The following is a 43,850-nucleotide window of genomic DNA, read 5'->3' as shown; positions in this document are numbered from 1 at the left end:
GGAAAGCCCCCGGTGGCGACCGGGCCCCAGCGCTCGGGCGTGATGCGGATGATGGACTTGCCCTGCTTGCGCATGGCCTCGCGGGCCCCTTCTGTTCGCGCCCCTCGCACTGCTGCGCAGGCGTCGGTGCGCTGCGACGGACTCCGTCCGCCGAGGAGGGCCGGGCGTCCCGGACTATTCCTCGGACACCAGTCGCGCCGGAAAGCCCCCGGTGGCGACCGGGCCCCAGCGCTCGGGCGTGATGCGGATGATGGACTTGCCCTGCTTGCGCATGGCCTCGCGATACTCGTCCCAGTCCGGGTGCTCGCCGGCGATGTTGCGGTAGTACTCGACCAGGGGCTCGACGGAGTCCGGGGTGTCGATGACCTCGGCGGTGCCGTCGATCTGGACCCAGGGGCCGTTCCAGTCGTCGCTGAGCACGATGACGCTGACGCGGGGGTCCCGCTTGGCGTTGCGGGTCTTGGCGCGCTCGGGGTACGTGGAGACCACGATCCGGCCCGAGTCGTCGACCCCGCAGGTCAGCGGCGACCCCTGGGGGCCGCCGTCGGCCCGCCGGGTCAGCAGGATGGCGTGGTGACGGGGGCGGACGAAGTCCAGCAACGCGTCGAGGGACACGGCGGTGTTGGTCGCGATGTTCGGTGCCATGCGGGCCAGCGTAGGCCGTGGGCACCGCGATCACGGGGACGGGGCGGTAAGCGCATCCATGACGTCGTCGTACACCGGGACGTCCCGGCGTACGCCGGTCAGCTGCAGGACGCGGCCGGGGAGTTCCCAGGGGTGGGCGGCCACGCGGACCTCGGTGTGCGGGGGCAGCCCGCGGCGTATGTCGTGGATCAGGCGGGCGCCCTGGGAGTCGAAGAAGGTGGTGCGGGTGAGGTCGAGGACGAGTACGCGCAGCCGGTCGGCGCGGGCGTGGCCGGCGGAGAGGACGTGGCCGAGCAGGGCGTCGGCGTTGCTCAGGTCGATTTCCGGGGGGAGCGTGATCAGCGTGCGCCCGGGCAGGCCGCGCGGGTCGCGGGGGGTCGGGAGGAGGGTCACGGCACTCACCTGACGGCAGACGGTCGTCCGCATTCATGACGGAATGGAACCCGGCCGCTTCCTGACCCGCGGCCCATTCCACCACGCCCCGTCCGGGCAGGGAAGCGTGCCGCCGCCGGACCGTCGGGCGAAGGTCACCTCGCCGCAACAGAGCAGCTAGAGTGCTGTACGTCCTGTGCTCGCAGTCGGGAATGTGCTGCGGAGCTCTCCTGCGCATGGCCGTGTGGCCGTGCATGCCGAAGAGGTTCGTGGTGACTGCGTCTGACTTTTCTGATGTGCCCGGTTTGCCGGTCGGTTTCGAGCTGGCCGAGGCGCTCACGGTGGCGGCGCAGCAACTGCACGAGACCACCACCCCGCACGGCACCCTGAGCACGGCGGTCAACCTGGCGGTGCATCTGCTGCCCGGCGCCGAGCACGCCGGGATCTCCGAGATCCAGCGCGGTGAGCTGCGCCGGACGATCGCCTGGACCGACGAGGTCGTGCGCACCGCCGAGTCCCCGAACGGCGACGGGAGCGCCCGGCACTGGGACCAGTTGTGGAACGCGCCGGTGGCGCGGATAGAGGACAGCGGGAGCGACGGCGGCGGCGGGCTGCTGTCCGATCTGGGCCTGCGGTCGGTGCTCTCCCTGCGGTTGCGTGCCGACCGCCGCCGGCTCACCGTGCTGACCGCCTACTCCCGCAAGCCGCGCGCCTTCGACGAGGCCTCCACCCGGGTCGGCCGGCTGTTCACCGCCCATGTCAGCCTGGCCCTCCAGTCGGTGACCGTCCGCGAGCAGCTCACCGAGGCCATGCGCACCCGGGACCTGATCGGCCAGGCCACCGGCATCCTCATGGAACGCCTCGACATCGACGCGGCGGAGGCCTTCGACAGCCTGGTCCGCACCTCCCAGCGCGAGAACATCAAGCTCCGCGATCTGGCCCGCCGCATCGTGGGCGGCACGAAAGGGGCTTGAGGGCGCCGGTCCCGGGATATCCGGTAGGGCATGACCTCTGAGACCCCCGACACGCTGGACCGGGCGATGGCGCGCAGCGGTGGTCTCGACACGCTGCTGCGCGATCTGGCCGACCGGGCCGTGCACGAGCTGCCCGGCGTGGTGGCGTGCAGTGTGACCGTGCGCCGCGCCGACCGGCTGCTCACCCTGGCGGGGAGCGGCGGCATGCCCGGCGGGCTGGACCAGCGGCAGTACGAGAACGGCTCGGGCCCGTGCGTGGACGCGGCCGCCTCCGGGCGGGAGCGGTACGCGGCGGATCTGGCCCGGGAGACGCGCTGGCCGGCGTACCGGGCGTACGCGCTCTCCGTCGGCGTCCGCAGTGTGCTGGCGCTGCCGCTCGACGTCGAGGGGGAGACGGGCGCCGCCCTCAACCTCTACGCCGCCGAGCCGGATGTGCTGGCCGCCTGCCGGGAGCAGGCCCGGGAGTTCGCGGCGCGGGCCGCGGACGCGGTCAACGTGGCCCTGCACATCGAGCGCGAGCAGCAGTCCGCCGCCGACGTACGTGTCGCCCTGCTCTCCCGCAGCGTCATCGACCAGGCCATCGGCATCCTGATGGCCCGTGAACGCGTGGACGCCCAGAACGCCCTGGCCCGGCTGCGCCGCGTCTCCCAGAACCGCAACGTCAAGCTCCGCGACCTGTGCACCGACCTGGTGACCCGAGTAGGCGGCACCCCACCGCCGACGGCGGAACGCTAGCGGACCGGTCGGCGCGCGCCACGGGCCCGTGGCGGTTCGGCGTGTGAGCGGGAGCCCGCCGGGGTTCCGCGTGCGGTTCTGCCCGGATGTGGTGACCGGGTCGGTGGTGGCGTCCGGCCGCCTCGGCCGGGTGCTGAGGCCTGTCCGGCCGGCGCGAGCCGCGGGCCGTGGCGGTTCGGTGGGTGAGCGGGAGCCCGCCGCGGGTCCGTGCGCTGCCTCGCCCCGGTCCGGTGGGTGGTGGCACCCCCGTCCCGGTCGAGCGAGCGGCAGCGGGCCGGGCGGGCCGGGCGCGGCGGGGCGAGCAGCCGGGCTCAGCCCAGCGGTAGCGTCTCGCCCTGGACCGCCTGGATGTCGAGTTCCACCTTGAGCGTGGTGCCGATGGCCGCGATGCCCGCCTGGAGGACCTGGTTGTAGTTCATGGCGAAGTCCTCGCGGTGGAGTTCCGCCGTCGCCCGGAAGGCGGCACGGGTGCCGCCCCACGGGTCGGCGCCGGTGCCGAGGTAGGCGAGGTCGAGGTCGACCGGGCGGACGATGCCGTGCATCGCCAGTTCGCCGTGCACCGTCCAGCGGTCGGAGCCGGCCGCCGTCAGGCCCGTCGACCGGAAGGTGATCTCGGGGTGCCGCTCGACGTCCAGGAAGTCCGCGGAGCGCAGGTGGGTGTCGCGCATGCCGTTGCCGGTGTCGATGGAGGCGGCCCGGATGACGGCCTCGACGCGGGACTTGGTGACGTCGTCGGGCGCGATCTCGATCGCGCCGGTGAAGTCCGTGAAGCGGCCGTGCACGCTGGAGATGCCCAGGTGCTGGGCGACGGCGCCCACCGAGGAGTGCGCCGGGTCGATGGTCCACGGGCCGGGCGGGGGCAGCTCGGTGCCGCCCTGCCGGGCCAGCGTCACCGTCCCGACCTCGGCCCGCCCGCTGGCGGTGACGAGCGCGCTGGCGGCGGCGGGCGCGTACCCGACGGCCGTGACGATCACCGTGTACGCCCCCGGCGCCAGCTCGGTGGCGTCCCGCACCGCGCCCTCGGCGTCGGCCTCGGCGCGCAGCACCTGCGTGCCCGTCATGTCGGTCACCGTGACGACCGCGTGCGACACGGCCCATCCGTCCCGGGTGCGGATCCTCGCGGTCAGTCCCATCTGAAGTCGTCTCCCTGAAAAGCCTTGTGCGTTGCGCGTGGTTGCGGGGCATGGAACCGGCCCGTGGCGAGCGCGTCCTTGTGGGTGCGCCCGCCACGGGCCGGGGTCGGACTACTCGCCGGGGTGGGCGAGTTCGATGTCGTGGCCGTCGACTCCGGTGCCGGAGACCGTCAGGGCCGTGGCCACCGGCGGGTAGCCCGTCGCGATGACGGTGTACTCGCCGTTGTCCAGGTCGGCGAAGGCGTACGCCCCGTCCGTCCCGGTGGTGGCCGAGCCGACCACGTTGCCCGCCTGGTCCACCAGCGTCACGCGGGCGTCGGCCAGCGGACCGTGCGGGGCCCGTACGACACCCTGGAGCTGGGCGCCGGCGTCCAGGCCGACGTCGATCCGGGTGACCCCGGCGGCGCCGATCTCGACGGGCAGGGCGCGCGGCCGGAAGCCGGTGGCGTTGACCGCGACGGTGACCACGCCCGGCACCAGTTCGGCGAAGGCGAAGTCGCCCTGCTCACCGGTGTTCCCGGTGGCCAGCAGATCGCCGCGCACATCGGTGACGATCACCATGGCGTCCTTGACCGGCAGTGCGCTCCCCGCCGCCCGGACCACACCGCTCAGCCCGCTGGTGCCGCTGAGCAGGATGTCGTACGGCACCGGTTCCTCGCCCACCACCACGGTGGACGCCTGCGGCTGGTAGCCGTCGGCGGAGGCGATCAGGACGTACGATCCCGCGCCCGGCGCGTCCAGGGCGTAGGAGCCGTCGGCCCGCGCGACCGAGCGGCCCAACTGGCGGCCGGACAGGGAGATCAGGGTGACCGCGGCCTGCGGGACCGGGGCGCTCTCGGCGCCGCGGACGAAGCCGTGCAGCGGGGTACCCCCGCCGCTGCCCGTCGCGGTGGGCTCGGCGACCGTGGCGACGGCCGCGAAGCGCTGCGTGCCCTCGGGCCCCGCCTCGGCGGCGGAGGCGTCGGACGTCGCGGAGGTCGGGGCGGCCCAGCTGGGCACCCGCTCCCCGGCGGACTCGGACACCTCGGCGACCGGGGCCTGGGCCTCGGCGACGACCGGGGCGGCGGCCGGGTCCACGGCCGGGGCCTCGCCCGCGGCGGCCTGCGCCAGCGCGCCCTTGGTCTTCAGCGGGACCTCCTTGATGAACAGCGTGATCAGGAAGGCGATGGCCGCGAGGCCTCCGGCGATGAAGAAGACATCGGCGATGCCGTGGCCGTAGGCGCTCTCCAGCAGCGTCCGGATGGGCGTCGGCAGCTTGTCCATGTCCGGGATGGTGTCCGTGGAGCCCGAGCCGGCCATGGCGGCCTGGTACTTGGGGCTCAGGGCGGCGATGCCGTCCTGGACGTAGTGCGTGATCCGGTGCGACATCACCGCGCCGAGGGCGGAGACGCCGACCGCACCGCCCAGCGAGCGGAAGAAGGTGACCGTGGAGCTGGCCGAGCCGAGGTCGGACGGCGCCACCTGGTTCTGCGTGGCGAGCACCAGGTTCTGCATCATCATGCCGATGCCGAGACCCAGCAGGCCCATCCAGATGGCCATCTGCCAGTACTCGGTGTCGTAACGGATGCTGCCGAGCATCAGCAGGCCGGCCGTCACCAGGACGCCACCGCTGACCAGCCACGCCTTCCAGCGGCCGGTGCGGGTGATGAACTGACCGGAGACGGTCGAGGAGACGAACAGACCGCCGATCATCGGGATGGTCATGACGCCGGACATCGTCGGGGACTTGTCGCGGGCCAGCTGGAAGTACTGGCTGAAGAACACCGTGCCGGTGAACATGGCGACACCGACGAACAGCGAGGCGAGCGACGCCAGCGTGATGGTGCTGTTCTTGAACAGGCGCAGCGGGATGATCGGCTCGCTCGCCTTGGACTCGACGAGCACGAACAGCGCGCCGAGGACGACCGAACCGCCGACCATCGCGTACGTCTGCCAGGACAGCCAGTCGTACTTGTCACCGGCGAAGGTGACCCAGACGAGCAGCAGCGAGACGGCCGCGGCGATCAGGGTCGCGCCGCCCCAGTCGACCTTGACCTCGCGCTTGACCACGGGCAGGTGCAGGGTCTTCTGGAGCACGATCAGCGCGATGATCGCGAAGGGTACGCCGACGTAGAAGCACCAGCGCCAGCCCAGCCACGAGGTGTCGGTGATGACACCGCCGAGCAGCGGGCCGCCGACGGTGGCGACGGCGAAGGTGGCGCCGAGGTAGCCGGAGTAACGGCCGCGCTCACGCGGGGAGATCATCGCCGCCATGACGATCTGCGCCAGGGCGGACAGACCGCCGACGCCGATGCCCTGCACAACGCGGCAGGCGATCAGCATGCCGGCGTTCTGCGACAGACCGGCGGCGGCCGAACCCAGGACGTAGATGACCAGGGCTATCTGGACGAGCGCCTTCTTGCTGTACAGGTCGGCGAGCTTGCCCCACAGAGGGGTGGCAGCGGTCATCGACAGCAGGGCCGCGGTGACCACCCAGGTGTAGGCGGACTGGCCGCCGCCGAGGTCGCCGATGATGTGCGGCAGGGCGTTGGAGACGATCGTGGACGACAGGATCGCCACGAACATGCCGAGCAGCAGCCCGGAGAGCGCCTCCATGATCTGCCGGTGCGTCATCGGGGCGTGGGCGTCCGCGCCTCCCCCGTGCTTGGCGTGAGCCCGCACACCGGCTGGTGTGGTCGTTGCCATGGGCTTCCTTTTCTTACGTCTTATGCGGGTGTACGGGTGGTCGTTTCGATTACGGGTGCGGTGGCCCCGGTGTGGGCGGGCCCGGCGTGGGTGGCCCGGGTGTGGGTGGTCCGGCAGTCGCCGAAGCTCGCCCTGAGCCGCGTCATGAGCCGGATCAACTGGCCGACCTCGTCGTCGGACCAGTCGCTCAGCCGCTCGGCCAGCAGCTCGGTGCTGCGCCGGGACAGCTCGCAGACCTTGGCCTCGCCCGCCGGGGTGAGCCGCAGGATGCGCGAGCGCTTGTCCGCCGGGTCGGGTGCCCGTTCGATCCAGCCCCGCTCGGCGACGTGCGTCACGTGCCGGCTGGTCACCGACATGTCCACGGCGAGCAGCTCGGCGAGCTTGCTCATGCGCATGTCCCCATGGCGGCTGAGCAGCGTCAGCACACCGGCGGAACCGGCCGGGCAGTCGGACGGCAGGATCCGTCCCAGGTCCCGTTTCACGGCGCCGAAGGCGCTGAGCTGACGCGCCAGCTCCTCGAACTGCGCCTGCTGCGCCATCACACCTCCCGTATTCGTTGCTTGGGGCAACCATAGACTTGCTTGGTTGCTGCAGGCAAACAAGTTCGGGGGTTGCGGGATAAAAACTTGGCAAAAGCAAGTATTGCGATCGTAAATGCGCAGGTGGGTGGGGCTCCGGGGTGCATGCCCACCTGCAGTGCCCCCCACTTGGGCCGCACTGCCGGATTCGCTAGTGTCTCGGGCCATGGCTAACACCCAGGGCCCCCAGGGCAACTACGACCCCGCAGGCAACACCCAGATGTTCCGCGCGTTCGTCGACGAGGCCCCCCAGGGCCGGCAGCAGCAGGCGGCCGCCTCGTCCGGCCCCCGCATCGGTCTGATCGTCGGTGTCGTCGCGGCGATCGCGATCGTGGCGGCGGTCGCCTGGCTCGCGCTCATTTGACGTGCTCCCTGGCTAAAGTCCAGGGATTCCGGCCTGGGTCGTGTGACCCTTCCGGGGGCTTCCTGCTTCAACGCGCTGTGCGGGCACGCGTGCCCGTCTTACCGGCACTCCACAGGCGTTTGGCGTCTCCGCCCGTCCGGCGGCGACGATACGGCGTCCTTCGGAGAGGACGTTACGGGCTGCGTTGTGGTCGCGGTCGTGCACGGTGGCGCACTCGCCGCACGTCCACTGGCGGACGTGCAGGGGCTTGGGGCCGTCGCGGAATCCGCAGGCCGAGCAGACCTGAGAGGACGGGAAGGCACGGTCCACCTTGGCGAAGGTGCGGCCGTGCTTGGCCGCCTTGTACTCCAGCATGCCGACGAACGCGGACCATCCCGCGTCGTGCACGGACTTGGCGAGCCGGGTGCGCCCGAGACCGGACACCGCGAGGTCTTCCACATACACCGCTTGGTTGTCGCGAATGATCCGTGTGGATGCCTTGTGGTGCCAGTCCCGGCGCCGGTCCGCCACCTTGGCGTGCTGGCGAGCGACCTTGATGCGGGCCTTGGCCCGGTTCTTCGATCCCCTGACCTTGCGGGAGAGTTCCCGCTGAAGGCGCTTGAGCTTCTTCTCCGCCCGGCGAAGGCGGACAGGCCCAGGTCGAGACCGACATCGCTCTCCACATCGGGGAGGATGTCCGGTGCGGTGTCCACGACGAAGCTGAGGAAGTACCGGCCGCAGCTGTCCCTGGTGATGGTCAGGGAGGTGGGCGCGGCCGGAAGCCGGCGCGACCACTTGACCTTCAGGTTGCCGACCTTGGCCGCGTACACCGTGCCGTTGTCCTGGAGTGAGAAGGCGTTGGTATTCAGGCGGATCGACTGCCGGGTGTCCTTCTTCGACTTGTAACGGGGCGGCCCGACCTTTCGGCCCTGTCGCATGCCCTTGACCGAGTCGAAGAAGTTCTGCAGGCGGTGTCCAGGTCCCGCAGGGACTGCTGCAGGACGACCGCTGAGACGTCGGCGAGCCAGGCGCGTTCCTCGGTGGCCTTGGCCTGGGTGATGCGCAGCCGGGACAACTCCGCCGACTTCACATACGGCAGCCCGGCCGCGTGCGCTTCCTTCCGGTCGCGCAGGCAGTCGTTCCACACCACGCGGGCACACCCGAACGCACTGGCCGGCGCACGGCGCTGAGCGGCGTCCGGGTACGCCCGGTAGTTGTAGCGGAGCTGCATGACCGGGACGTCACTCATGAGTGGTCTCATGAGTGACCAAAAGAGCAAAAGGCGGATTATATTTGCTGTCTGCGAGGATCTCGAAGCGAAGCTGAAGGCCGCAACGGAGAAAGCCCGGATTTCCCCACCGCGCCGCCTCCCGCAAGCGGTCAGCACCGCGTCAAGGAAGGCAACGGCCGCCGATGCTGCCGTGGTGACGGCGCATCGGCGGCCATGAGTCGAACGCGAGCGTCCCGGACAGGAAGGCTCAGTCGGAGATGAGGCCGTCCCTGAGCTGGGCCAGGGTCCGGGTCAGCAGCCGGGAGACGTGCATCTGGGAGATGCCGACCTCCTCGCCGATCTGGGACTGGGTCATGTTGGCGAAGAAGCGCAGCATGATGATCTGCCGCTCCCGGGGCGGGAGCTTGGCCAGCAGCGGCTTCAGGGACTCCCGGTACTCCACGCCCTCCAGGGCGGTGTCCTCGTAGCCGAGCCGGTCGGCCAGGGAGCCCTCGCCGCCGTCGTCCTCGGGGGCGGGGGAGTCCAGCGAGGACGCCGTGTAGGCGTTGCCGACCGCCAGGCCGTCGACCACGTCCTCCTCGGACACGCCCAGGACGGCGGCGAGTTCGGGCACCGTCGGGGAGCGGTCCAGCTTCTGGGAGAGCTCGTCGCTGGCCTTGGTGAGGGCCAGCCGCAGCTCCTGGAGGCGGCGCGGCACGCGGACCGACCAGGAGGTGTCGCGGAAGAACCGCTTGATCTCGCCCACGACCGTCGGCATCGCGAAGGTCGGGAACTCCACGCCCCGCTCGCAGTCGAAGCGGTCGATCGCCTTGATCAGGCCGATCGTGCCGACCTGGACGATGTCCTCCATCGGTTCGTTGCGGCTGCGGAAGCGGGCCGCCGCGTACCGGACGAGGGGGAGGTTGAGTTCGATCAGCGTGTCCCGGACGTAGACACGCTCGGGGCTGTCCTGGTCGAGCGTGGCCAGCCGCAGGAACAGGGAGCGGGACAGGGTGCGGGTGTCGATGTCCGCCGAGGCGGGCAACGGCGGCAACGCCGGGGCGTCGGCGGCCGGAACGGCCGGGGCCGAAGCGGGCTCGAGGGGCGTGGCGTCGTCGAGGACGTCGATCGCATCGAGCTCCTTGGGTGCTGCCTCGCTCAGCGTGGGCGTGAGCACCTTCGAGCTGCCCTGTTCTGCGGACATGCCACCCCCTTTGGGTCGCGGGACGGTCGCGGCGGCGCTCCCACGAAGGAACGCAGCCCTCACCTGAATACCGGAGCCGGAGCCTCGGCAAACGCGCTTCCCGCAGAATGTCACATGTCGGCAACACGCTGTAGTGACTTGTCGACACACCGGAAGCGAATCGGCCCTGGAAAGAAGGGGTCTGACGGTTTTTCGGGGCACAACTGTCGGGAAGTGCCCCGGTGGGTGATTCGCTCGCGCCGGTTATGCCTCGATCCTGCTTGCGAGTCTTATCCGTGACACCCCGGATGAGCCCGTGCCCCACTCCAGTGCGCCCCTGCGCCCCTTCGTGCTCCGGCTTATGCCTCGATTCGGTTCGCGGAACGCAGTCGCTGGAAGCTGCGGGCGAGGAGGCGGGAGACATGCATCTGGGAGACGCCGAGTTCCGCGCTGATCTGAGACTGGGTGAGATTGCTGTAGTAGCGCAGGAGCAGAATTCGTTGTTCCCTCTCGGGGAGCTGGACCAGGAGGTGGCGTACGAGGTCGCGGTGCTCGACCCCGTCCAGGGCCGGGTCCTCGTAGCCGATGCGGTCGAGCAGTCCCGGCAGCCCGTCACCCTCCTGGGCCGCCTCCAGGGAGGTCGCGTGGTAGGAACGGCCGGCCTCGATGCAGGACAGCACCTCGTCCTCGTTGATACGCAGCCGCCCGGCGATCTCGGCGGTGGTGGGGGTGCGGCCCAGGGCGGTGGTCAGGTCCTCGGTCGCGCTGTTGACCTGTACCCACAGCTCGTGCAGCCGGCGCGGTACGTGGACGGTGCGCACGTTGTCCCGGAAGTATCGTTTGATCTCGCCGACGACCGTGGGCATCGCGAAGGTCGGGAACTGCACGCCCCGGTCCGGGTCGAAGCGGTCGATGGCGTTGATCAGGCCGATGGTGCCGACCTGGACCACGTCCTCCATGGGCTCGTTGCGGGAGCGGAAGCGGGCGGCCGCGTAGCGCACGAGCGGGAGGTTCGCCTCGATCAGCGCCCCGCGCACCCGGTCGTGCTCCGGGGTGCCCGGTGTGAGGTCCTTGAGCTCGGCGAAGAGCACCTGGGTGAGGGCGCGGGTGTCGGCACCGCGGCGCTTCTCGGGGGCGGGGGCGGGGGCCTCCTCCTGGGGTGGCGCAGTACTGGCCGACACGGTCAACGCCACCTCTTCATCGGTCAATCATCCGCCAAAAGCGGTCATAGCATCACAAGACATGTGCACTGTGCGCAAGCACCTCATAACGCCGTGTTGAACGTAATTCACCGCTAAAACCATCCATAAGAAGCATGGGGAAGAAGCCAGGAAGCAGCGCGGCCCCCGCCGGGACGGCGGGGGTCGAAGGGGCGCGTGGACCCGGGGGCTCAGAACTCGTAGTCGGCGATCACCCACGTGGCGAACTCCCGCCACAGGCCGACGCCGGCCTGGTGTGCCGGGTGCTCGGCGTAGCGGCGCAGCGCGTCCGGTTCGTCGAAGGCGGAGTTGATGGCGAAGTCGTACGCGATGGGCCGGTCGCTGGTGTTCCAGCCCAGCTCCCAGTGGCGGATCTCGGGGATCTCGCCGTCCAGGGCGCGGAAGGCCGCCTCGCCCGCCACGACCCGCGGATCGTCGCGCCCGACGCCCTCGTTGAGCTTGAACAGGACCAGGTGGCGGATCATGGGCTCCAGCTCTTTCCGCTAGCTCTTCGCCCCGTCGGCCACCCAGGTCATGAAGTCGCCTATGGCCTTGGCGGCGTCCGATATGCCCTCGAAGCCTATCTTGACGTAATCGGCCGCCTTGGCCGGGTCTGTGATGATCACGTACATCACGAAGACCACGAGCACGTACACGGCGATCTTCTTGGCGTTCACCGCCACCGCGGCCTCCCCCTGTCGCTGACTGGCCCGAGCGCTGTTGATAATCGCACAAAGGGCCCCATCCAATGGACGGGGCCCTTTTACGGCGGTAGCGGAGGGATTTGAACCCTCGGTGACTTGCGCCACACTCGCTTTCGAGGCGAGCTCCTTCGGCCGCTCGGACACGCTACCGAGGGAGACCTTACAGCACGGCGGGCCATGCTCTGAAATCCGTTTCGGGGTGCACCCGGAAGCGTGGGCTTCAGCGTTCCTCAGCGTTCCTCTGTGTTCCTCAGCGTTCCCGGAAGAAATCGGTGAGGAGCCGGGAGCAGTCGTCGGCCAGCACGCCGCCGACGACCTCGGGGCGGTGGTTGAGCCGCCGGTCGCGGACGAGGTCCCAGAGCGAACCGGCCGCGCCCGCCTTGTCGTCACGGGCGCCGTACACCACCCGGTCCACGCGGGACTGCACGAGCGCGCCCGCGCACATCGTGCAGGGCTCCAGCGTGACGACGAGCGTGCATCCGGTCAGCCGCCACTCGCCCAGCTTGGCGGCGGCCCGCCGGAGGGCGAGCAGCTCGGCGTGGGCCGTGGGGTCGCCGGTGGCCTCGCGCTCGTTGTGCCCGGTCGCGAGCACCGTCGTACCGTCCGTGGACAGCACGACGGCGCCGACGGGAACGTCCCCGCCCCGGACGGCCGTACGGGCCTCGTCCAGGGCGAGCCGCATCGCGGCCCGCCAGCGGTCGCGTACCGGGTCCGGTGTCCGCCCCCACGGCGTCCCGTCCGGGGCGGTCAGCGGACGGTCTCCAGCACCTCCGAGGCGCCCAGGGCCTCGGCGATCGTACTCAGCGCGTCGTCCGCGTCCAGGGCACGCAGCTTCTTCTCACCGATGCCCAGGTCGTCGAGGATCTCGCTGTCGCCCACCGGGCTGTGCGGCACCGCGTCGGCGGAGGTGCCGTCCTCGTCGTCATCGTCCTCGGACTCGCCGTCCTCGGTGCCGTCGAGGTCCAGGGCGTCCAGGTCGGGGCCGTCGGAGCCGGGCTCGCGGCCGAGCAGTTCGTCCGTGAGCAGCAGCTCGCCGTACGCACTGCGGGCGGCGGCGGCGGCGTCCGAGACGTAGATGCGAGGGTCGTCCTCGCCGTCCACGCGGACGACGCCGAACCAGGCGTCCTCCTGCTCGATCAGGACGAGCACCGTGTCGTCATCGGGATTGGCCTCCCGGGCCAGGTCGGCCAGATCGGACAGGGTTTCCACATCGTCGAGCTCTGTGTCGCTCGCTTCCCACCCGTCTTCGGTGCGCGCGAGCAGTGCGGCGAAGTACACCGTGACTCTCCCACTGGTCATAGGCGTGCCGGTTGGGGGTCCCCCCGGCGGAGGTTCTTGGGCGGGGAGAGCTCAGGCTCCGAGCCCCACCCACTCGGAATCGTGGCAGAAACAAGGCGTTCAGGGGACGTCTTCCGCTCCCTGTGTCTGGCAGTTCTGCTCGCACGGACGCGCGGAGGCCCCCGCGTGCCCGCGACCAGATCACCAGCGCACTCGTTGCCGCCACGTGCGGATCGTACGCGGCTTTTCCAGCAGTCCACGCACGGCGTTACCGGGAACACCCCGGGGAAGACGGATCTTCCTACCGGTCTTCCCGCCGACTGCCCAGGTCTTCCCACCGGTCTTCCTGAGTGTTCCTGCCGGTCTTCCTCCTGGCTACCAGCGGAACGTGCGCATGCGCATGGCGTGTCGGAGTCTGGCCACCTTCGCCCGGCGGGGCTGGACACGGTCGCGCAACTCCCGGGCCTCGGCGAGCTCGCGCAGGAACCGGGCCCGGCGGCGCCGGCGCTCGGCATCCGTCTCCGGCGGCGACACGCGCTGCCTCCCGGCGGTGTCCTCGGGCGTCTCGGATCGGTTCTCAGGCAGGTCAGGCACAGTCACACCACCCCAGTCCGTCCCTCCACGTTCCCCCGGACAGGCGGTTTGATGCCAGCGCGAGGTGCGGGTCGGCGCGGTTACTGTTATGGGCATGCGTCTCCACGTCGTCGACCACCCCCTGGTCGCCCACAAGCTCACCACGCTGCGCGACCAGCGCACCGACTCCCCGACCTTCCGCCGGCTGGCCGACGAACTGGTCACCCTGCTGGCCTACGAGGCCACGCGGGACGTGCGCACCGAAGCGGTCGACATCGAGACCCCGGTCGCCGCCACCACCGGTGTGAAACTCGCCCGCCCGCGCCCGCTGGTCGTGCCGATCCTGCGCGCCGGCCTCGGCATGCTGGACGGCATGGTGCGGCTGCTGCCGACCGCCGAGGTGGGCTTCCTGGGCATGATCCGCAACGAGGAGACCCTCCAGGCCTCCACGTACGCCTCGCGTATGCCGGAGGACCTCTCAGGCCGCCAGGTGTACGTCCTGGACCCGATGCTGGCCACCGGCGGCACGCTGGTCGCGGCGATCCAGGAGCTGATCAAGCGCGGTGCCGACGACGTGACCGCCGTGGTGCTGCTCGCCGCGCCCGAGGGCGTCGAGGTCATGGAGCGCGAGCTGGCGGGCACCCCGGTGACCGTGGTGACGGCGGCCGTCGACGACCACCTCAACGAGCACGGCTACATCGTCCCCGGCCTGGGAGACGCGGGCGACCGGCTGTACGGGGCGGCCGAGTAGGCCTCAGCAGTCCTTCTTCTTGACGGACGCCGGCGCGGGCGTGGTCAGTGCGGCCACGGCCTTGTCGGCGTCCGCCCGCTTGCTGAGGTCCTTGAAGCCGTTGCCGATGATCAGGTCGACGGTGTCGCCCTTGCGGGTGGCCTCGGTGCGCTGTTCGGCGCCGGCGAGCTGGGCGGCGACGACCGGCAGCGAGGTGTTCAGCGCCGAGGCGGGGCCGAGGAGCATCCCGGTGCCCTTGATCTTCTTGTCGTACTGCTTGCTCGCGTTGCCCACGTCGCCGATACGGAAGCCACGCTTCTTCAGCTCGTCCGCGGTGTGCTTGGCCAGGCCGGTGCGGGCCGTGGCGTTGTAGACGTTGACGGTGATCTTCCCGGGCTCCGGCAGCGCCTTGACGCGCGCGGCGGGGCTCACCTTCGTCGTGGCCGGGCAGTCCGCCTTGACGCCGGTCGCGGCGTCCTTGTCCCCGCCGCCGGTGAACACGTCGATGAGCTGGACGGTGCCCCAGCCGGCGACCCCGAGTGCGGTGACGCAGGCGACCGTCAGGAAGACGAGCCTGCCGGTCCGGCGGGGAGGGCGCATCCGCGGGTACTTGTCCCCCGTGATGCGGTACTGGCCGCCCATGCCGGGAGGAGTCAGCATGCTCATGAGCGCAGCGTAGTGCGCCCGGGCGGCGATTCCTACTAGATGATCATTCGACGCCGGTCAGCGGAACCCGAAAGGGTCAACTACACCCGAAAAGGCGAGTAGATCCGGGTGATCAGTCGAGTTCGAGCACGCGCGCGTGCAGGACCTGACGCTGCTGCAGTGCCGCGCGGACCGCGCGGTGCAAGCCGTCCTCCAGGTACAGATCGCCCTGCCACTTCACGACGTGCGCGAAGAGGTCGCCGTAGAAGGTCGAGTCCTCGGCGAGGAGGGTTTCCAGGTCGAGCTGGCCCTTGGTCGTCACGAGCTGATCGAGGCGGACCGGGCGCGGCGCGACGTCCGCCCACTGCCGGGTGCTTTCCCGGCCGTGGTCGGGGTACGGCCGGCCGTTTCCGATGCGCTTGAAGATCACACGGAAAGCCTACCGGTCCTGACGTTCCGGGCGCAGCCCAGGCGACGCAGTGCGACGCTGGAAAAGACGCCGTATTCCGGTCATACCGGGAACAGGGGGCTGTGATGAGTGACAGTGAGACCGTGCGGCCCGCCACCCCTTCCGAGGCCCCCGCCGGTGACCGGGCCCTTCCCGCCGAGGCTTTGCGGATCGCCTCCGGTTACGCCTTCCCGGGCCCGGCGCTCGACCTGGGCGCCCTGCTGTGGGACGGCGACTGTTTCCCGGACGCCCGGATCCGCGTCCCCCTGGCCATGCTGAACCGGCACGGCCTGGTGGCGGGCGCCACCGGCACCGGCAAGACCAGGACGCTCCAGCTGGTCGCCGAGCAGCTGTCGGCACAGGGCGTGCCGGTCTTCCTGGCGGACGTCAAGGGCGATCTGTCCGGGATCTCGGCGCCGGGCGTGTCGAACGACAAGGTCCGCTCCCGCTCCGCCGAGGTGCACCAGCGGTGGACGCCGACCGCCTTCCCGGCGGAGTACTTCGCCCTCGGCGGCCTCGGCCACGGCATCCCGGTGCGGGCCACGGTCACCGGCTTCGGCCCGGTGCTGCTGTCCAAGGTGCTGCAGCTCAACCGGACCCAGGAGCAGTGCCTGGGCCTGATCTTCCACTACGCCGACACCAAGGGCCTGGAACTGATCGACCTCAAGGACCTCAGGGCGGTCGTCGCCTTCCTCACCTCCGACGAGGGCAGGGCCGAACTGAAGGGCATCGGCGGGCTGTCCACCGCCACGGCCGGGGTGATCCTGCGCTCCCTGACCGCCTTCGAGGCGCGGGGCATGGCGGACTTCTTCGGGGAACCGGAGTTCGACACCGGGGAGTTCCTGCGCACGGCCGAGGACGGGCGGGGCGTCGTCTCCGTCCTCGAACTGGCCGCCGTGCAGGAGGAGCCGCGGCTGTTCTCCACCTTCCTCATGTGGCTGCTGGCCGATCTCTTCCACGACCTCCCGGAGGCCGGTGACGTCGACAAGCCGAAGCTGGTCTTCTTCTTCGACGAGGCGCATCTGCTGTTCGACGACGCCTCCAAGGCGTTCCTGGAGTCGATCACGCAGACCGTGCGTCTCATTCGCTCGAAAGGGATCGGCGTCTTCTTCGTCACCCAGACCCCGAAGGACGTGCCGTCCGACGTCCTCGGCCAGCTCGGCAACCGCGTCCAGCATGCGCTCAGGGCCTTCACCCCGGACGACCAGAAGGCCCTCAGGGCCACGGTGAAGACGTTCCCCGACTCCGCGTACGACCTGGAGGAGCTCCTCACCGGCCTCGGCACCGGGGAGGCCGTGGTGACCGTCCTCAGCGAGAAGGGCGCCCCGACTCCGGTGGCCGCCACCCGGTTGTGTGCGCCGCAGTCGTCGATGGGCCCGGTCGACGCGGCGGCCCTCGACGACGCGGTGCGGTCGTCCGCGCTCCATCAGCGTTATGCACAGGCTGTGGACCGTGAGTCGGCGTACGAGAGGCTCGCGGCGGGGCGGGGGAAGCAGTCCGCGAGTGCGCCCGTGAGTGCGCCTGCGAGTGCGCCTGCGAGTGCGCCTGCGAGTGCGCCTGCGAGGACTCCGGAAGAGGAGCCGTCCCTCGTGGAACAGGTCGTCGGGAGCGGTGTGTTCAAGTCCCTGGCCCGGTCGGTGGGCACCCAGATCGGCCGTGAGATCACCCGCTCCCTGTTCGGCACGGCACGGCGGAGGCGGTAGGCCCGCCCCCGCCGGTGCGTCAGCGGTCCCGGTGCTTCTCGGGCGGGACCTGCGGCTGGGGTTTCTTCACGTCCGGTCTGGCGGTGCTGCGTACGGCCTCGGCGCGCAGCAGGGCGCGCAGGACCGCGTAGGGGTCTGTGGGCATGCCGGTGTTCCTTGCGTCGTACTGGACTGGGCGGCTGACTGAGCGTTCGGGCGGGGCTCGTCAGCAGCGCAGGACCACGGAGCGCAGGGTGTGTGAGGTGTGCGGGGGCGGGGACGGAGGCGGGAGGGAGAGGCCCCGCGGGTGGCCGGGGGCCGGGTCGGGAAGCGGCGCGGGGCGCAGGGGTGTTCCGGCCCGCTGTACGGAGCAGGGGGGAGGGCGCAGGGCCGGCTCGAGGAGGTCGTACGCGACGGTTTCGTCCGATGACACGGACAGCCCGGGCGGCGTGGACGGCATCGGGGCGGCCTGTGTCTGCGTGCCCGGCACCGACAGCGCCAGCAGCAGCACGAGCACGCGCAGGGCTTGGTGCCCTGGGCGGTTCACACGGTGACCGGGATCTGCTTGGCCCGGCTCCGGATGCCGATCGAGGTGACGATCTCGACGATGCCGACGATCACCAGCCACCAGCCGGCGATGAGGGTGAGCAGGGCGACCGACCGGAAGGGCGAGACGATCAGCACGATACCGGCGACGAAGGTGACGATCCCGAGGAAGATCTGCCAGCCGCGGGCGGGCACGGTGCTGTCGTGGGCGGCGGCCAGGGTCTGGGTGATCCCGCGGATCAGCCAGCCGATGCCGATCCACAGGGCGAGCAGCAGGATCGACTGCATCGGCCCGCGGAAGCAGAACAGCCCCAGCAGGATCGACAGGGCGCCGCTGATGAAGGCCAGCACGCGCAGCGAGGCCGCCTTGTGCGTGCCGAACGCGGCGACCAGTTGGAAGACGCCGCTGATCAGCAGGTAGATGCCGAAGAGCACGCCGGCGGCGAGCAGGGAGGGGCCCGGCCAGACCAGCACCAGGATCCCCAGGATCAGCGACGCGATGCCGGTGACCAGGACGACCTGCCAGGCGGCGCGAGACAGGGCGTGCAACGGCCCCTCGAACGGCGGCTCCGGCTCGCGCCCGCCCGCGGCCCGGCCGGCCGTGTGCGCGTGCGCGGCCCGGTCGTCGAACTCCCGGCCCCAGGTCGGATCACTGCTCGGTGACTCGGTCATGCTCCATGCTCGGCCCGGCCTGGACGGCCCCGCCATCCGGACAGGGCCGCACGGATGAGCCCGGGCTTCCGGCGTGCTGCGGCGGGGCACCGCCTGCCCCGGCCATCCCCGGGCCGGGGCACGTTGCGGCCTGCGGCGCTGCGCTCGGCGCCGGGTTCTCGCCCCCGCCGCCCCTACCCTTCCCGACCTCCAGGGGCTCCACCCCTTCGACCCCGGCGGGGCTGTGCCCCTGGGCCTTCGCGGGGCTGTGCCCCTGCCCCCGCCGGGGGTTGCGCCCCTTCACCCCGTCATGGCTGCGCGTCAACCCGCCTGCCGGTTCGACCGGCCTGCCCCGACTGCCACGCCTGCCCAGGCCACCTTGGCCGACGCAGGAAAGCCTCCGAGTCCGGTGCCGGTCGGGCCGACCCGGCTGTGTCCGCTCGCCGCGTCGGCGAGGGCGCGGACGGCCGTCCCGGCTACTTGCCGGAGGCCTTCGCCGCTGCCTTCATCTCCTGTTTGTGGGCGCGGACCTTGGCCAGGGATTCCGGGCCGGTGATGTCGGCGACGGAGCGGAAGGACTTCGGCTCGCCGTAGGTGCCCGCGGCCTCGCGCCAGCCCTTGGGCCGTACGCCGAGTTGTTTGCCCAGGAGGGCCAGGAAGATCTGGGCCTTCTGCTTGCCGAAGCCAGGGAGCTCCTGGAGTCGCCGCAGGAGTTCCCGCCCGTCGTCGACGCCCTTCCAGACGAGCTCGGCGTTGCCGTCGTAGTGCTCGACGAGGTACTGGCACAGCTGCTGGATGCGCTTGGCCATGGAGCCGGGGTAGCGGTGCACGGCCGGCTTCTCCGAGAGCAGGGCCGCGAAGGCCTCCGGGTCCTGGGCCGCGATGTCGTGCGCGTCGAGGTCGTCGGCGCGCATGCGCCGGGCGATGGTCGACGGGCCCTTGAACGCCCACTCCATCGGGACCTGCTGGTCCAGCAGCATCCCGGTGAGCGCGGCGAGCGGGGACCGCCCGAGGAGCTCGTCGGCCTCGGGCTCCTGGGCGAGGTGCAGGGTGACGTCCATAAACCCGATCATCCCTTGAAGCGGGTCGTGGCGCCGCCCGCTCCGAGGGGGTGTCCGTCGTATGCCCGTCGTATCGCGTACGATCACGGCGGATTGTTAGGCAAGGCTTACCTTAAGGGAATGGGGGGTGTGGGGTGACCACCGGGACCTACCGCGACGCCTGGGGAATTCCGCACCTGCGCGCCGGCAGCGCACGCGAACTCGCCCGCGCCCAGGGTCGCGTCACCGCCCGCGACCGGGCCTGGCAGCTGGAGGTCGAGCGGCACCGGGCGCGGGGCACCTCGGCCTCGTTCCTCGGCGCGCAGGAACTCGCCTGGGACGTCTTCGTCAGACGGGCCCGCCTCGACGACACGGCCCGGCGCTGCTTCGCGGCCCTGGGGAAAGACGACCCCGAGACGGCGGACTGGCTGCGGGCGTACGTCGACGGTGTCAACGAAGGGCTGGCCGGTGCCGACGCACCGGAGTTCGCCCGCACCGGCCTCGCCCCCGGCCGCTGGGAGCCCTGGACCCCGCTCGGCGTCTGGCTGTCCACCCACATCCTCTTCGCGGGCTTCCCGGCCAAGCTCTGGCGCGAGCAGGCCGTACGGCACCTGGGCGAGGAGGCCGTCGGCCTGTTCGCCGCCGACGGCCCCGGCACCTCCGGCAGCAACGGCTGGCTGGTGGCCGGCGAGCGGACCACGACCGGCCAGGCCCTCATCGCGGGCGACCCGCACCGTTTCATCGAGGACCCGGGCGTCTACCAGCAGATCCACCTGTCCTGCCCGGAGTTCGACGTCGTCGGCCTCGCCGTCCCCGGTGTCCCCGGCATCGCCCACTTCGGCCACACCGGCACGGTCGCCTGGGCCATCACCAACGCGATGGCCGACTACCAGGACCTCTACCGGGAGCGGCTGCGACGCACCGGGGCGGGAGTGGAAGCACTCGGCGCCGACGGGGTCTGGCGCCGCGCCCACCGGCACACCGAGACGGTTCAGGTCGCCGGGGAGGCGCCGGTCGAGGTCGAGGTGATCGAGACGGAGCGCGGGCCGGTGATCGCCGGCGGCCCGGAGGGCCTCGACGGACACGACCCGGCCGCCGGTCTCCTCGGCACGCCCACCGCCCTCGCCCTGCGCTACCCGCCCCGGGTGACCGGGGACCTCGGCTTCAGCGCCCTCCTGCCCCTCCTGCGCGCCCGCCGGGTCGCCGACGTGGACCGCGCGCTGGACGCCTGGGCCGAGCCCGTCAACGTCGTACTGGCAGCCGACACCGAGGGCGGCCTGCTGCACCGGGTCGCGGGCAGCGTGCCGATCAGGGCGGAGGCCAACCGCGTCCGGCCGGTGCCCGCCTGGGAGCCCGGCCACGAGTGGCGGGGCCGGCAGGAGACGCCCCGCGCCGGGCTGACCGACGGCATCGCGGTGATGGCCAACCAGCGCGGCCCCGCGGCCCCGCTCGGCGTGGAGTTCGCCCCGCCGCACCGCGCCGACCGCATCACCGCCCTGCTGCGGGAGAGGGGGCGGTGGTCGGCCGGTGACATGCCCGCCATCCACATGGATACCTACCTCGCCTCCGCCGCACCCCTGCTGCACCACCTGGCGGTCCTGGACGGACTGTCCCCGGCCGCCGCCGCGCTGCGCGACCGCCTCCTCGCCTGGGACCGCCGTATGGACGCGGCCGGCACGGACGCGGCGGCCTACGCGGCGGTGCGCGGCGCGGTCGTACGCCGGCTCGCCGCCCACCCCGCGTTCGCCGCCCTCACCGAACCGCCCGCCTACCCCGAGGTCCTCCTCCCCTGGCTCGCCCTCCTCCCACGCATCGGCTTCGCCCTCGAACACCTGCTGACCGCCGAGGACCTGTACGGCATCGACCGTCCCGCCGCCGTCCGCGCGGCCGTCGAGGAGGTCGCCGCCGCGCGGCCCGCCGGCACCTGGGGCGACAGCCACCGCCTCGCCCCCTGGCGGGCGCTGCCGACGACGTCGTACGACGCGCCGGGGCTGTCCGGCGACCACGACTGCGTGCTGTGCACCTCCGCCGTGCCCGGCCTGACCGACCTGAGCGCGCGCGGCCCGGCCGCCCGGTACGTGTGGGACCTGGCCCGGCGCGAGGACAGCCGCTGGGTGGTCCCCTTCGGCGCCTCGGGCGTGCCCGGCTCGCCCCACCACCACGACCAGCAGCCCCGGTGGCTCGCCGGGGACCTCGTCCCCGTCGTCACCGACTTCGACCAGCTCACGAAGGAGCCCGAGGTGAGTTTGACGTCCGACCCGTACGCCGCCCGCGAGGCCGTCCACGAGCAGGTGATCGACGGCTTCGGCACCGTCCGCGTCCTGCCCCTGGACCCGCACGCCGACGCCGGGACGGTCCATGCCTGGGTGCGCGAGGAGCGGGCCGTCTTCTGGGGCATGACGGGCCTGACGCGGGACCAGGTCGCGGAGATCTACGCCCACATGGACACGCTCGACACCCACCACGCCTTCCTGGTCGTCAAGGACGGCGCCCCGGCCGGGCTCCTCCAGACGTACGAACCGGAGGCCGACCGGGTCGGCGAGTGCTATGACGTCCGTCCCGGCGACATCGGCCTCCACCTGCTGCTCGCGCCCGCGGGACCCGGCGGCGCGCGCCCCGGCTGGTCGTCCCACCTGCTGACCGCCGTCACCGCGTACGCCCTGCGCGACCCGGACCGGCGGCGGATCGTGGTCGACCCCGACGTGGCGAACGAGAAGGCGATCGCCCGCTTCCTCAAACAGGGCTTCGAGGCGGGCGAGGCGGTCGTACTGCCGGAGATCGACATCCCGGACGTGTACCTGCCTCAGAAGCGCGCCCAACTGGCCTTCCTGCGAAGGACGGTGGCCTTCCCGGACGACGGTGGCCGCTGAAGGACCGGTGAGGATCGCCCGTACCGCCGGGCCACCCGACGGGACGGCCAGGTATTGGCGCGCCCCACATGGTGAGCACATCAGTTGTCTGCCGCGTACATACAGGGAAGTACGCGAGTCCGAAGACGGAGCGGTGACGTGGGCGAAGTACGAGGACCGGACGCACGAGGCGGTGTCGCGCATGGCGGAAGGCGGCGAGTTCAAGGGCTGGTGCTGCTCGGCACCATGCTGGTCCTGCTCCTCCTCGGCGGAGCCGGCCCCGCCTCGGCGCACGCCGCCCTCCGCAGCACCAGCCCCGCCGACGGGACCGTCGTCAAGTCCGCTCCCCGGTACGTCACCCTGACCTTCACCGAGTCCGTCGCCCTGCTCGACGACTCCTTCCGGGTGTACGACCCCACCAACCACCGGGTCTCCACCGGCGAGGCCCAGCACGCCCCGGGCCGCTCCGACACCGCCCGGTTCACCCTGCCCGCCAAGATCGGCAAGGGCACCTTCACCGTGGCCTGGCGGGTCATCTCGGCCGACAGCCATCCGGTGTCCGGCGCCTTCACCTTCTCCGTCGGCAAGGCCTCCCCGACCACCGCCCGGATCGACACCGGGCAGACCGAGGACCCCGCCACCGGCAGCCTCTACAAGATCGGGCGGTACGTGGCGTACCTGGCCGCGGCCCTGCTCATCGGCACGCTGTCGTTCGCCGCGATCTGCCGCCCACCCGACTTCACCCCGCTGCGCAAGGCCGTCAGGACCGGCTGGTGGGCGCTGGCCGGTGCCACCGTCGTCCTGCTGGTGCTGCGCGCCCCGTACGAGGAGGGCACCTCACCGGCGACCGCCTTCGACCTGTCCGCGCTGGCCCGCACCGCGACCGGCCGCCCGGGCCTGCTGCTGCTCACCCGGCTGGCCCTGCTGCTCGTCGCGGGCACCCTTCTGCTGTTCCTGCGCCGCCGGGCCACCCCGCCCGGCCGCCCCGTCCTCGCCGCCGGCGCCGTACTGGCCGTCGGCCTCGCCCTGACCTGGGCGGCCGCCGAACACGCATCGGCCGGCCTCCAGGTGCCCGTGGCGATCACCTCCTCCGTGCTGCACCTGCTGGCGATGGCGGTGTGGCTCGGCGGACTGACCGCGCTGCTCACCCTCCTCAGCCGGGCGGCCGGACCCGTCACCGTGCCGGCGGCCACGGTGACCCGCTTCTCCCGTCTGGCCTTCGCCTCGATGACCGTCCTGGTCTTCACCGGCATCTACCAGTCCTGGCGCGGCCTCGGCTCCTGGCAGGCGCTCGCCGACACCTCGTACGGCCGGCTCCTGGTCGTCAAACTGGCCGCGGTGACGGTGCTGTTGCTGATGGCGGCCGTTTCGCGGCAGTGGACGGCACGGCTGGCGTCGGTCGAGGTGAGCGCGGCCGTACGGGAACGGGTGCCGGAGCCGGTCGGGGCGCGGCCGGCCCTGCCGGAGGCGGAGTCGGCGGCGGAGCCGGACATGGAGTCGGACGCCGAGCCCGCCACGGAGCCGGGTGACGAGTCCTCCAGGCCCACCCGGCCCACCCGGCCCTCCGCGCCCACCCCGCCCTCCGCGCTCGACGTCCACCGGGCCCTGCGCCGCTCGGCCCTGGCCGAAGTGGGCGTCGCCGTCGCCGTGCTGGGGATCACCACGGTCCTCACGGGCACCCTGCCCGCCCGGGCGGAGGCCGCGGCCGCGGCGGACGGCTCGGCGCCGGACGTCGGTATCGCGACCGCCTCCGTCACCACGGTCCCCTTCGACGTCGGCCCGGGCCGCCAGGGCAAGGTGCAGGTCACCCTCGACCCCGGCAGGGTCGGCCGCAACTCCGTCGAGGCGGTGGTCTACGGCGCCGACGGCGGCCTGTCCACCGTCCCCGAACTCCGCGTCTCCCTCACCCTGCCCGCCCAGAAGATCGGCCCGCTCGACGCCAAGGTCACCAATCGCGGCGGCTACTGGGGCACCGACTCCCTCAACGTGCCCATCCCCGGCACCTGGACGATGAAGGTGACGGTACGGGTGTCGGACCTGGACCAGGTGACCGTGTCGAAGACGGTACGGATCACACGTTAGGACAGCCCCTGGGGGCGGCCACGGCCGGCCGCCCGGCGCCGCCCCGGCTCACAGGGCGGAGTCGGCGGGGTCGCCGAACTGTTCGAGGAGGACGTCCACCGGGGTGTGCTCCGCCATCCCGGACGATCCGCCGTGGACGTCCTGTTCCGCCCAGATGACCTTGCCGCGGGCGGTGTACCGCGTCCCCCAGCGTTGCGCGAACTGGGCCACCAGGAACAGTCCCCGCCCGCCCTCGTCGGTGGTCGCCGCCCGCCGCAGCCGGGGCGAGGTGCTGCTGCCGTCCGACACCTCGCAGATCAGGCAGCGCCCGTACAGCAGCCGCACCCGGGCCGGCGGTGATCCGTACCGGATCGCGTTCGTGACCAGCTCGCTAAGGATCAGCTCCGTCGTGTACCCGGTCTCCTCCAGCCCCCACTCCCGCAGCCTCCGCCGGCACTCGCCCCGCACCGAGGGCACCACCGCCGGGTCCTGCGGCACGTCCCACTCGGCCACGCGGGAGGCCGGGAACAGCCGGGTGCGGGCCGCCAGCAGCGCGATGTCGTCGCTGCGGCGGGCCGGCTTCAGCGCGTCGATCACCGCCTGGCAGGTCTCCTCCGGGGCGCGTCCCCCGCCGCCGCCCAACGCGTGGCGCAGCCTCGCCAGCCCGATGTCGATGTCGCGGCCGCGGTCCTCCACCAGGCCGTTGGTGTACAGCACCAGCTGGGAACCCTCCGGCAGGTGCAGTTCGGCGGTCTCGAAGGGGTAGCCGCACAGACCGAGCGGGGCCGAGGCCGGCACCCCGGGACAGACGACCGTACCGTCGGGACGCACCACCACCGGGTCGGGATGCCCCGCCCGGCCCACCGCGCACGTCCCCGACACCGGGTCGTAGATCGCGTACAGGCAGGTCGCCCCCGACACCCCCTCCCCCTCGAGGCCCTCCGCGCCGGTGCCCTCCTCGTTGTCCATGCGGACGACCAGCTCGTCCAGGTTCCCGAGCACCTCGTCCACCGGCAGGTCCAGCGCGGCGAAGTTGTGCACCGCCGTACGCAGCCGCCCCATCGTCGCCGCCGCGCGCAGCCCCCGGCCGACCACATCGCCCATCACCAGTGCCACGCGCGCACCCGGCAGCGGAATGACGTCGAACCAGTCCCCGCCCACCCCCTCCTCGGCCGGCAGATACCGCCAGGCCACCTCCAGCGCGTCCTGCTCCGGCTGCCCCCGGGGCAGCAGACTGCGCTGCAGCGTCACCGCCATCGTGTGCTCCCGGGCGAACCTGCGGGCGTTGTCGATGGCCACCGCCGCCCGCGCGGCCAGCTCCTCCGCGAACGACAGATCGTCCGGTTCAAAGGCCGAGGAGTCCGCCGTCCGGTAGAAGTTCGCCACGCCCAGCGACACGCCCCGCGCCCGCAGTGGCACGGTCACCAGCGAACGCAGACCGCTCCGCAGCGCCTCGCGGACCCGGTCCGGGTCCTGCTCCCGCCAGCCGGACGCCTGCCGCAGATCCGTCTCCAGCACGCCCCGGCCCTCCCGCAGTGTCCGCATCTGCGGGGTCGCGACCGAGAACGTGATCACTTCGCCCAGCTCGTACACCGGTATCGTCCGGCGATCGCCGCCGATCGCCACCCGCCGCAGATGCCGCCACCCCTCGGCCGTCGGCTCCCAGCCGCGCAGTACCGTGTCCAGCAGCTCCACCGTGACGAGGTCGGCGAACCGTGGCACCGCCACCTGCGCCAGCTCCCGGGCCGTACGCTCCACGTCCAGCGTCGTCCCGATCCCCACCCCCGCCTCGTACAGCAGGTTCAGCCGCTCCCGCGCGACCTCGGCCCGGCCGGTGACCGCCGCCAGCTCCGTGGTGTCCCGCAGGGTCACCACGCTGCCGCCCGGACCCGCGCGCGGGAACGTGGGCCGCTTGTTGACCGCCACCAGCCGGTCGCCCACGAAGAACACCTCGTCGGTGACCGTCTCCGGCGCCGTCAGCAGACGCTCGAGCGGCACCGGCAGCCCCAGCTCCGCCACCTGCCGCCCCTGTGCCTCCGGCGGCAGTCCCAGCAGCCGCGCAGCCTCGTCGTTGGCCAGCACCAGGCGCCCGTCGGCGTCGGTGATCAGCACGCCTTCGCGCACCGCGTGCAGCACCGCCTCATGGTGGTCGTACATCCCCGCCAGCTCGGCGGGAGCCAGCCCGCGCGTCTGCCGCAGCAGGCTCCGGGCCACCATGGTCGTCCCGGCCCCCGCCAGCGCCAGCGCGACCGCACCGGCGCCGAGGGCGATCGGCACCTGCGGTATCCACATCCGCAGTACGTTCTTGACCGTGAGCCCGGCGGACACCAGTCCCACGACCCTGCCGCGCGCGTCGGTCACCGGCACGATCGCCTGCACGGCCGTCCCACGGCCCGCCGGCAGGGGCGGCCCACCGGCCTGTTCGACGACGGTACGTCCGTGCAGCGCGGGCTCGATGTTCCCGACGAACTTCTTCCCGATCTCCCGCGGATAGGGGTACGTGTACCGGATCCCCCGCGTGTTCAGGACGACCACGAAGTCCACGCCCGCCCGCTTCCGCGCCTCCTCGGCCCGCGGCTGGAGCACCACGGACGGATGAGGACCGCGCAGCGCCTGCACCATGCCGGGCGCACTCGCGAACGACTGGGCCGCGACGACCGACTCCCGCCGCCCTTGCGCCACCGCGTCCCGCGCCGCCTGCAGCACCACGGCCACCACCGCGGCCACCACCAGCAGCACCACGATCCCGACCTCGAGCAGGAAGACCCGTCCGGCCATGGTCCGCGGATCGAACAGCGAGACACGCCGCTGACGCGACCCGCCGACACCCACCGGCCCGGTAGGGCTCCGAGCATGCCCGGAAAATACCCTCATGCACCCTTCATAACACCGGCACGCGCCCCTCACCGGGCGACTGCCCAACCGAAACCGGACGGGTTTCACCCGCGAGGGGTGAGGCCGCCGGCCCGGCGGCGCCCGACGCTTGGCCTGCGCGGTCGCGACGGGGCCTGCCCGGGCCCGGACGTGCGTCATCGCCCAGGAGGTCTCGTGAACCGTTACCCGCCCATCGCGGAGCACGGCATGGTCGGCGATCTGCAGACCGCGGCCCTCGTGTCGTCCGGCGGCACGATCGACTGGTGGTGCACGCCCCGCTTCGACTCGCCCAGCGTCTTCGCCTCGCTGCTGGACAGTGAGCGGGGAGGCCACTGCCATCTGGCCGCGGAGCTCCCGGACGGCGACGGAATGACGGTCCGGCAGCTGTACCTGCCGGACACGGCCATCCTGGTCACCCGCTTCATGGCGCCCGGCGGTGTCGGCGAGACCGCCGACTTCATGACACCCGTCGACTCCACCCAGCCCACGGACCGGCACCGCCTGATCAGGGTCGCCCGGGTCGTCAGGGGCAGTCTGCCCTTCACCCTCACGTGCCGCCCGCGCTTCGACTACGGACGTGCCCCGCACACGCTCACGCGGCACGACGACCACGGGGCGGTCTTCCACGGACCGGGCACCGACCTGCACCTCCAGTCCACCACCGGTGTCCCGCTCCGCCCGGACGACGACGACATCACCGCCCGCTTCACCCTCTCGGCCGGCGAGGCGGCCGCCGTCGTGCTGACGAGCACGGTGAGCGGCGGCTCCGTCCCGCCCCCGCCCTCCCTCGACGGCATCGCCGAGGAAGTGGAGGCGTGCCGCGGCTTCTGGCTGTCCTGGCTGCGCTCGTGCACGTACCGGGGCCGCTGGCAGGACATCGTGAACCGCTCGGCGATCACGCTCAAACTGCTCACGTACGCCCCCACGGGAGCGCCGATCGCCGCGGCCACCATGGGACTGCCCGAGCAGGTCGGCGGCGAGCGCAACTGGGACTACCGGTACACCTGGGTCCGCGACGCCGCACTCTCCGTCAGGGCTCTGACCGACCTCGGTTTCGAGTCCGAGGCGCAGGCCTTCCGCCGCTGGCTCCGCGACCGTATCGAGGCCGGAGGCACCGCCTCGGGTGACCCGTTGCAGATCATGTACCGCGTCGACGGCGACCCGCACCTGACCGAGGAGACCCTCGACCACCTGGAGGGCTACCTGGGCTCACGTCCGGTGCGGGCGGGCAACGCGGCGGCCGGCCAGCTCCAGCTCGACATCTACGGAGAGGCCGCCGACGCCCTGGTCCTGGGCGGCGACATGGGCGCGATCCGCGGCTGGAAGGCGCTGCGCGGTGTCCTGGACTGGCTCGCCGATCACTGGGACCGGCCCGACGAGGGCATCTGGGAGACCCGTGGCGGCCGGCAGAACTTCACCTACAGCCGGCTGATGACCTGGGTGGCGTTCGACCGCGGCATCCACGCGGCCGTCGAGTTCTCCCGGCCGGCCGACGTCGAGCGCTGGACCGAGGTCAGGGACAAGGTGTTCGACCAGATCGTCGAGCACGGATGGCACGAGAAGCGGCAGGCCTTCGTGCAGCACTACGACACCGACGTGCTCGACGCCTCGCTGCTCCTGATGCCCCGGGTCGGTTTCCTCTCCCCGCGCGACCCGGACTGGCTCAGCACGCTCGACGCCATGGAGGAGGAGTTGGTCAGCGACAGCCTGGTCTACCGGTACGACCCCACGGCGTCTCCGGACGGCCTGAGGGGTTCCGAGGGCACCTTCAACCTGTGCAGCTTCTTCCACGTCGAGGCGCTGGCCCGCACCGGCCGGCTGAACCAGGCCCGGCACGCCTTCGACAAGATGCTCACCTACGCCAACCACGTCGGCCTGTTCGCCGAGGAGATCGGGCCGTCGGGGGAGCAACTGGGCAACTTCCCGCAGGCGTTCACGCATCTCTCGCTCGTCGTCGCGGCGATGGCGCTGGACGAGGAGCTGGGGAAGGCGGAGGCCGGCCCGGGAACCGTCGACGACGGGCATCCGGCCACCTACGGCCTGCGGGCGCCCGCCGAGGGCGGAGGCGGAGGCGGGGGCGGGGGCGGTACAGGTGGCTGAACCGGTCGGCGCGCGGTCGCCAGGAGAGGCGTCGGGACGGGCTTCAGGCGGGCAGGGCCGGGTTCTCGCCGCGCTGGCGCTCGCGCAGTTCATCTGCAGCTTCGCCGGTTCCAACATGAACGTGATGATCAACGACATCAGCAGGGACCTGGACACCACGGTCCAGGGCGTGCAGGTGGCCATCACGGTGTTCCTGCTGGTCATGGCCGCGCTGATGATCCCGGGCGGCAAACTGACCGACCGCCACGGCCGCAAGCGCTGCTTCCTGACCGGTCTCGTCGTCTACGCGGTCGGCGCCCTGCTCAGCGCCGCCGCACCCGGGCTCGGTGTGCTGATCCTCGGGAACTCGATCCTCGAAGGCATCGGCACCGCCCTGCTCATCCCGCCCGTCTACATCCTCACGACCCTGCTCTACCCGGACGTCACCTCCCGGGCCCGCGCGTTCGGGATCATCATGGCGCTGGGCGGTGTCGGGGCCGCCGCCGGACCGCTGATCGGCGGACTCATCACCACGGCGATCAGCTGGCGCGCGGCCTTCGTGTTCCAGGCCCTCGTCATCGCCGTGATCGTCTGGCTCAGCCGGCACATCGACGATCCCCTGCCGCCGGACCCGACCCGTTCCTTCGACACCGGCGGGGCGGTACTCTCCGCCGCCGGACTCGTCCTCGTCGTGATGGGCATCCTGGCCGCCGACAACAACGTCTGGCTGATGATCGGCCTGCTGGTCCTCGGGGCCCTCGTACTGATGTGGTTCTTCCACTGGGTACGCGCCAGGGAACAGTCCGGCAGGGAGCCCCTGCTGTCGCTCGGCCTGTTCCGCAACCGCACGTCCAACCTCGGGCTCGTCACCCAGAACGTCCAGTGGCTGCTGCTGATGGGCTCCTCGTTCACGGTGGCGGCCTACCTCCAGGTCGTACGCCACTACGACGCCATCCAGACCGGGGTCATCTTCACCGCGGCCACGCTCGGACTGCTGGCCTCTTCCCTGTCCGCCGAACGCCTCGCCGAGCGGCGCCCCCAGCGCACGCTCATCATGACCGGCTTCCTCGTGTCCGTGGCCGGCGTCGCGGTGCTCATCGCCCTGGCCGGCAGCTTCACCACCGCCTGGGCCTTCGTCCCCGGCCTCCTCCTGCTCGGGCTCGGCCTCGGCGTGATGCTCACCCCGTCGGTCAACGTCGTCCAGTCGAGCTTCCCCGAGGAGCAGCAGGGCGAGATCTCCGGCCTGTCCCGCAGCGTCTCCAACCTCGGCTCCTCGTTCGGCACGGCGATCGCCGGCACCATCCTGGTCTCCGGCCTCACCAGCGGCGCCTACGCGGCCGCCATGATCACCCTGGCGGTCATCGGCCTCGGCGGCCTCGGCGCTGCGGCCCTCCTCCCGCGCCCCGCGCGGCGGCCGCAGACGCACCGGAGGGCCGGACCGCTGCCCCGGGGCGTGAACCCGTAGCCCTACGGATCAGGGTGTTCCGGTTGGGTACCATCGCGGGGTGAACACGTACTGGCACGTCGTGCTGCCGCCTCTCGGCGCCTGACCGGGCGCGGACACCGGCGGCTTGATCCCCGGCCCCCATCGACCGGCAGTCCGGTCAGGGGCTCCTGTCGTGCGCCCGTTTCGGATCGAGTCCCAGACGAATTCGATGACGGAAGTTCACGACCGTGCCGAACCGCACCTCTTCCCGCACTCCCGCGCGCCCGGCCGCCGTCGGCCCGCGCCCTTCCCGCGCCGGCCTCCTCGGCGGCCCCGCACCCATCCTGACCTCGGCCGTGCTGTGGGGCACCACCGGGACCGCGAGCACCCTGGCACCGGCCGGCGCACCGGCGGCCGCCATCGGCTGCGCCGGCCTCGCCCTCGGCGGCATACTGCTGTTCCTCACCTCCCGGGGCGCCCGTTCCCTGCCCGCCGCCTGCACGGGGCGCGAGCGGTGGCTGCTCGTCCTGGGGGCGCTCGCGGTGGCCGGGTATCCGGTCACCTTCTACCCGGCCGTGGCCCGGACCGGGGTGGCGGCGACCACCGTGATCGCGCTGGGCAGCGCGCCGGTCTTCGCCGGACTCCTGTCCTGGGCCACCGGACGGTTCCGGCCGACCGCACGCTGGACCGGCGCGACCGCGACCGCCGTGCTCGGCTGCACCCTCCTGGTGCTGGGCCCCGAGCTCACCGGCCATGCCACGCCGATGGACCCGACCGGCGTCGTACTCGCCGCCTGCGCCGGACTGTCGTACGCCGCCTACTCACTGATCGGCGGCACGCTCATCACGGACGGACACCCTTCCGGCGCGGTGATGGGCGTGCTGTTCGGCGCGGCCGGGCTGCTCGTCCTGCCGCTCGTGCCGCTGGTCGACACGCACTGGCTCACCACCACCCGAGGCGTGGCCGTGGCGGTGTACCTCGCCCTGTTCACCGTCTACCTCGCCTACCGGCTCTTCGGGTACGGGCTGCGCCGCACTCCCGCGTCGGCGGCCACGTCACTGACCCTCGCCGAGCCGGCCGTCGCAGCGGTCCTGGGCGCCACCGTCCTCGACGAACACCTCCCGGCCGCCTCCTGGTGCGGCCTCACCGTCCTCGGCCTGGGCCTGGCCCTCCTGACCCTCCCCACCCGCCGGACCCGATAGCCACGCGGAACGTGCCGTAGGCCCCGACCGGCGAACGGCCGGGGCCGGGCGGTGAGCGGTGAGCGGTTCCTCGGGGTCGTAGACGGGGCTAGAGGTTCTCGAAGGCGTCTTCACCGGGCCGCCAGACCATCCAGGCGTGATCGTCGAATCCGTTGAGCATCGCGATCTCCGGGCCGACGAGTTCGCTCTCGGTGGGGTGCGACTGGATGGAGCCGGTCGTGAAGTCAACCCTGATCCCGATGCCGGTCTTCTCGTGCGTGGCGGTCACATCCTGGGCGATGAGCCCCTGCAGCGCGTCGGCCCAGCCGGTCTCCGTCGGCGAGAACCGTTGCCCGGACAGCGTGACGGTAGGCAGCACATCGCACGTGAGTACGGGACTGTCGTCGCTCGAGGGCGCCTGGAATCGTAGCCGGACGTAGTCCATGACGAATTCCACCGAGTACAGCTGGAAGCCGACGAGGCGGCCAAGCAGGGAGTTCAGCTCATATGCCACGGCGGGGAGTCTAGGTCCGGCCCTGGTTCGAGACTGATCAGCGGTGTCCGGTTCAGTTCCGGCTCACGCCCTGCGCCAAGCGTTGAGCAGTTCCTCGGGGCCGTACGCCGCCTGAAGGCCGGAAGCACGGACCCCGCTGCGGGAGACCGCCACGAGCGGCACCGGCTCGTCGGTGACCGCCGCCCGGTGCTTCTGCAGTGCGGCCAGGTCATGGCTGTCGAACGCGGAGTTCTCCAGCCACTTGACCGAGCCGAGAAAGAGCAACTGCTTGGCCACCGGCTGCCGGTCGGCGCCCACCAAGTCGATCTCCACGTCGTTGCCGCGGGTCCAGTACCCGCCGACCGCCGGGGCGGCGGGCAGGCGCCCGTCCGGCAGGAGGCGGGCGAGGGATTCCCGGACGAGGGGCTCGATCGCGCGGCCACGCCAGCTCGTCCACTGCTCCTTGATCCGGCTCAGGGTGAGGTCTCCCCGCATCCGCTCGATCTCCGCCATGTGCGGATCCAGGAACGCCAGCCAGAAGCGCAGGTAGGGGTCGGCCACCCGGTAGCGGCGTTCCTTCGACGGCCTCAGCGAGAGCGGCAGCTCGGCGGCCACGACCCTTTTCCCGGTCAGGACGTCAGTTGCTCGGGTGAGAGTGGTGTGGGCGATGCCGCCCGCCGCGCGAGCGATGTTGGTGAAGGTCCGCTCCCCGGATCCGATGGCCCGCAGGACCTCCCTGCTCATCGCCTGCGGTGGAAACTCAGCGGCCAGTGAGCGTTCGGCGGACACCAGCAGAGCCGAGATCGGGTTGTCCAGCGAGTCACGGAGGAACTCCCAGACATCCGCTCCGGCCCGCCACTCCGCGCAGATCAGCGGAAGACCACCCGTGATCAGAGCGGCGTCGAACGCGGCCGCCGGGGACAGGCCGAGCATCTCCCCGATGTCGGCCGGGTTCAGGGGCCCCACGATCATTTCCCGGCCACGCTGGTGGAAGGGACGGTCGTAGCTGTTCAGCGCCTCCATCATCGACAGGTCGGATCCGACCAGGAGGAGCAGGACCGGCTTGCGGCTGAGCAGGCGGTCCCATGCCCGCTGGAGCATGCCCTCGAAGGCGTCGACGCGGTCCATGAGATACGGAACCTCGTCGATGACGACGACGCTGGGAGTGTCGTCGGGAACGATCTCCGCGAGCAGCCTGAGTGCTGCGTTCCACTGCCCCGGGGTCTCCTCCGCGAACAGTCCCCGCTCCGGCAGGGTTGATCTGGCGACGGCGTCGAGCAGCTCCGACAGTTCGTCCTCCACCGCGCCGCCCGCCGCGGTGAAGAAGAGGTACGGCGCCTCGGTCCGCCGAAGAAATTCCTCGACGAGGCTGGACTTGCCGACCCGACGCCTTCCCCGCATGAGGACGCACTGGCCCGGTTTCGCCGACCCGACGGCATCCTGAACCGACCGGAAGGCGTTGCCGAGCACGTTCAGCTCGCGGTCCCGCCCGATGAAACGACGCATGCAAGCCTCCCGATGGAGATACTATCGACAGAGATACTATTGCCATCGATACCCTTGCGCTCCGCGCGCAGGGACCGGAACTGAGACGGCGTACAACGTCGAAGGGCCCCACTGTGAACGGTGGGGCCCTTCGACATCGTGCCCGGTTCGTCCGGGGGTTCTGGAGCCTGCGGCCCTGCGGTGTGGCTGTGGCGGCAGGGCTCCTGAACGGTGCTGGACGGAAGTGAATGCAACCAGAACTGCAACCACGCTCCGCCTATTTGCCGCTCTCTGGGCCGTACCACTGGAGAGCCTGGCCGGTCACTGCCGCGATGCAGGCGAAGTCGTGGTCGCGGTGCAGGAGGGTGAGCCCTTGCAGTTCGGCCGTCGCGGCGACGACGAGATCCACCGCACCCGCACTGCGATGTCTTCCCTGTTTGGTGAGGGTTTCCTGGACCTGCCAGGCGCGGTCGTATGCGCGGTCGTCGACGGGAACCCAACCGAAGATCAGTCGCATGTCCTCGATGCCGCGCGCCCTGTCGGCGGCCGACCGGGCGCTGTAGAAGAACTCAAGTTCTGTGATCGGGCAGGTGGCGATGAGCCCGGCGGCTGCCGCCTGGTCCCAGCCGTACTGCTCCGCGTCCTCGCGCATGAACCGGGCGAGCGCGCTGGTGTCGATCAGGAACTGGGCCGCGTTCACCGGCGGTAGTTCCCCTTGTTCTCGAACAGCTCCAGATCGAATGCGCCGTCCCCGGCCGCCGCCCGTAGCCGGGCGAGAGCCAGGGCTCGACGCCGGCTTTCCAGCACCTCGCGAAGAGCGGTGTTGACTGTCTCCTTCTTGGTGCTCGTCCCGAGGGCTTTGGCCACGTCCGCGACCAAGTCGTCGTCCAGGTCGATGACCGTCCGACTCACGAGTGCCTCCCTGATATCAAATGTGGGGCTAAGTATATCTCACGAGGTGCCCGCAGGGCGCGTCGGATGTCGATGACATGACTTGGCTGTGCGGCAGCAAGGTCTGGATGATCGGGCTGTGACCCAAATCTTCGTCTGGGGGCTCGGCGAGGGTCGGGGGCGTTCTGGCCTGCGGTGGAGCGGATTGTTCAGTGACGTCCGGACGCAACTGGACGTGGGTGAATGAGACCAGAACTGAGACCACGAGGTGACGGGCGGGCGGCTCGCGCCGTTCGGTGGGCGCTGCATCCCCAGACCGAATTCCTACTTGTTTGATAATGTCGGTGCCATGAGCGAGATTCCGTACAGCGTCGGCGAGGGGCCGGCCACCAGGGTCAGCCTCTCCCTCCCTGAGGGGACGGCGGAGGCGATCCGTCGACGGGTCGGGAAGCGTGAGTTCTCCGCGTTCATCACCGAAGCGGTGGAGCGCGAGTTGCGCGGTCAGATCGTGGATGAGTACCTGGCCGACTACGAACGTCGTCAGGGGCCGATCTCCGAGCAGGAGCAGGAGCGGGCGCGCCGTGTCTTCGACGAGGTGTTCGCCGAGGAGGGGCAGTGGCCCGCCGCAAGCTGAGTCACGAAGGCACCCTCGTTCTCGACTGCGAGGGTCTGTCGAAGTTCGTCAGTGATCACGAGCCCGTCGTCGCCCTCGTCGCCGAAGCCCGCAAGCGGGGCATGGAGGTGGTCATCAGCGCACTCACCATCATCGAAGCGGTGCATCGCCGGACCGACAAGGCGCGGCTCGCATGGGTCCTGTCCGGCGTGCGGATCGTGCACATCGGCGACGAGGAGGCCAGGGCCGCCTCAGCCGTGCTGGTCAACGCCGGGCTGCATGGTCACAAGTACGCCATCGACGCTGCCGTGGCCGAGGCGGCGCTGCGGCAGCGTCGCCCGGTCGTCATGCTCACCTCGGACATCGACGACATGACGAAGCTCTGCGGCGACGGAGTGCGCCTCGTCGCCGTGTAGTCGACGTCCAAGACCTGAACGCCGGGACCCGAGGCCGAGCGTGGCGGGGCCGGCGGGCCAGTCGGTGGCACCCAGGGCCGTGAACGTCTGGCGGTGCGTGGGGCGCGATGCCCGAAGCGACGTGCCGAACTTGGCTCGGCGCGGCCAGTTGCTCGCGTTGTCCATCTGGGGGCCCCTGGAACACCCGCTGTGGACAAAATCCAGGACAACGGGAGCTGAGGACAACGTCGAAGGGCCCCACCGCGAACGGTGGGGCCCTTCGACATCGTGCCCGGTGAGGCACTGGCGGAGGATACGAGATTCGAACTCGTGAGGGGTTGCCCCCAACACGCTTTCCAAGCGTGCGCCCTAGGCCTCTAGGCGAATCCTCCGCCGGAAACATTACATGACCGAGGGGAGTGCTCGCGAACTCGTTCCCGCAGGCCGGCATCGGGTACTCTGTGCGGAGCCCCTCACGCGGCGCTATCTGACTGAACTCCCCCAGGGCCGGAAGGCAGCAAGGGTAGGTTGGCTCTGGCGGGTGCGTGGGGGGCGCTTGCGTTGCTGGGGCGGAGACCGGCGGGCTGCCGGAGCTCGGGCGGGGACCGTTGTCGGTGGGCGCCTATAACCTCGTAAGCGTGTCGTCTCTCGCGCTGTACCGCCGCTACCGACCGGAGTCCTTCACCGAGGTCATCGGGCAGGAGCATGTCACCGACCCGCTGCAGCAGGCGCTGCGGAACAACCGGGTCAATCACGCGTACCTGTTCAGCGGTCCGCGCGGCTGTGGCAAGACGACCAGCGCGCGGATCCTGGCCCGCTGCCTGAACTGCGAGAAGGGGCCGACGCCGACCCCGTGCGGGGAGTGCCAGTCGTGCCGTGACCTGGCGAGGAACGGGCCGGGGTCGATCGACGTCATCGAGATCGACGCCGCTTCGCACGGTGGTGTCGACGATGCCCGTGAGCTGCGCGAGAAGGCCTTCTTCGGGCCCGCGAGCAGCCGGTACAAGATCTACATCATCGACGAGGCCCACATGGTCACCCCGGCCGGGTTCAACGCCCTGCTGAAAGTCGTCGAGGAGCCCCCGGAGCATCTGAAGTTCATCTTCGCCACCACCGAGCCCGAGAAGGTCATCGGGACGATCCGGTCGCGGACCCACCACTATCCGTTCCGGCTCGTGCCGCCCGGGACACTCCGGGACTACCTCGCCGAGGTGTGCGGGAAGGAGAACATCCCGGTCGCGGACGGTGTCCTCCCGCTCGTCGTACGGGCCGGCGCGGGCTCCGTGCGTGACTCCATGTCCGTCATGGACCAGCTGCTCGCCGGCGCGGGGGAGGAGGGTGTGACGTATGCCATGTCCACCTCGCTGCTCGGGTACACCGACGGCTCGCTGCTCGACTCCGTGGTCGAGGCCTTCGCCACCGGGGACGGCGCCGCCGCCTTCGAGGTCGTCGACCGGGTCATCGAGGGCGGCAACGACCCCCGGAGGTTCGTCGCCGACCTGCTGGAGCGGCTGCGGGACCTGGTGATCCTCGCCGCGGTTCCGGACGCCTTGGAGAAGGGGCTCATCGACGCCCCCGCCGACGTTTTGGAGCGGATGCAGGCCCAGGCCGGCACCTTCGGCGCCGCCGAGCTCAGCCGCGCCGCCGACCTCGTCAACGACGGCCTGACCGAGATGCGGGGGGCCAACTCGCCGCGCCTCCAGCTCGAGCTGATCTGCGCGCGCGTGCTGCTGCCCGCCGCTTACGGCGACGAGCGCTCCGTCATGGCCCGCCTCGACCGTCTGGAGCGGGGGGTCAACTTCTCCGCGGGGCCTGCGGGCGCGCCCGCCGTGGGGTACGTCCCCGGTCCCGACGCGCATGCCCCCGCGGGCGGTGACGGTGACGGTGGCGGCGGTGTGCAGGTGCCGCCCGGTGGTGGGGCCGCGGCGGCCCGCGCCGCCGTGCGCGGTTCCGGGGGGAGCGGCGCGCCTGCCGCCGCCGCTCCCGGTCCCGCTCCCGCTCCCTCCCCTGCGCCCGCGCCCCCCGCCCCACCGCAGGCCCCCGAACGCACCCCGGCACCTGCTGCTCCGGCGACCCCGACCGCTCCGGCCCCCGGCGCCTGGCCGACCGCCGCGCCCGCCGGCGGCGGCCGGCGGCCCGGCGGCTGGCCCACGGCGGCCCCGGCGGGCGGCGGACAGCCGTCCACACCCACGGCACCCCCTTCCACGGCCCCGGCAGCCCCGGCACCCGCCCAGCCCGCGCCACCCGCCCAGCCCGCACCCGCGCCGCAGGCCCCCGCCGCCACCGGTGGCCTCGACCCGCGCATGCTCTGGCCGAACATCCTGGAGACGGTCAAGAACCGCCGCCGCTTCACCTGGATCCTGCTGAGCCAGAACGCCCAGGTCGTCGGCTTCGACGGCACCACCTTGCAACTCGGCTTCGTCAACGCCGGTGCCCGCGACAACTTCGCGAGCAGCGGCAGCGAGGACGTGCTGCGGCAGGCGCTGGCCGAGCAGTTCAACGTGCAGTGGAAGATCGAGGCCGTCGTCGACCCCTCGGGCGGGACCGGCGGCTCCGCACCCCCGCCCGTCGGTGGGTCCGGGGGCTCCGGTTCCTCCGGTCCTTCTGGATACGGCGGCGCCGGCGGTGCCGGTGGTGGTGGCTACGGCGGCCCCGGCCCCGCGACCCCACAGCGCCCGGCCGCTCCCCAGCCGAGCCAGGCCGCCCCGCAGGGCCGGCCCTCGGCTCCGGCGGACTCTCCGGCCCCCGCATCCCGGCCGACGCCCGCCCCGGCGCCGACCCCGGTCTCCCCCGAGGACGACATTCCCGAGGACGACGATCCCGACCTCGACGAGTCCGCCCTGTCCGGGCACGAGCTCATCGTGAGGGAGCTGGGGGCGACGGTGGTGGAGGAGTTCTCCAACGAGTAGGACGAGCGGGAACGAGTAGGAGGAACCTACTACCGCCCCGCCCCCCGGCTCTCATGGGGAACGCCAGATAGGCTGACCCCGTGAAGGTCCTCGTCATCGGAAGCGGCGCCCGCGAACACGCCCTGTGCCGCTCCCTGTCCCTCGACCCCGACGTCACCGCGCTGTACTGCGCCCCCGGCAACGCCGGCATCGCCGAGGTCGCCGAGCTGCGCCAGGTCGACGCGCTCGACGGCAAGGCCGTGTCCGCGCTGGCCACCGAGCTGGGCGCCGACCTGGTGGTGGTGGGCCCGGAGGCCCCGCTGGTCGCCGGGGTCGCCGACGCCGTGCGCGAGGCGGGCGTTCCGGTGTTCGGCCCCTCGCGGGAGGCCGCGCAGCTGGAGGGGTCCAAGGCCTTCGCGAAGGACGTGATGGCGGCGGGCGGCGTACCGACCGCCCGCTCGTACGTGTGCACGAGCGCCGACGAGGTCGCCGAGGCCCTCGACGCCTTCGGCGCCCCGTACGTGGTCAAGGACGACGGGCTGGCCGCCGGCAAGGGCGTCGTGGTCACCTCCGACCTCGACGCGGCGAAGGCCCACGCGGCCGGGTGCGAGCGCGTCGTCATCGAGGAGTTCCTCGACGGCCCGGAGGTCTCGCTCTTCGCGATCACCGACGGCCGGACGGTGGTCCCGCTCCAGCCCGCCCAGGACTTCAAGCGGGCGCTGGACGGCGACGAGGGCCCGAACACCGGCGGCATGGGCGCGTACTCCCCGCTGCCCTGGGCCGACCCGAAGCTGGTCGAGGAGGTGCTGCAGACCGTCCTGCAGCCGACCGTCGACGAGATGCGCCGCCGGGGCACGCCGTTTTCCGGCCTTCTCTACGCCGGTCTCGCGATCACCGGCCGGGGCGTACGGGTCATCGAGTTCAACGCCCGCTTCGGCGACCCGGAGACCCAGGTCGTGCTGGCCCGTCTGAAGACCCCGCTGGCCGGAGTCCTGCTCGCCGCCGCGAACGGCACCCTGACCGACCTGGAGCCGCTGCGCTGGAGCGACGAAGCGGCCGTCACCGTGGTCGTGGCCTCGCACAACTACCCCGGCACCCCGCGCACCGGCGACCCGATCACCGGCCTCGACGAGGTGGCGGCCGTGGACGCCCCGCACGCCTACGTCCTGCACGCCGGCACCAGGCGAGACGGCGACGACGTCCTGAGCGCGGGCGGACGCGTGCTGTCCGTCACCGCCACCGGCAAGGACCTCACCGAGGCGCGCGACCGGGCGTACACCGCCGTCGCCCGGATCCGTCTCGACGGCTCCCAGCACCGTACGGACATCGCGGCGAAGGCGGCTCTGGACGCGGCGGGCGCGTAAAGCCGCCGGTCGCAAGCGCCTTGTGGACACCCGGGCCCCGGATGCGAATCCGGGGCCCGATCGTTGCTGTGCGTCATCCACCTCTGACCAAGCCCATTCCATCGAGTGGCCGATGCCCCATCCGGCTGACGGGGGCGCAGGCCCCAACTAGGGTGCGGCGCAAGCGTTCCGGCACTTGGCCCACCGGCATTGCGATGTCAGTCGTGGGTGCCACAGTGGGGGAGTGACCAACGCCAGGACAGCGCGAGGACAGCACGGAGGGGGTGAGGTCCGGTCGTGACCGGTATGGGTGTGGAGGCGGGCGCACAGGCCGCGCGTTCCCGGGCCCTCGCCGTGCTGCGGGTGCGCGGCCGGGCACTGGCCGTCGCCGTACTGCCCGCGGCGGTCGCCGTGATCCTGCTGGCGGGCGGTTCCAGCGGCCATCTCGTCGGCCGCGGCTGGGACGTCGCACGCTGGGTCGTGGGCGTGCTGGCGCTGGTGGTGCTGCTGACCGCCGTGGGCATCGGCCTGGTCGTCGCCCGCGCCCGGCCCGCGGTGACGCCCACGGTGCCGATCGCCGAGCACTCCGCGCCGGACCTGTACCGCATGGTGCGCGACCTCGCCGACCGCCTCGACGTGCCCGTGCCGTCCGCGATAGCGCTCACCCCGGACTGCGACAGCTGGCTGGAGGACCGTACGCACCCGGCCCACGGCCCGCCGCCGCGCGAGTCCGGCGACGAGATAGCGGGGCCGGGGCGGCGCCATCGCCGTACGCCCGCCGCGCCCGTCCTCGTCATCGGCTCCCCGTTCCTGTGGTGGATGCGGGTCGGTGAGCTACGGGCGGTCCTCGCCCCCGTCGTCGCCGGTACGGGACCCTCCGCGCACCCGGACATAGCGGCGGCCCGGCGCTTCGTACGGGGGCTGGACGCGGCGGTGGCCGTCGCCTCGACGCCCGGTCGCTGCCCGCTGACCCGGGGAGTGTGCGCGGGCCTCGGCTGGGTGGCCCGGCTGCTGCTGCGGGGCTGCCGGGAGCACGCGGCCCTGATGGAGCGCGGGGTCGCGGCCGCGGCCGCCGAGCGTGCACAGGCTGTGGACTACGGGCTGCGGATCGTCGCCCAGGAGCAGGTGGGGCTGGCGTACGCGGGCTGGGACCGGCTGCTGACCCGGGTCGCGCTGCCCGCCTGGCGGATGGGCCGCTGGCCGTCCCGGCTGGACGCGGGCGTCGTCGCGGCGCTCACCGAACTGTCCCGGCGCGACCGGCTGGCCGAGGGCTTCGCCTCCCGGCTGGGCGAGCGTCCCGCCTGCGATCTGCTGGAGGAGCCCGGCGCGGTGGACGAGGCCGCCTCCCTGCTCGCCGCCCGCCTCTTCCACGGCGGCCCCGCCGAGCCCTGCCCGCAGTGGTCCCCGGTCGACTGGCAGGAGTACCCGGAGGAGGTCGTCGACCGCACCTGGCGCACCGACGCGGCCCGGCTCCACCGGGTCCTTGACTCCCTGGGCGTCCGCCCCGCCCCGGCCACTCCCACAGCGCCCTACGGCCCGACCCTGTCCCGGGTACTGGACCACCTCGCGTCCGCGCCGGTCGCCGACGCCGCGCAGGCCGACCCGGGCGAGCAGCGGCCCCCGTGTACCGAGGCCGCCGCCGAATTCGGCCAGGAGCCCGCCGACGCCGACCCCCTGAACGAGCGCGGCGCGATGCTCGCCGCCAGGCTCAGCGCCGAGGTCGCCCGCGAGGAGGCCACCGGGTCGGGCCCGTCGGCCGCGGCCGGTCCGGGCGCCGCGGGCCAGAGCCCCGCCACCGCCCTCTGGGACGACGGCGCGCTCCCCCTGTTCCCGCTCCAGCCCCCGCGCGCCGACCGCGACCTGCTCGCCGATCACGTCACGGCCATGGTGTGCTGCGCCGCGGTGGACACGGCCGGCGCGAGCCCGGGGATGGACTGGCTCGACGGCCCGTTGCTTCTCGTCAACGGCGAAAGAGCCGCCGACCTCTCCTCCCGGGTGCTGAGCCTGATAGAGGAGGGGGATCCGGCCCCGCTGCGGGCCTGGCTGGTGGAGTCGGGCATACGTCCGGAGAAACCGGTACGCCTCGTCTGAGACCGGACGTCCCGACGACCGCTGTACCGGAGCAGGGACTTCCAGTTCAGGTCAATTCGCAACGAATAGTGACCGTACGCGTGCTGAATGTGATGTGCTGGGACCGACCACGCGCATGGCAAGCGCATACGACATACGACACGCACACGAGCGCCGCACACGTACAAGCCGCACACGTACAAGTCGCACAGACGAGATCACGGGGGCACGAGGGAGGGGAGCGGCCATGGCCTCGGACCACATCCGCCGCTGGGAGTCGGGAGCACTCGCGCACGCCGTCACGGACCCCTTCGGGCAGGGCCCGGTCCCGTGGCTGCGGGGCAGCGAGACGTACTTCGACGACACCGGACACGTCGTCCCCTGGTACGTGGACACCACCCAGCAGCACACACGGACGACCCGCACCGGCCGGGACACCCCGCGCGTCCCGGCCCCCCGCAGCTCCGGCGGCGGACCGCGCTCGGCCGACGACGTGCACCGCCAGATCAAGGGCTTCACCTCCACCGGAGCGGTCGCTCCCGGCGAGGCCGTCGACTTCCACATCACGGTCGACCCGCCCCAGCAGTTCAGCGTGGACATCTACCGCATCGGCCACTACGGCGGCGACGGCGCGGCGAAGATCACCACCAGCCCCCGCCTCTCCGGCATCGTCCAGTCCCCGCCGCTGACCGCCGACCGCACGGTCTCCTGCCACCACTGGTGGCTCTCCTGGCGGCTGCAGGTCCCGTCGTACTGGACGATCGGCGCGTACGTCGCGGTGCTCACCACGGCCGACGGCTACCGCTCCCACGTGCCGTTCACCGTCCGGGACAACCACCCGGCGGACCTGCTCCTGCTGCTGCCCGACATCACCTGGCAGGCCTACAACCTCTACCCGGAGGACGGCCACACCGGCGCCAGCCTCTACCACGCCTGGGACGAGAAGGGCCTCCTGCTCGGCGAGGCCGACGCGGCGACGACCGTCTCCTTCGACCGTCCCTACGCGGGCGCGGGCCTGCCCCTGCACGTCGGGCACGCCTACGATTTCATCCGCTGGGCCGAACGCTACGGCTACGACATCGCCTACGCCGACGCCCGCGACCTGCACGCCGGCCGGGTCGACCCCACCCGCTACCGGGGTCTGGTCTTCCCCGGCCACGACGAGTACTGGTCGACGCAGATGCGCCGCACGACGGAGCTGGCCCGGGAGAACGGCACCTCCCTGGTCTTCCTCTCCGCCAACACCATGTACTGGCAGGTCGAACTCGGCCCGTCCCCCTCCGGCGTCCCCGACCGGCTGCTGACCTGCCGCAAACGCAAGGGTCCGGGCAAGCCCGTGCTCTGGCGCGAGATCGACCGCCCCGAGCAGCAGCTGGTCGGCATCCAGTACGCGGGCCGGGTCCCCGAGCCGCATCCCCTGGTCGTGCGCAACGCCAAGCACTGGCTGTGGGAGGCGACGGGCGCACACGAGGGCGACGAGATCGCGGGCATGGTCGCCGGCGAGGCCGACCGCTACTTCCCGCGCACCCCGCTCCCCGAGCACGAGGAGCGCATCCTGCTCTCCCACTCCCCGTACACCGACAGCGAAGGCGTCCAGCGCCACCAGGAGACCTCCCTCTACCGCGCCCCCTCCGGCGCCCTGGTGTTCGCCGCCGGCACCTTCGCCTGGTCCCCGGCCCTGGACCGCCCCGGCCACACGGACCCCCGCATCCAGCGCGCCACCGCCAATCTGCTGGACCGTATCTGCAAGCGCGACTGACCCGCCGTCCTCGGCCCCTGTCCCGATACGGGACAATCAAGCCATAGGACAGAACCACGGGGAGGAACCGTGTCCGGATTCGTCGAAAA

Annotated in this window: 40 protein-coding genes, 2 tRNA genes, 1 other RNA gene and 1 pseudogene (1 of these 44 running past the window's edge); 18 read left to right on the top strand and 26 right to left on the bottom strand. The window is 71.8% G+C overall.

The genetic code is table 11. From position 1 onward, the window contains the following. Window positions 1-174 precede the first annotated feature (174 nt). Window positions 175-645, bottom strand: a complete 471-nt coding sequence (locus tag ACH45E_RS08395; protein WP_361441760.1) for a PPOX class F420-dependent oxidoreductase — start codon at window positions 643-645, stop codon at window positions 175-177. Window positions 646-675: 30 nt separating this feature from the next. Further along, the gene (locus ACH45E_RS08390; RefSeq protein WP_361441757.1) at window positions 676-1,038 is read right to left on the bottom strand and encodes an STAS domain-containing protein; all 363 of its coding nucleotides are present in this window, start codon (window positions 1,036-1,038) and stop codon (window positions 676-678) included. A gap of 233 nt (window positions 1,039-1,271) precedes the next feature. Here ACH45E_RS08390 and ACH45E_RS08385 point away from each other — a divergent pair, with 233 nt between their 5' ends. Together ACH45E_RS08385 and ACH45E_RS08380 are read left to right on the top strand one after the other, a co-directional pair. Further along, window positions 1,272-1,991: an ANTAR domain-containing protein gene (locus tag ACH45E_RS08385; protein ID WP_361442593.1), complete on the top strand. Its 720-nt coding sequence runs from the start codon at window positions 1,272-1,274 to the stop codon at window positions 1,989-1,991. Window positions 1,992-2,021: 30 nt separating this feature from the next. After that, window positions 2,022-2,726: a GAF and ANTAR domain-containing protein gene (locus tag ACH45E_RS08380; protein ID WP_361441755.1), complete on the top strand. Its 705-nt coding sequence runs from the start codon at window positions 2,022-2,024 to the stop codon at window positions 2,724-2,726. A gap of 311 nt (window positions 2,727-3,037) precedes the next feature. On the opposite strand, the gene ACH45E_RS08375 is transcribed toward ACH45E_RS08380, so the two are convergent. The 3 genes from ACH45E_RS08375 to ACH45E_RS08365 all read right to left on the bottom strand — a co-directional run bounded on the left by ACH45E_RS08375 (window position 3,038) and on the right by ACH45E_RS08365 (window position 7,083). Further along, complete coding sequence (locus tag ACH45E_RS08375) at window positions 3,038-3,859, bottom strand: YceI family protein (RefSeq protein ID WP_361441752.1); 822 nt, start codon at window positions 3,857-3,859, stop codon at window positions 3,038-3,040. A 111-nt stretch (window positions 3,860-3,970) separates the two neighbouring features. Further along, complete coding sequence (locus tag ACH45E_RS08370; protein ID WP_361441749.1) at window positions 3,971-6,544, bottom strand: MFS transporter; 2,574 nt, start codon at window positions 6,542-6,544, stop codon at window positions 3,971-3,973. Between the two features lie 20 nt (window positions 6,545-6,564). After that, window positions 6,565-7,083, bottom strand: coding sequence for a MarR family transcriptional regulator (locus ACH45E_RS08365; protein ID WP_361441746.1), 519 nt, complete (start codon window positions 7,081-7,083; stop codon window positions 6,565-6,567). Between the two features lie 205 nt (window positions 7,084-7,288). Here ACH45E_RS08365 and ACH45E_RS08360 point away from each other — a divergent pair, with 205 nt between their 5' ends. Further along, window positions 7,289-7,486, top strand: a complete 198-nt coding sequence (locus ACH45E_RS08360; RefSeq protein ID WP_361441743.1) for a hypothetical protein — start codon at window positions 7,289-7,291, stop codon at window positions 7,484-7,486. 12 nt (window positions 7,487-7,498) lie between these two features. On the opposite strand, the pseudogene ACH45E_RS08355 reads toward ACH45E_RS08360, so the two are convergent. From ACH45E_RS08355 to ACH45E_RS08315, 9 genes and pseudogenes are all read right to left on the bottom strand, one after another. After that, window positions 7,499-8,696, bottom strand: a pseudogene (locus tag ACH45E_RS08355) (RNA-guided endonuclease InsQ/TnpB family protein). Window positions 8,697-8,943: 247 nt separating this feature from the next. Further along, on the bottom strand, window positions 8,944-9,879 hold the full coding sequence (locus tag ACH45E_RS08350; RefSeq protein WP_361441741.1) for an RNA polymerase sigma factor SigF: 936 nt from the start codon (window positions 9,877-9,879) through the stop codon (window positions 8,944-8,946). 338 nt (window positions 9,880-10,217) lie between these two features. After that, complete coding sequence (locus ACH45E_RS08345) at window positions 10,218-11,045, bottom strand: RNA polymerase sigma factor SigF (RefSeq protein ID WP_361442590.1); 828 nt, start codon at window positions 11,043-11,045, stop codon at window positions 10,218-10,220. A gap of 203 nt (window positions 11,046-11,248) precedes the next feature. Beyond that, window positions 11,249-11,542 carry a Dabb family protein gene (locus tag ACH45E_RS08340; protein WP_361441738.1) on the bottom strand — a complete coding sequence of 98 codons (294 nt, stop codon included), beginning with the start codon at window positions 11,540-11,542 and terminating at the stop codon, window positions 11,249-11,251. Between the two features lie 18 nt (window positions 11,543-11,560). After that, window positions 11,561-11,740 (bottom strand): hypothetical protein, encoded by a 180-nt coding sequence (locus ACH45E_RS08335; RefSeq protein WP_361441735.1) that lies wholly within the window; start codon window positions 11,738-11,740, stop codon window positions 11,561-11,563. 86 nt (window positions 11,741-11,826) lie between these two features. Next, window positions 11,827-11,911 (bottom strand) — tRNA-Ser (locus ACH45E_RS08330). 100 nt (window positions 11,912-12,011) lie between these two features. After that, complete coding sequence (tadA, locus tag ACH45E_RS08325; RefSeq protein WP_361441732.1) at window positions 12,012-12,443, bottom strand: tRNA adenosine(34) deaminase TadA; 432 nt, start codon at window positions 12,441-12,443, stop codon at window positions 12,012-12,014. A gap of 65 nt (window positions 12,444-12,508) precedes the next feature. Then, window positions 12,509-13,039 (bottom strand): hypothetical protein, encoded by a 531-nt coding sequence (locus ACH45E_RS08320; protein WP_361442587.1) that lies wholly within the window; start codon window positions 13,037-13,039, stop codon window positions 12,509-12,511. 375 nt (window positions 13,040-13,414) lie between these two features. Continuing rightward, window positions 13,415-13,624 (bottom strand): hypothetical protein, encoded by a 210-nt coding sequence (locus tag ACH45E_RS08315; RefSeq protein WP_399040463.1) that lies wholly within the window; start codon window positions 13,622-13,624, stop codon window positions 13,415-13,417. A gap of 103 nt (window positions 13,625-13,727) precedes the next feature. Here ACH45E_RS08315 and upp point away from each other — a divergent pair, with 103 nt between their 5' ends. After that, window positions 13,728-14,363 (top strand): uracil phosphoribosyltransferase, encoded by a 636-nt coding sequence (gene upp, locus ACH45E_RS08310; RefSeq protein WP_361441729.1) that lies wholly within the window; start codon window positions 13,728-13,730, stop codon window positions 14,361-14,363. A 3-nt stretch (window positions 14,364-14,366) separates the two neighbouring features. On the opposite strand, the gene ACH45E_RS08305 is transcribed toward upp, so the two are convergent. Then, window positions 14,367-15,008 carry a LytR C-terminal domain-containing protein gene (locus ACH45E_RS08305; protein WP_361441726.1) on the bottom strand — a complete coding sequence of 214 codons (642 nt, stop codon included), beginning with the start codon at window positions 15,006-15,008 and terminating at the stop codon, window positions 14,367-14,369. A 112-nt stretch (window positions 15,009-15,120) separates the two neighbouring features. After that, the gene (locus ACH45E_RS08300; RefSeq protein ID WP_003999914.1) at window positions 15,121-15,417 is read right to left on the bottom strand and encodes a type II toxin-antitoxin system VapB family antitoxin; all 297 of its coding nucleotides are present in this window, start codon (window positions 15,415-15,417) and stop codon (window positions 15,121-15,123) included. A 104-nt stretch (window positions 15,418-15,521) separates the two neighbouring features. Between ACH45E_RS08300 and ACH45E_RS08295 the strand changes: the two genes are divergently transcribed. Beyond that, window positions 15,522-17,138 (top strand): helicase HerA-like domain-containing protein, encoded by a 1,617-nt coding sequence (locus ACH45E_RS08295; RefSeq protein ID WP_361441723.1) that lies wholly within the window; start codon window positions 15,522-15,524, stop codon window positions 17,136-17,138. 19 nt (window positions 17,139-17,157) lie between these two features. Here ACH45E_RS08295 and ACH45E_RS08290 read toward each other — a convergent pair whose 3' ends face one another. The 4 genes from ACH45E_RS08290 to ACH45E_RS08275 form a co-directional block, all read right to left on the bottom strand. Beyond that, a complete protein-coding gene (locus ACH45E_RS08290; protein WP_361441720.1) occupies window positions 17,158-17,283 on the bottom strand; it encodes a hypothetical protein in 126 nt (41 codons plus the stop codon). 60 nt (window positions 17,284-17,343) lie between these two features. Continuing rightward, a complete protein-coding gene (locus ACH45E_RS08285; protein ID WP_361441718.1) occupies window positions 17,344-17,664 on the bottom strand; it encodes a hypothetical protein in 321 nt (106 codons plus the stop codon). Further along, window positions 17,661-18,335: an HdeD family acid-resistance protein gene (locus ACH45E_RS08280; protein ID WP_361441715.1), complete on the bottom strand. Its 675-nt coding sequence runs from the start codon at window positions 18,333-18,335 to the stop codon at window positions 17,661-17,663. Before ACH45E_RS08280 ends, ACH45E_RS08285 begins: the two co-directional genes overlap by 4 nt. A gap of 455 nt (window positions 18,336-18,790) precedes the next feature. Further along, the gene (locus ACH45E_RS08275) at window positions 18,791-19,375 is read right to left on the bottom strand and encodes an HhH-GPD-type base excision DNA repair protein (RefSeq protein WP_361441712.1); all 585 of its coding nucleotides are present in this window, start codon (window positions 19,373-19,375) and stop codon (window positions 18,791-18,793) included. A gap of 134 nt (window positions 19,376-19,509) precedes the next feature. Here ACH45E_RS08275 and ACH45E_RS08270 point away from each other — a divergent pair, with 134 nt between their 5' ends. Both ACH45E_RS08270 and ACH45E_RS08265 read left to right on the top strand, forming a co-directional pair. Continuing rightward, the gene (locus ACH45E_RS08270) at window positions 19,510-22,224 is read left to right on the top strand and encodes a GNAT family N-acetyltransferase (RefSeq protein ID WP_361441709.1); all 2,715 of its coding nucleotides are present in this window, start codon (window positions 19,510-19,512) and stop codon (window positions 22,222-22,224) included. Between the two features lie 210 nt (window positions 22,225-22,434). After that, window positions 22,435-24,285: a copper resistance protein CopC gene (locus ACH45E_RS08265; protein WP_361442584.1), complete on the top strand. Its 1,851-nt coding sequence runs from the start codon at window positions 22,435-22,437 to the stop codon at window positions 24,283-24,285. Window positions 24,286-24,333: 48 nt separating this feature from the next. Here ACH45E_RS08265 and ACH45E_RS08260 read toward each other — a convergent pair whose 3' ends face one another. After that, on the bottom strand, window positions 24,334-27,042 hold the full coding sequence (locus tag ACH45E_RS08260; protein ID WP_361441706.1) for a SpoIIE family protein phosphatase: 2,709 nt from the start codon (window positions 27,040-27,042) through the stop codon (window positions 24,334-24,336). A gap of 270 nt (window positions 27,043-27,312) precedes the next feature. Between ACH45E_RS08260 and ACH45E_RS08255 the strand changes: the two genes are divergently transcribed. The 3 genes from ACH45E_RS08255 (at window position 27,313) to ACH45E_RS08245 (ending at window position 31,845) form a co-directional block, all read left to right on the top strand. Beyond that, entirely contained in the window at window positions 27,313-29,238 is a 1,926-nt protein-coding gene (locus ACH45E_RS08255; RefSeq protein WP_361441703.1) for a glycoside hydrolase family 15 protein, read from the top strand. Then, window positions 29,231-30,682, top strand: coding sequence for an MFS transporter (locus ACH45E_RS08250; RefSeq protein WP_399040254.1), 1,452 nt, complete (start codon window positions 29,231-29,233; stop codon window positions 30,680-30,682). Before ACH45E_RS08255 ends, ACH45E_RS08250 begins: the two co-directional genes overlap by 8 nt. Window positions 30,683-30,891: 209 nt before the next feature. After that, complete coding sequence (locus tag ACH45E_RS08245) at window positions 30,892-31,845, top strand: EamA family transporter (RefSeq protein ID WP_361441700.1); 954 nt, start codon at window positions 30,892-30,894, stop codon at window positions 31,843-31,845. Between the two features lie 88 nt (window positions 31,846-31,933). Here the strand turns inward: ACH45E_RS08245 and ACH45E_RS08240 are convergent, their stop codons facing one another. The 4 genes from ACH45E_RS08240 to ACH45E_RS08225 all read right to left on the bottom strand — a co-directional run bounded on the left by ACH45E_RS08240 (window position 31,934) and on the right by ACH45E_RS08225 (window position 34,714). Next, complete coding sequence (locus ACH45E_RS08240) at window positions 31,934-32,338, bottom strand: hypothetical protein (RefSeq protein WP_361441697.1); 405 nt, start codon at window positions 32,336-32,338, stop codon at window positions 31,934-31,936. 63 nt (window positions 32,339-32,401) lie between these two features. Continuing rightward, window positions 32,402-33,823 (bottom strand): DUF234 domain-containing protein, encoded by a 1,422-nt coding sequence (locus ACH45E_RS08235; protein ID WP_361441694.1) that lies wholly within the window; start codon window positions 33,821-33,823, stop codon window positions 32,402-32,404. A 256-nt stretch (window positions 33,824-34,079) separates the two neighbouring features. Further along, window positions 34,080-34,502, bottom strand: a complete 423-nt coding sequence (locus ACH45E_RS08230) for a PIN domain nuclease (protein WP_361441691.1) — start codon at window positions 34,500-34,502, stop codon at window positions 34,080-34,082. Continuing rightward, window positions 34,499-34,714 (bottom strand): type II toxin-antitoxin system VapB family antitoxin, encoded by a 216-nt coding sequence (locus tag ACH45E_RS08225; RefSeq protein WP_053752751.1) that lies wholly within the window; start codon window positions 34,712-34,714, stop codon window positions 34,499-34,501. Before ACH45E_RS08225 ends, ACH45E_RS08230 begins: the two co-directional genes overlap by 4 nt. 328 nt (window positions 34,715-35,042) lie before the next feature. On the opposite strand from ACH45E_RS08225, the gene ACH45E_RS08220 reads away from it, so the two are divergent. Both ACH45E_RS08220 and ACH45E_RS08215 read left to right on the top strand, forming a co-directional pair. Next, entirely contained in the window at window positions 35,043-35,327 is a 285-nt protein-coding gene (locus ACH45E_RS08220; RefSeq protein ID WP_361441687.1) for a hypothetical protein, read from the top strand. After that, window positions 35,309-35,722, top strand: a complete 414-nt coding sequence (locus ACH45E_RS08215) for a DNA-binding protein (protein WP_361441684.1) — start codon at window positions 35,309-35,311, stop codon at window positions 35,720-35,722. The genes ACH45E_RS08220 and ACH45E_RS08215 overlap by 19 nt, the downstream gene beginning before the upstream one ends. A gap of 283 nt (window positions 35,723-36,005) precedes the next feature. On the opposite strand, the gene ACH45E_RS08210 is transcribed toward ACH45E_RS08215, so the two are convergent. Further along, a tRNA-Ser gene (locus ACH45E_RS08210) sits at window positions 36,006-36,093 on the bottom strand. A gap of 72 nt (window positions 36,094-36,165) precedes the next feature. Between ACH45E_RS08210 and ffs the strand changes: the two genes are divergently transcribed. From ffs to ACH45E_RS08180, 6 genes are all read left to right on the top strand, one after another. Beyond that, an RNA gene (gene ffs / locus ACH45E_RS08205) (signal recognition particle sRNA small type) lies at window positions 36,166-36,264 on the top strand. 75 nt (window positions 36,265-36,339) lie between these two features. Beyond that, window positions 36,340-38,610 carry a DNA polymerase III subunit gamma and tau gene (locus ACH45E_RS08200; RefSeq protein WP_361441681.1) on the top strand — a complete coding sequence of 757 codons (2,271 nt, stop codon included), beginning with the start codon at window positions 36,340-36,342 and terminating at the stop codon, window positions 38,608-38,610. Between the two features lie 80 nt (window positions 38,611-38,690). Then, a complete protein-coding gene (gene purD / locus ACH45E_RS08195) occupies window positions 38,691-39,953 on the top strand; it encodes a phosphoribosylamine--glycine ligase (protein WP_361441678.1) in 1,263 nt (420 codons plus the stop codon). Window positions 39,954-40,238: 285 nt separating this feature from the next. After that, entirely contained in the window at window positions 40,239-42,023 is a 1,785-nt protein-coding gene (locus tag ACH45E_RS08190; RefSeq protein ID WP_361442578.1) for a hypothetical protein, read from the top strand. Between the two features lie 226 nt (window positions 42,024-42,249). Continuing rightward, a complete protein-coding gene (locus ACH45E_RS08185) occupies window positions 42,250-43,761 on the top strand; it encodes a N,N-dimethylformamidase beta subunit family domain-containing protein (RefSeq protein ID WP_361441675.1) in 1,512 nt (503 codons plus the stop codon). 69 nt (window positions 43,762-43,830) lie between these two features. Further along, window positions 43,831-43,850: the start of a phosphoribosylaminoimidazolesuccinocarboxamide synthase gene (locus ACH45E_RS08180; RefSeq protein ID WP_361441672.1), read on the top strand. It continues 880 nt past the right edge of the window; only the first 20 of its 900 coding nucleotides appear in the window; its start codon is at window positions 43,831-43,833; its stop codon lies beyond the right edge, outside the window.

It is taken from the genome of Streptomyces sp. NPDC020299 (assembly GCF_044387825.1).
Lineage (GTDB): Bacteria > Actinomycetota > Actinomycetes > Streptomycetales > Streptomycetaceae > Streptomyces.
Note: the sequence above shows the minus strand (reverse complement) of the source record. Positions and strands in the feature narration are given on the sequence as shown.

Bases quoted from the DNA above. Each gene is read 5' to 3' on its own strand.
- ACH45E_RS08305 (WP_361441726.1), bottom strand. From the start codon at position 15,008: ATGAGCATGCTGACTCCTCCCGGCATGGGCGGCCAGTACCGCATCACG.
- upp (WP_361441729.1), top strand. From the start codon at position 13,728: ATGCGTCTCCACGTCGTCGACCACCCCCTGGTCGCCCACAAGCTCACC.
- ACH45E_RS08350 (WP_361441741.1), bottom strand. From the start codon at position 9,879: ATGTCCGCAGAACAGGGCAGCTCGAAGGTGCTCACGCCCACGCTGAGC.
- ACH45E_RS08280 (WP_361441715.1), bottom strand. From the start codon at position 18,335: ATGACCGAGTCACCGAGCAGTGATCCGACCTGGGGCCGGGAGTTCGAC.
- ACH45E_RS08365 (WP_361441746.1), bottom strand. From the start codon at position 7,083: ATGGCGCAGCAGGCGCAGTTCGAGGAGCTGGCGCGTCAGCTCAGCGCC.
- ACH45E_RS08380 (WP_361441755.1), top strand. From the start codon at position 2,022: ATGACCTCTGAGACCCCCGACACGCTGGACCGGGCGATGGCGCGCAGC.
- ACH45E_RS08395 (WP_361441760.1), bottom strand. From the start codon at position 645: ATGGCACCGAACATCGCGACCAACACCGCCGTGTCCCTCGACGCGTTG.
- ACH45E_RS08260 (WP_361441706.1), bottom strand. From the start codon at position 27,042: ATGGCCGGACGGGTCTTCCTGCTCGAGGTCGGGATCGTGGTGCTGCTG.
- ACH45E_RS08375 (WP_361441752.1), bottom strand. From the start codon at position 3,859: ATGGGACTGACCGCGAGGATCCGCACCCGGGACGGATGGGCCGTGTCG.
- ACH45E_RS08275 (WP_361441712.1), bottom strand. From the start codon at position 19,375: ATGGACGTCACCCTGCACCTCGCCCAGGAGCCCGAGGCCGACGAGCTC.
- ACH45E_RS08340 (WP_361441738.1), bottom strand. From the start codon at position 11,542: ATGATCCGCCACCTGGTCCTGTTCAAGCTCAACGAGGGCGTCGGGCGC.
- ACH45E_RS08185 (WP_361441675.1), top strand. From the start codon at position 42,250: ATGGCCTCGGACCACATCCGCCGCTGGGAGTCGGGAGCACTCGCGCAC.
- ACH45E_RS08360 (WP_361441743.1), top strand. From the start codon at position 7,289: ATGGCTAACACCCAGGGCCCCCAGGGCAACTACGACCCCGCAGGCAAC.
- ACH45E_RS08190 (WP_361442578.1), top strand. From the start codon at position 40,239: ATGGGTGTGGAGGCGGGCGCACAGGCCGCGCGTTCCCGGGCCCTCGCC.
- ACH45E_RS08385 (WP_361442593.1), top strand. From the start codon at position 1,272: ATGCCGAAGAGGTTCGTGGTGACTGCGTCTGACTTTTCTGATGTGCCC.
- ACH45E_RS08235 (WP_361441694.1), bottom strand. From the start codon at position 33,823: ATGCGTCGTTTCATCGGGCGGGACCGCGAGCTGAACGTGCTCGGCAAC.
- ACH45E_RS08290 (WP_361441720.1), bottom strand. From the start codon at position 17,283: ATGCCCACAGACCCCTACGCGGTCCTGCGCGCCCTGCTGCGCGCCGAG.
- ACH45E_RS08220 (WP_361441687.1), top strand. From the start codon at position 35,043: ATGAGCGAGATTCCGTACAGCGTCGGCGAGGGGCCGGCCACCAGGGTC.
- ACH45E_RS08295 (WP_361441723.1), top strand. From the start codon at position 15,522: ATGAGTGACAGTGAGACCGTGCGGCCCGCCACCCCTTCCGAGGCCCCC.
- tadA (WP_361441732.1), bottom strand. From the start codon at position 12,443: ATGCGGCTCGCCCTGGACGAGGCCCGTACGGCCGTCCGGGGCGGGGAC.
- ACH45E_RS08370 (WP_361441749.1), bottom strand. From the start codon at position 6,544: ATGGCAACGACCACACCAGCCGGTGTGCGGGCTCACGCCAAGCACGGG.